General features: G+C 39.5%; 43 protein-coding genes (1 of these 43 cut by a window edge). 18 read left to right on the top strand and 25 right to left on the bottom strand.

Features of this window, described 5'->3' with window-relative positions; genetic code table 11:
* Positions 1 to 167 carry the 3' portion of an ABC transporter ATP-binding protein gene (locus MAF46_RS02695; RefSeq protein ID WP_060785939.1) on the top strand. The gene continues 649 nt to the left of window position 1, outside the view, so the window shows 167 of its 816 coding nt (coding positions 650–816); the start codon falls outside the window, past its left edge; the stop codon is at positions 165 to 167.
* 79 nt (positions 168 to 246) lie between these two features.
* Here the strand turns inward: MAF46_RS02695 and mfd are convergent, their stop codons facing one another.
* The 3 genes from mfd to MAF46_RS02710 form a co-directional block, all read right to left on the bottom strand.
* Positions 247 to 3,954 carry a transcription-repair coupling factor gene (gene mfd, locus MAF46_RS02700; protein WP_275883738.1) on the bottom strand — a complete coding sequence of 1,236 codons (3,708 nt, stop codon included), beginning with the start codon at positions 3,952 to 3,954 and terminating at the stop codon, positions 247 to 249.
* Entirely contained in the window at positions 3,944 to 4,543 is a 600-nt protein-coding gene (pth, locus tag MAF46_RS02705) for an aminoacyl-tRNA hydrolase (protein WP_016784905.1), read from the bottom strand. Before pth ends, mfd begins: the two co-directional genes overlap by 11 nt.
* A 127-nt stretch (positions 4,544 to 4,670) precedes the next feature.
* Positions 4,671 to 5,711, bottom strand: coding sequence for an ABC transporter substrate-binding protein (locus MAF46_RS02710; RefSeq protein WP_414101656.1), 1,041 nt, complete (start codon positions 5,709 to 5,711; stop codon positions 4,671 to 4,673).
* A gap of 385 nt (positions 5,712 to 6,096) precedes the next feature.
* On the opposite strand from MAF46_RS02710, the gene MAF46_RS02715 reads away from it, so the two are divergent.
* Complete coding sequence (locus tag MAF46_RS02715) at positions 6,097 to 6,888, top strand: ABC transporter permease (protein WP_060785937.1); 792 nt, start codon at positions 6,097 to 6,099, stop codon at positions 6,886 to 6,888.
* A 109-nt stretch (positions 6,889 to 6,997) separates the two neighbouring features.
* Here the strand turns inward: MAF46_RS02715 and MAF46_RS02720 are convergent, their stop codons facing one another.
* The 3 genes from MAF46_RS02720 to MAF46_RS02730 form a co-directional block, all read right to left on the bottom strand.
* A complete protein-coding gene (locus MAF46_RS02720; RefSeq protein ID WP_060785936.1) occupies positions 6,998 to 10,597 on the bottom strand; it encodes a UPF0182 family membrane protein in 3,600 nt (1,199 codons plus the stop codon).
* A 151-nt stretch (positions 10,598 to 10,748) separates the two neighbouring features.
* Complete coding sequence (locus MAF46_RS02725) at positions 10,749 to 12,038, bottom strand: uracil-xanthine permease family protein (RefSeq protein ID WP_060785935.1); 1,290 nt, start codon at positions 12,036 to 12,038, stop codon at positions 10,749 to 10,751.
* Positions 12,039 to 12,381: 343 nt separating this feature from the next.
* A complete protein-coding gene (locus MAF46_RS02730; RefSeq protein ID WP_060785934.1) occupies positions 12,382 to 12,750 on the bottom strand; it encodes a DUF488 domain-containing protein in 369 nt (122 codons plus the stop codon).
* Positions 12,751 to 12,989: 239 nt separating this feature from the next.
* On the opposite strand from MAF46_RS02730, the gene MAF46_RS02735 reads away from it, so the two are divergent.
* Positions 12,990 to 14,051 carry a YeiH family protein gene (locus MAF46_RS02735; RefSeq protein WP_004132819.1) on the top strand — a complete coding sequence of 354 codons (1,062 nt, stop codon included), beginning with the start codon at positions 12,990 to 12,992 and terminating at the stop codon, positions 14,049 to 14,051.
* A 142-nt stretch (positions 14,052 to 14,193) separates the two neighbouring features.
* Here MAF46_RS02735 and MAF46_RS02740 read toward each other — a convergent pair whose 3' ends face one another.
* The 4 genes from MAF46_RS02740 to MAF46_RS02755 all read right to left on the bottom strand — a co-directional run bounded on the left by MAF46_RS02740 (position 14,194) and on the right by MAF46_RS02755 (position 18,611).
* A complete protein-coding gene (locus tag MAF46_RS02740) occupies positions 14,194 to 15,024 on the bottom strand; it encodes a L,D-transpeptidase (protein WP_004132821.1) in 831 nt (276 codons plus the stop codon).
* Positions 15,025 to 15,138: 114 nt separating this feature from the next.
* Positions 15,139 to 16,227, bottom strand: a complete 1,089-nt coding sequence (gene ychF, locus MAF46_RS02745; RefSeq protein ID WP_004132823.1) for a redox-regulated ATPase YchF — start codon at positions 16,225 to 16,227, stop codon at positions 15,139 to 15,141.
* Between the two features lie 56 nt (positions 16,228 to 16,283).
* Positions 16,284 to 17,087: a pyrroline-5-carboxylate reductase gene (gene proC / locus MAF46_RS02750; RefSeq protein WP_004132825.1), complete on the bottom strand. Its 804-nt coding sequence runs from the start codon at positions 17,085 to 17,087 to the stop codon at positions 16,284 to 16,286.
* Positions 17,088 to 17,231: 144 nt separating this feature from the next.
* The gene (locus tag MAF46_RS02755) at positions 17,232 to 18,611 is read right to left on the bottom strand and encodes an alpha/beta fold hydrolase (protein WP_060785933.1); all 1,380 of its coding nucleotides are present in this window, start codon (positions 18,609 to 18,611) and stop codon (positions 17,232 to 17,234) included.
* Positions 18,612 to 18,740: 129 nt separating this feature from the next.
* On the opposite strand from MAF46_RS02755, the gene MAF46_RS02760 reads away from it, so the two are divergent.
* Together MAF46_RS02760 and MAF46_RS02765 are read left to right on the top strand one after the other, a co-directional pair.
* Complete coding sequence (locus tag MAF46_RS02760; protein ID WP_060785932.1) at positions 18,741 to 21,290, top strand: DUF7134 domain-containing protein; 2,550 nt, start codon at positions 18,741 to 18,743, stop codon at positions 21,288 to 21,290.
* Between the two features lie 18 nt (positions 21,291 to 21,308).
* Complete coding sequence (locus MAF46_RS02765; RefSeq protein WP_060785931.1) at positions 21,309 to 22,028, top strand: response regulator; 720 nt, start codon at positions 21,309 to 21,311, stop codon at positions 22,026 to 22,028.
* Positions 22,029 to 22,170: 142 nt separating this feature from the next.
* Here MAF46_RS02765 and MAF46_RS02770 read toward each other — a convergent pair whose 3' ends face one another.
* Together MAF46_RS02770 and MAF46_RS02775 are read right to left on the bottom strand one after the other, a co-directional pair.
* On the bottom strand, positions 22,171 to 24,864 hold the full coding sequence (locus MAF46_RS02770) for an ABC transporter permease (RefSeq protein WP_060785930.1): 2,694 nt from the start codon (positions 24,862 to 24,864) through the stop codon (positions 22,171 to 22,173).
* Between the two features lie 16 nt (positions 24,865 to 24,880).
* Positions 24,881 to 25,708, bottom strand: coding sequence for an ABC transporter ATP-binding protein (locus tag MAF46_RS02775; protein ID WP_004132833.1), 828 nt, complete (start codon positions 25,706 to 25,708; stop codon positions 24,881 to 24,883).
* A 565-nt stretch (positions 25,709 to 26,273) separates the two neighbouring features.
* Between MAF46_RS02775 and fucO the strand changes: the two genes are divergently transcribed.
* Positions 26,274 to 27,425, top strand: coding sequence for a lactaldehyde reductase (gene fucO / locus MAF46_RS02780; protein ID WP_018642869.1), 1,152 nt, complete (start codon positions 26,274 to 26,276; stop codon positions 27,423 to 27,425).
* Positions 27,426 to 27,600: 175 nt separating this feature from the next.
* Here fucO and MAF46_RS02785 read toward each other — a convergent pair whose 3' ends face one another.
* A complete protein-coding gene (locus tag MAF46_RS02785) occupies positions 27,601 to 28,644 on the bottom strand; it encodes a LacI family DNA-binding transcriptional regulator (RefSeq protein WP_018642866.1) in 1,044 nt (347 codons plus the stop codon).
* 501 nt (positions 28,645 to 29,145) lie between these two features.
* Between MAF46_RS02785 and MAF46_RS02790 the strand changes: the two genes are divergently transcribed.
* The 5 genes from MAF46_RS02790 (at position 29,146) to MAF46_RS02810 (ending at position 34,697) form a co-directional block, all read left to right on the top strand.
* On the top strand, positions 29,146 to 30,429 hold the full coding sequence (locus MAF46_RS02790) for an enolase C-terminal domain-like protein (protein ID WP_004111883.1): 1,284 nt from the start codon (positions 29,146 to 29,148) through the stop codon (positions 30,427 to 30,429).
* Between the two features lie 136 nt (positions 30,430 to 30,565).
* The gene (locus MAF46_RS02795; protein WP_004130434.1) at positions 30,566 to 31,357 is read left to right on the top strand and encodes an SDR family oxidoreductase; all 792 of its coding nucleotides are present in this window, start codon (positions 30,566 to 30,568) and stop codon (positions 31,355 to 31,357) included.
* A 144-nt stretch (positions 31,358 to 31,501) separates the two neighbouring features.
* Positions 31,502 to 32,788 (top strand): MFS transporter, encoded by a 1,287-nt coding sequence (locus MAF46_RS02800; protein WP_004132838.1) that lies wholly within the window; start codon positions 31,502 to 31,504, stop codon positions 32,786 to 32,788.
* A 66-nt stretch (positions 32,789 to 32,854) separates the two neighbouring features.
* A complete protein-coding gene (locus tag MAF46_RS02805; RefSeq protein WP_004130431.1) occupies positions 32,855 to 33,628 on the top strand; it encodes an amidohydrolase family protein in 774 nt (257 codons plus the stop codon).
* Positions 33,629 to 33,782: 154 nt separating this feature from the next.
* On the top strand, positions 33,783 to 34,697 hold the full coding sequence (locus MAF46_RS02810; protein ID WP_060785929.1) for a dihydrodipicolinate synthase family protein: 915 nt from the start codon (positions 33,783 to 33,785) through the stop codon (positions 34,695 to 34,697).
* Between the two features lie 122 nt (positions 34,698 to 34,819).
* Here MAF46_RS02810 and MAF46_RS02815 read toward each other — a convergent pair whose 3' ends face one another.
* From MAF46_RS02815 to MAF46_RS02850, 8 genes are all read right to left on the bottom strand, one after another.
* On the bottom strand, positions 34,820 to 36,028 hold the full coding sequence (locus MAF46_RS02815) for an ATP-binding protein (protein WP_060785928.1): 1,209 nt from the start codon (positions 36,026 to 36,028) through the stop codon (positions 34,820 to 34,822).
* 886 nt (positions 36,029 to 36,914) lie between these two features.
* Positions 36,915 to 37,193 (bottom strand): hypothetical protein, encoded by a 279-nt coding sequence (locus MAF46_RS02820; protein ID WP_196485405.1) that lies wholly within the window; start codon positions 37,191 to 37,193, stop codon positions 36,915 to 36,917.
* Positions 37,194 to 37,710: 517 nt separating this feature from the next.
* Positions 37,711 to 39,126: an LPXTG cell wall anchor domain-containing protein gene (locus MAF46_RS02825; RefSeq protein ID WP_060785925.1), complete on the bottom strand. Its 1,416-nt coding sequence runs from the start codon at positions 39,124 to 39,126 to the stop codon at positions 37,711 to 37,713.
* Positions 39,127 to 39,949: 823 nt separating this feature from the next.
* The gene (gene thrS / locus MAF46_RS02830; protein WP_060785924.1) at positions 39,950 to 41,980 is read right to left on the bottom strand and encodes a threonine--tRNA ligase; all 2,031 of its coding nucleotides are present in this window, start codon (positions 41,978 to 41,980) and stop codon (positions 39,950 to 39,952) included.
* A gap of 143 nt (positions 41,981 to 42,123) precedes the next feature.
* Positions 42,124 to 43,023 (bottom strand): metal ABC transporter permease, encoded by a 900-nt coding sequence (locus MAF46_RS02835; protein ID WP_060785923.1) that lies wholly within the window; start codon positions 43,021 to 43,023, stop codon positions 42,124 to 42,126.
* Between the two features lie 2 nt (positions 43,024 to 43,025).
* On the bottom strand, positions 43,026 to 43,970 hold the full coding sequence (locus MAF46_RS02840) for a metal ABC transporter permease (RefSeq protein WP_060785922.1): 945 nt from the start codon (positions 43,968 to 43,970) through the stop codon (positions 43,026 to 43,028).
* Positions 43,960 to 44,739, bottom strand: coding sequence for a metal ABC transporter ATP-binding protein (locus MAF46_RS02845; RefSeq protein ID WP_060786029.1), 780 nt, complete (start codon positions 44,737 to 44,739; stop codon positions 43,960 to 43,962). Before MAF46_RS02845 ends, MAF46_RS02840 begins: the two co-directional genes overlap by 11 nt.
* Positions 44,740 to 44,833: 94 nt before the next feature.
* Positions 44,834 to 46,018, bottom strand: coding sequence for a metal ABC transporter solute-binding protein, Zn/Mn family (locus tag MAF46_RS02850; protein WP_060785921.1), 1,185 nt, complete (start codon positions 46,016 to 46,018; stop codon positions 44,834 to 44,836).
* 403 nt (positions 46,019 to 46,421) lie between these two features.
* On the opposite strand from MAF46_RS02850, the gene MAF46_RS02855 reads away from it, so the two are divergent.
* The 3 genes from MAF46_RS02855 (at position 46,422) to MAF46_RS02865 (ending at position 49,230) form a co-directional block, all read left to right on the top strand.
* Positions 46,422 to 47,441: an ADP-dependent NAD(P)H-hydrate dehydratase gene (locus tag MAF46_RS02855; protein ID WP_060785920.1), complete on the top strand. Its 1,020-nt coding sequence runs from the start codon at positions 46,422 to 46,424 to the stop codon at positions 47,439 to 47,441.
* Between the two features lie 24 nt (positions 47,442 to 47,465).
* The gene (locus MAF46_RS02860) at positions 47,466 to 48,152 is read left to right on the top strand and encodes an HAD family hydrolase (protein WP_060785919.1); all 687 of its coding nucleotides are present in this window, start codon (positions 47,466 to 47,468) and stop codon (positions 48,150 to 48,152) included.
* Positions 48,153 to 48,297: 145 nt separating this feature from the next.
* Entirely contained in the window at positions 48,298 to 49,230 is a 933-nt protein-coding gene (locus MAF46_RS02865; protein ID WP_016635366.1) for a LysR family transcriptional regulator, read from the top strand.
* A gap of 551 nt (positions 49,231 to 49,781) precedes the next feature.
* Here MAF46_RS02865 and MAF46_RS02870 read toward each other — a convergent pair.
* Both MAF46_RS02870 and MAF46_RS02875 read right to left on the bottom strand, forming a co-directional pair.
* Positions 49,782 to 50,069 (bottom strand): hypothetical protein, encoded by a 288-nt coding sequence (locus tag MAF46_RS02870; protein ID WP_060785918.1) that lies wholly within the window; start codon positions 50,067 to 50,069, stop codon positions 49,782 to 49,784.
* A 130-nt stretch (positions 50,070 to 50,199) separates the two neighbouring features.
* Positions 50,200 to 50,487 (bottom strand): hypothetical protein, encoded by a 288-nt coding sequence (locus MAF46_RS02875; RefSeq protein WP_275883739.1) that lies wholly within the window; start codon positions 50,485 to 50,487, stop codon positions 50,200 to 50,202.
* Between the two features lie 757 nt (positions 50,488 to 51,244).
* On the opposite strand from MAF46_RS02875, the gene MAF46_RS02880 reads away from it, so the two are divergent.
* Both MAF46_RS02880 and MAF46_RS02885 read left to right on the top strand, forming a co-directional pair.
* The gene (locus MAF46_RS02880; RefSeq protein ID WP_155640123.1) at positions 51,245 to 52,939 is read left to right on the top strand and encodes a type IIL restriction-modification enzyme MmeI; all 1,695 of its coding nucleotides are present in this window, start codon (positions 51,245 to 51,247) and stop codon (positions 52,937 to 52,939) included.
* Positions 52,929 to 53,564, top strand: coding sequence for a hypothetical protein (locus MAF46_RS02885; protein ID WP_196485402.1), 636 nt, complete (start codon positions 52,929 to 52,931; stop codon positions 53,562 to 53,564). Before MAF46_RS02880 ends, MAF46_RS02885 begins: the two co-directional genes overlap by 11 nt.
* 46 nt (positions 53,565 to 53,610) lie before the next feature.
* On the opposite strand, the gene MAF46_RS02890 is transcribed toward MAF46_RS02885, so the two are convergent.
* Both MAF46_RS02890 and MAF46_RS02895 read right to left on the bottom strand, forming a co-directional pair.
* Complete coding sequence (locus tag MAF46_RS02890) at positions 53,611 to 54,522, bottom strand: DNA-methyltransferase (RefSeq protein ID WP_060785915.1); 912 nt, start codon at positions 54,520 to 54,522, stop codon at positions 53,611 to 53,613.
* A 14-nt stretch (positions 54,523 to 54,536) separates the two neighbouring features.
* Positions 54,537 to 54,743, bottom strand: coding sequence for a type II toxin-antitoxin system Phd/YefM family antitoxin (locus MAF46_RS02895; RefSeq protein WP_060785914.1), 207 nt, complete (start codon positions 54,741 to 54,743; stop codon positions 54,537 to 54,539).
* Between the two features lie 334 nt (positions 54,744 to 55,077).
* Between MAF46_RS02895 and MAF46_RS02900 the strand changes: the two genes are divergently transcribed.
* Positions 55,078 to 56,088, top strand: coding sequence for a hypothetical protein (locus MAF46_RS02900; RefSeq protein ID WP_060785913.1), 1,011 nt, complete (start codon positions 55,078 to 55,080; stop codon positions 56,086 to 56,088).
* Positions 56,085 to 57,533, top strand: a complete 1,449-nt coding sequence (locus MAF46_RS02905; protein ID WP_060785912.1) for a hypothetical protein — start codon at positions 56,085 to 56,087, stop codon at positions 57,531 to 57,533. The genes MAF46_RS02900 and MAF46_RS02905 overlap by 4 nt, the downstream gene beginning before the upstream one ends.
* Positions 57,534 to 57,671: the final 138 nt, after the last annotated feature.

The raw sequence follows: 57,671 nt of genomic DNA on the forward strand, positions 1-57,671 counted from the left end.
TTACGCATGATATTGCGGAAGCTGTAAGACTTTCTAACCGCATTCTTATGATAAAAGATGGCAAAATTGCTAAGCAATGGAACATTAATCGCGAAGATCTTGATGCTCAAAATCGCCCTGTAAATCATAGCGAAATCGAAGATGAACTTAGAGAAACTTTGCAATAAGTAACTCGAAAATAATGTGAATAAAGGCGACTGCAAAAATAGCGGCCGCCTTTATTTATAAACAACGCAATAATTCACCTTACCAAGCTAAATCTTCAAGAAGTTGGCGCACCCAATCGAGTATTTCGCGCTCACTCATTGCGCTAGTTCCAAGTGAAGATTCAAAAGGCGATGGAATAATAAGCGTATGAATAAGCGGACGATACTTAACTCCGCGGTAAATCCTTTGCAAACGCATCCACAATGATTCTTTTGGATCTAAACCAATAACACGAACCGATTTACCTTGAGAGCTAATTTGCGTAATACCAAGATCACGAGCCTTAAAACGCAAGCGAGCAACATCGCACAATATGCTAAACGCTTCAGGCGGCTCGCCAAAACGATCAAGCAACTCATCTCGCAACTCTTGTAAATCCTTATTATTGTTAGCGGAAGCAAGCTTACGGTACGCTTCTAAACGAAGCTTGTCGGAAGCAATATAATCAACTGGAAGAGAAGCTTCAACAGGCAAATCAATAGACGTGGAAATAGTTTCTTTATGCTCTGGCTCTTTGTATTTTTCAACAGCTTCACAAACCATTCGCACGTATAAATCAAATCCAACACCTTCAATGTGGCCACTTTGCGCATTGCCAAGCAAGTTTCCAGTGCCTCTAAGCTCCAAATCTTTCATAGCAACATCAAACCCAGATCCAAGAGCAGTATATTGAGCGATTGTTGCAAGCCTGTCGTGTGCTTGTTGAGTCATCGGCTTAGTAGGATCGTACAAAAAGTATGCGTACGCACGCTCACGACCTCTACCAACGCGCCCGCGCAATTGGTGAAGCTGGCTTAAGCCGAATCTGTCTGCATGATCCACAATAAGCGTATTAGCGTTAGAAATATCTAATCCCGTTTCAATAATCGTAGTGCAAACAAGAACGTCAATATCTCTATGCCAAAAATCACGAATAATAGTGTCAAGTTGCTTCTCACCCATTTTTCCGTGCGCAATCGCAACTCTAGCATCTGGAACAAGTTTTTGAATATTAGCCGCAACTTTACTAATATCTTCTACTCGATTATGCACGTAAAATACTTGACCACCTCTAAGCAGCTCTCGCTTAACACAAGCCGCCACTTGCGCGTCTTCGTAAGCTCCAACATAAGTCAAGACTGGCAAACGGTCTTCTGGAGGCGTAGCAAGAGTAGACATTTCGCGAATACCAGTAACAGCCATTTCAAGCGTTCGAGGAATTGGCGTTGCAGAAAGGCTAAGCACGTCTACGTTTGTGCGCAAAGCTTTCAAAGTCTCCTTGTGTTCAACACCAAAACGCTGCTCTTCGTCTATAATCACCAACCCTAAATCCTTGAATTTTATGTTTGGATTCAAAAGCTTATGCGTGCCAATAACAACATCAACTTCGCCCGATTCAAGGCCTTGAATAGTATTGTTAACCTCTTTTTCGCTTTGGAATCTACTCATTGCAGCAACAGTTACAGGGAATCCAGAAAAGCGATTAGTAAAAGTTTCGTAATGTTGTTGAACTAAAAGAGTTGTTGGCGCTAGAACAACCACTTGTTTGCCGTCTTGAACAGCCTTAAAAGCAGCGCGCACAGCAATCTCGGTTTTGCCAAAACCAACGTCTCCGCAAATCAGCCTATCCATTGGAATTGGCTTTTGCATATCTTGCTTAACTTCGTCAATAGTCGTAAGCTGATCTGGAGTTTCTTGGTATGGAAAATCGTCCTCAAGTTCTTTTTGCCATGGAGTGTCTGCGCTAAAAGCAAATCCGCTGCTAGATGCTCGTGCAGAATAAAGTTTAATCAAGTCTTGTGCAACTTCTTGAACAGCTTTTCGTGCTTTTTCTTTTGTAGCAGCCCAGTCAGCTCCTCCAAGCTTATTTAGCTTTGGAATTTCGGCACCAACATATTTGCTAACTAAATCAAGTTGATCTGTTGGAATAAAAAGCTTATCTGCAGGAGCATTGCGTTTACTTGGCGCGTACTCAATTTCCAAGTATTCGCGCGTAGCTTCTCCGTTTGAAGTTTTTACATTCCTCTGCCTCATGCCTATAAATTTGCCAATTCCATGCTGTTCGTGAACAACAAAATCTCCTGGCTTAAGGTCTAGAAGGTCGATTTCTTTTTTTCTACGCTTTGGCGACTTAAAACCACTTACAGAAGATGACTTTCCTGTTAAATCTCTTTCGCTAAGAATTGCGATTTTACTTTGCGTATCTATAAAACCGTCAACTATTTTCGATTGAACTGCCAAAAAATCAAATACGCCACTTGCGCGCACAGCTCGAGCAAGCCTTGCTAAAATTCCACTTGAAGCAGCGCTAATATAAACCTTGTATCCGTTAGAAATAAGACCAGATATTCCGCTAGAAATCTTCTCACTATCTCCTCTAAATTCTTGAGGAGATTTAATGCACAAGTCTAAATAGTTATTTTTTACGACTTTATTTTCGTTTTCTTCTTTAGAATCAACGGTTGCTTGCGATGTACTCGTTGAATCCATTGCAAAACTGTTTAAGTTAATTACTTGATGATTCTTATTTTCAAGATTTTCTAAAACGCTGCCAAAATCAAGAAAACTCGCTTTTTCGAATGTTATTGGAGCGCCAGCACCCTTACCAGACGCAGCAACATGCCAACTTGCAGCCAAAAACTCGTTTGCTGTTTTAACTAAATCGTTAGCTGCGCGCTTGCATTTTTCTAAGTCGGAAACCAAAATTATTGCGTTTTTATCAAGCAAATTTTCCACTGGTTCCATGTTGTCAACTAATGCTGGAATCAAAGACTCCATGCCCTCTACAGGTATTGCATTTGCGATTGATTCAAGCATATCTTGAGCATTTGGAATTTTACCAATCAAAGACTTCGCTCGTTTTTGAATATCTTTTGTAAGTTGCAATTCTCGGCAAGGTGTAGCCCAAACACTATTAATATTCTTCCCATAAGTGCGCTGATCAGATGCGTGGAATTGTTTGATTGCGTCAATCTCATCTCCAAAAAACTCAATACGCACAGGATGATCCATTGTTGGAGGAAAAACGTCTATAATTCCGCCTCGAACAGCAAATTCAGCGCGATTCATAACAAGTTCCACGCGATTATACGAGTTTTCAACAAGTCGCTTTGTAGCAAGCTCAATAGAAATCTCATTGCCACATTCAAAAACAAGCGGCTCTACGTTGCAAAGACCCTTAACAACTGGCTGAATAAGGGATCGAACTGGCATAACAAGAACGCGAATTGGGCTAAACATGCCGCTTTTGCCGCTTTTGCCATCTTCCCCACTTTGCGGATGCTTTAATCGCCTAAAAACCGCCATTCTGCTTGCTACAGTATCTGCTCTAGGAGAAAGACGCTCGTGCGGAAGAGTTTCCCAAGCTTCAAGATTAGCAATATCTTTAGGGTTCCCATTATAAAAATCGCGTATTGATTCAAGTGATTCTAAAGCATCTCTACCAGATGGAACTACTAAAACAACAGGCTTTTTAGTGGCCATTGCAGCAGCTACAGCAGCTCTAGCACCACTTGGACAATACACATTAAGAGGATTAGAAAAATCTTCTTCAAGCAAAGCTAAAGATTTAAACGAATCATTTTTCTTACAAATATCTTTAAGTATGCTTTCAAAAGAAGAATCAGAAATATTAAAATCTTTAGAATCTTTAGAATCTTTAGAATCTTTAGAATCTTTAGAATCTTTAGAATCTTTAGAATCTTTAGAATCTTTAGAATCTTTAGAATCTAGCATTTTGTTAGCAAAAGAATCATACTTATCTGCCATTAAAATGCTCCTGAGTGGCTGCAAGCCCGCGGAAAATCACACTTTCTACAGCATCTGCGCCATCTGCCAAAAAATTAGGAAGTTCAGATTTTTGCGCACCAGCAAATCCGCCCAAAACCCAATTAACAGTATTATCGTGAGCATGAGCACCACGCTGAGCATGCCCAACACCCATTCTTACGCGCGCATATTGCGGAGTTCCAAGACTGCGATCAATAGAACGAATACCGTTATGGCCTCCAGCAGAGCCTCCAGCTTTTACTTTAATGCGCCCAAAATCCAAATCCATATCGTCGTGAACAATCACAATATGATCCGTCTCAATTTGATAATAAGAGCTTATAGAAGATATTGCAGCTCCAGAATCGTTCATAAAAGTAAGCGGCTTAGCAAGGAAGAACTTTGCGGACTTACCGTCTAAATTCATAACTCCCTTGCCAAGTTTAGACAAGCCTTTATGGTCAGAAAAAGATATTGACCATCGCTCAGCAAGCAAATCCGCAACCATAAATCCCATATTATGACGAGTACCTTCGTACTTAGATCCAGGATTGCCAAGGCCAGCAATAAGCCAAAAATCTGAAGCCATAATTCACACCCAATCTTATAAACTCAACAACAAAACGGGCGTACCGATTGAAGTTGGATTATACAACTACCCGATACGCCCTCATATACTGTACTTTATTTTAGCAAGACTCAAGTCATTGCGTAAACTACTTCAAAAATTCGTCCGTAGTTAATTCTTTTGCTTGAGGAGTTTTATATGTTACTTTGCCTTTAGAATCCGTATACGCACCTTCCTTACTTAGGAAGTCGAAGTATTCTTGAGCACCCTTAACATCATTTGTGCCAAACACAAACTTGCCGCTTTTTATGTCTGCACGATTACCCCAATATTGCCCGTCAACAATCATCTTCATGCTTCGCTTAACGAATTTCACATCAAGATTAGCTTCAGGAGCTTCTTTTACTAAAATGTTCGCAGCTTCATCTGGATGATTGTAAGCGTATTCATAACCGCGCTTAACGGCTTTAACAAAAGCGCGAACAAGCTTCGGATTGCGCTTAACTGTGTTTGCGTTAGTAATAACACCAATCGTATCTGGCTGACCAGGAACTCCATAATCCGCTGTCTTAAAGCAACGCAACTTTGGACCATACATTTCCGCCTGCACACCTTCCCAAGTACCATAAAAACCACCAAAATCAGCTTTTCCGGATTCAAGCGTACGGAACGTAGAAGTACCAACAGTAACCTTATCGAACTTACCTTTGCCACCATCGTGCTGAATCATTCTACGAATCACAGCATCACCTTCTGCAGATCCAAAGGTTGCAAAAGTTTTACCATCAAAGTCTTTAGGAGAATGAATTTTAGTATTTTTATAAAGAGAGCACCAAATTGCGCTAGGCTTTTGCTGAACTTGCAAAACTTCCTTCAATTTAGTGCCTTTTGTACTGAAATCTGCAAGACTAGTAATATTACTTAAAGCAAAATCCGCAGCACCCGAGTCAACAGCATGCTCGGCACCAGTTTGAGACACAGCCAAAATATTCACGTGTAAACCAGCTTGCTTAAACCATCCCATGTGCTTTGCCACGTATATGCCAATATGATTAGTATCAGGTATCCACGAAAGCATAAACGAAACGTTTTGAAGACCAGATTTACTATTCTGCTTACTATTGTTTGGTCCGCACGCGCACAAAGACAGAATACAGCATGAGCTTATAAAAACTGCTATTGCACGCATAATATTTTTATTAAATTTCAAACAAAAAGATCGCACATTACGCCATAATTCGCATATCATGAATTCCCTAGCTTTCTTATAAATAACCGCTTTCTGGGAATGTGACACGAACTTGGCAGAAAACGGTATCAAGGGCCTAGCCCGCGCCGTTCAATGCCCCCAAAAATTAGAACTTTTGGTTTGCCACGCATTGACTCACGAAACGACTAAATTATGCACTAATCGAAAGACAAATACGCATAAAATACACGCTTGCTAACTACATACTATCTATATGATATTTTCATACAAGAAAGTTTGTAAAATTTTACGTTGTTTGATTGGGGCAGCAGTCAAGCAGCTACAACAAGCATTATGGCTTGTATATTGAAAGGAACGATATTCCATGACGCGCGCGCGCTGGAAAACACTACTGCACAATTATCTGCCAACAATAATTTCTACTATTACATTACTAATTTTTTGGCAGCTTTCTTGCGAATTCTATAAAATTCCAGAAAATTCTATTCCAACTCCTACAAATATTGCTAAAGCAACTTGTGATGTATGGCCACAATTATGGCCTGCAACCCTTGCAACTATTGAAGAGACAATTGTTGGTTTTAGTCTTGCCATTGTGTGCGGCATTTTACTGGGCGTACTTTTTCACGTATGCAAGCTGGTTCACGCAGCTTTGTTCCCCCTTCTTTGTGCTGCACAAACGTTACCACTTATTTCGATTGCCCCGCTATTTCTTATATGGTTCGGTTTCGAAATGTCTGGAAAAATTGTTATCGTAGCTATTTTTAGCATGTTCCCTATTGCTGTTCAAACAATTAGAGGTCTTGATGCAGTTCCAAGTTTTTATAGCGATGTAGCTCTAACATGCGGGGCGGGACGAGTTTGGACGCTTTGGCACGTAAAATTAAGGATTGCAGCTCGACAAATTTTTGGTGGAATTCGCATTAGCACAGCCTACGTTTTTGGCGCAGCTACCACTGCAGAATATCTTGGCGCTCGTCAAGGATTAGGTATTTGGCTGCAAGCTGCATATAATTCTTTCCGCACTCCGCTTATTTTTTCTGCAACATTCGTAATTATTGCGTTTACAGCAATATTGATGGGCGTAGTTAATATAAGCGAGCGATTATTGCTCGGTCCTGTAGAAGACGACGAAGACCCAGATAATCAAATGTAAAAACGCATAAAGCCAACACATAAAATAATGCCGAACATAATCTAAACTATGCTCGGCATTATTTTTTATTAGTCTAAAGCTGCTTTAGGCGCTTATTTGACTTTTGCTTTTACTTTCCAGAGTCTTCTTTAATAGCATCGTTAATCGCATCGCTTAGCTCTTTTTGAGCTTTGCCATACGCTTGCCAATCTCCAGATTTCATTGCAGCATCCGAATCCTTTAGCGCTTGAGCTGCTCGCTTAAGAGCCATTTTTGCTTTTGCACTAAAATCAGCGCCTACCTTAGCATTAGCATTTTTATTGCCATTTTCGCTATTCTTAGTCGAATCTTTTTGCTTAGGATTAGAAGCAATATTGTTTACGCCAGAATTATTGGAAGCATCGCCAGCGTTTGCGCCAGAGTTTCCTCCAAATACTTGGTTTAATGCTTCATCCAAAGTGTCTGCAAATCCAACTTGATCTCCAAAAGCAACCAATACTTTCTTAAGCAATGGGTAGCTAGTAGATCCGCTAGATTGTACGTAAACAGGCTCTACGTAAACCAATCCACCGCCAAGTGGCAATGTAAGTAAGTTTCCTCGCTTAACTTTAGTTGATCCAGATTCAAGCAAATTCAACTCTTTAGAAACATTTGCATTAGCATTAAAGTTGTTTTGAGCTTGACCAGGTCCTGGAACATTGGAAACTTTAGGTAACTCTTGAAGTCTTAGTTGGCCATAATTTTCGCTTACTTTTCCAGCAACATTTCCAGCATCTGAATTTACAGACAAGAATCCAGTTAGGATCTCTCGAGTAGATCTTCCAGCAGGAATGTATGTAGAAACAAGCGAAAATACTGGCTTGTTTGCTCCTCTAGTTTGCAAAGTCAAATAATATGGAGGTTGCAAAATGTCTTCTCGCTGAAGACTTTGAGATTCTGTAGGATCTACTGGAGTCTGCCAGAAGTCTTCTCCCGAGAAGAACTGGCTTGCACTATCAACATGATATTTTGCAAGTAAATGTCTTTGAACTTTGAACAAGCTTTCTGGGTATCTAATATGACTCATCAAATCGCCAGAAATCTTAGAAATATCGTGATAATGCCCTGGGAATATTGATCTCCAAGCTTTAATCACAGGGTCCTTTTTATCCCACACATACAAGTCAACAGAACCGTCGTACGCATCAACAGTAGCTTTAACTGAATTGCGAATATAGTTTGCTCGCTGATTAGTCAAGCCTTTAATCGAACGAGATGTTGTTGTTGTAGAATCTTGAGTCACCTGCCCAAAATCAGTCATTTGCGAATATGGGTAAGAGTCTGACGTTGTGTATCCGTCAACAATCCACTTAACTCGTCCATCAACAACCGCTGGATAAACGCGCCCATCTAAAGTCAAGTATGGAGCGACTTTAGAAACGCGAGTCTTAGGGTCGCGATCATACAAAATCTGAGAATTTGCAGTAACTCTATCCGAGAATAAGATTTGATCTGACTCAAAACGAATAGCGTGTAACAACTTAGAGAAGAAGTTTCCTACACTTGGTCCACCATTCCCCTTAAACGTTGTTAAAGCACCATTTGAACCAGTTGGATAATCAAATTCCCAAGGAGCAGCGCCTTTTGGAGAACCAACAATAGAATACTTTGGAGCGTTTGGAGAGAAGTAGATACGCGGCTCATACTTCTTTAACTTTGTAAGCTTTCCTTGAGTTGGAATTCCATACTCCATAAATTGCGGCTGACCATCTGCAGTAACCTTGTTTCCATATGCTGCAACAACGCCATATCCGTGCGTATAAACAGTGTGGTCATTAACCCAATTTCGATTATCGTTTCCAGCTAAATCAAGCTCTCTTGCAGCAATAACCGTGTCTTGGCTCACGCCATCAATGTCGTACTTATCTACAGAAAGAGTATCTGCAAAAGTATAGTATTGCTTAGATTGCTGCAATTGGCGGAATGTTGGAGAAGTAACTTGAGGGTCTAAAAGCCTGATTTGTGCAGTAGACTCTGCTTCTTTTGCAAGCGCTCCAGACTTTCCTTCCGAAGTAGCGTTATACGATTCTTTTTTAACATTATTTAAGCCATACGCAAACTTAGTTGCATCGATATTTCGTTGAATATATGCAGCTTCTAATTCTTGAGCATTAGGCGCTACCTTAAAACGTTGCAAAAGAGCAGGCCAAGCAAAAGACAACACCATAGCACACACAACTAAAGACGCAACAGCTACAGCAGGCGTGCGCCAAGCCTTAACAGCTACAACAAATCGAGTGCCAATTTTTACATTTCCATTAAGAGCGTGAGACTTTAGCAACCACGCTGTTATAACAATTCCAACAATTAGTGTTATTACAGCCATTGCAATGCTGGAAGGAACACCAGCATTCATATCTGTGTAAGATCCGCCAGTAATCTTAGAACCATCCAAATTTACAATCGCAAACACATCTAATATTTGCAAAACGGACCAGAAAATAATAACGAGCATAAACCATGCAGAAATTTGACGCCTTGCGCTTTTAGTTATGCTAAAAATGCCCTTTCCATCTACAGGAAGCGTAATTCTTACAGCTCCCATCAAAGCGTTTGTTATAACGCTAAATAGCAAAGAAACAGCAAGAAGAACAATAAACGCTCTTGTAAAAAGTCGCAAGCCTGGCAAAGCAAACACATAAAAACCGTTATCAAATCCAAATTGCGGATCTTTAATACCAAATGATTGGTAGTTAAACATAAGCAAAATTTGCACCCAATGATTGTAGAATTGCATTCCAAACACAGCGCCTACAATCAAAGACACAACTCCTGCAACATGCATTGCAAGCTTAGAGCTTATTCCCTTTTTAGTGTCTAAAATATTGCCTTTTTCTTTAACATATACGCCATCTTCGCTTCCAGGGCGTTTTTTAATCGCAATATATGCAGACAAATACCCAAATGCAGCCATAAGCAGAGCGTACAAAGCCCAAACGCCGATTTTAGCGGCTAGTTGAATCCAAATTACGCTCTCGAATCCAAGCTGCGCATACCACATGCAATCTGTAATAAAAGTAGAAAAACCAAAAATAATTGAGCATATAAACGCTATTGCGACTACTATTGCAACAATAATCCAACGCCATTTTCTTGATTTTCCAACAAACTTATTTACATCAAAATCTATTCTCATATAGCGATTATTCTCCTTACTGTTTGAGCTTGTATTATCGCTTTTATTGCTTTCACTATTATCGCTAATATTGCTAGTATTGCTTTCGCGATTTTCACTATTCTCACTATCTTCACTAGTATTGCTATTTTTGTGTAAATCGCCTTCGTTTTCTAGTTTTTTCTTAGCTTCTAATATGTCACTAAAGAGGTCACCTAGGTCATCATCGTCACTATAATAGTCTGCCAAATCTTTTATTTTTTTTGCAAACTTTGAAGAAGTCTTATCTTTGTTTTTACTATTAGACTCATCTTTAGACTCATCTTTAGTAACAACATTTGCATTGCTATTATCTTCATCAATGCTTTCTATAACTACATCTTGATCGCTGGAATCATCCGTAGAAGTATCGGCAGAAGTATCGGCAAAATCATTATTTTGATTGCTCTTTTTCTTTCCATCGCTTGTATAATCGGCACGCTTATGCACTTTAGTGTTTTTAGGTTTTTTAGCCATATAAGCGCCAAAAGCAGCCCATGCAACGCCAATGAGTATTTCTATAATGACTTTCAACATAAGATTAATAATACTATACTAATTATTCCCAATCTACTTGTTGTGCTTGTTGTGTTTGTTGTGTAATCAAAAATAATTATAAAAAAGCGCGCTCGCAAAAGTAGCGAACGCGCCTAATTTGATTAAATTAAATCATATTAAAGCATTTAAGCTAAGCAACATCTGGATCGTCTTTAGCGATTGTTCCAGTAAGCTTTCCAATAGCTTTCATAATGTGGTACACAACCAACACAACAACTGTGCCGATTGCAATACCGTTGAACTGAATTCCAGAAACAGCAAATTGGAAGTTAGCAATGCCAATAATCATAACGATTGCAGCAATCATAATGTTAACTGGCTTATCGAAGTTCACTTTGTTCTCTACCCAAATGCGCACGCCAATCATGCCAATCATGCCGTAAAGCAAAGTGGTTACACCGCCCAAAACGCCTGCTGGAATGGAGTTTACAATTGCACCAAACTTTGGGCAAAGGCTTAATACGAATGCAAAGAATGCAGCGCACCAATAAGCAGCCGTAGAATACACTTTTGTTGCAGCCATAACGCCAATGTTTTCGCCATAAGTTGTAGTACCGCAACCACCAAAGCAGCCAGCGATTGCAGTTCCTAAGCCGTCTGCAAACAAAGCTGTACCAATCTTGGAATCGTAGTCACGGCCAGTCATTTGAGCTACAGACTTAACGTGACCAACGTTTTCTGCAATAAGAACCAGCACAACTGGCAAGAACATAAGCAAAACAGAGAAGTCAACTTGCGGAGTGTGGAACTTAGGGAAGCCAATCCAAGCTGCTTGCTCAATCTTACTAAAGTCAACTTGACCCTGGAAGCATGCATACGCGTAGCCAACAAGAACACCAAGCAAAATGTTCAATCGTCCAAGAAGACCGCGGAAAATTACTGCAATAAGCATAACTGCAACCAAAGTTACCAAAGCAGTGTCTGGAGCCTTTTGGAAGTTACCCCAAACAGCCGGTCCCAAGTTAAAGCCAATGATTGCAACAATTGCACCGTTAACAACAGGAGGCATAATAATGTCAATCCACTTTGCTCCTGCAAAATGCACAAGCACACCGATTAGCGCAAGAAGAATACCCGTGCACATAATGCCAAAGCTTGCTACAGCAATGCCCTTATGTGCTGCAGTTACAGCCATAACAGGTGCTATAAGACCAAAAGAGCTTCCTAAATAACTAGGAAGCTTATTTGCGTTAATAAGTAAGAACAGTGCCGTGGAAAGAGCCGTGAACATTAAAGTAGTAGACGGATCAAAGCCTGTAAGAATTGGCACTAAGAATGTTGCGCCAAACATAGCAATAACATGCTGAGCGCCAATACCAGCAGTACGAATCCAAGTTAAACGCTCATCTGGCTCTACTACTTCTCCTGGCTTCAAAGTTTTTCCGTCTCCATGAAGCTGCCATGTAAACAACGATTTCATCGTTTTCTCCTTGCATAAAACAAGTTTATATATACGTTTGTGATTGAAAAACAACCACCAAAACAAGCGCCAGCTTAAAAAAAAAACAAGCACTACTTGTGCGCAGGTTTGGCAGATTTTGCAGAGGCTATACCAACCGCCGCCCCCTAGCCAAGTGGTCATTCTAATGTACTAATCACAAAGTGTCGAGACAATTTGAAAAATAATAAATTTATAAATTTGTTTTGTTGAAATATCAAGGAAAATCGGTGTGTCGAAAACGCATCAAACACCACTAATTATTACTCATAAAAGTTTATAAACATAAACTTTTGCTTATGTATTAGATTCGCTTATTACAATCTTAATTTTGCAAAACATTTTGAATGTAATCTTTTAACACAATTGCATGATTTATACGCGGATCTTTCGCTCCATATAAAAACGTTACTTTTTTACTTTTTCTACATATATCTACGATTTGGTTTACACAATCTTGATTCTCGTCTAGCTCCTCAATATAACGATTAGAAAATTCTTTAAATCGCTCAGGCTTATGGCTAAACCATTTTCGCAAATCACTTGATGGAGCAATATCTTTACGCCACAAATCAAGATTTGCTTTTTCTTTACTTATTCCTCTAGGCCACAATCTATCTACTAATACTCGCAAGCCATCATGTTCATCAGATGATTCATAAATGCGTTTAATTTGAATATTAATATTGCACATAATTACCTCTTTAACTACATATAATGATTACACAATTATGATTTTTTTCAACAAGATTTAATTAATCACAATGTAAATGGAACTAATACAAAACTACGATAGATTTTTATCGAATATGTTTTATTATGTGATTTTTATATAGGCGTGTCGCTTGCCATTACAACAAAATGCTAGAAAATGTGTAAATATTTTTGATTTTTTGTTCGTTTTTGTCCGATTATGAGAGAATAATTGGCTAAATGGTTAATTTCTTTGATACATGGAAAAAGAAAATCTGCACAACAAACATGGCTCTTATAGCTGTGCTTACACTTCTAGCTTCCTTAATCGGCAGCTGGCTCAAGCAGTTCCCAGGCCTAAGCCTTTTGGGAGCTCTTATTATTGCGTTGCTTATTGGTATGGCTCTGCAGCTGCCTTTGCACGTATACAAGTTGAACAATGATTCTAGACGAGCAGGCGTTAAAGCATCTGCTGGCCTAATCGCAAATAAGCTACTTCGACTTGGCATTATTTTGCTTGGCTTTAAGCTAAATTTGCACGTTCTATTTACTCAAGGATTAAAGTGCTTGCCAATCGCAGCCGTACTCGTTGCTGTTATGGTTTGCGTTACATACAATATTGCAAAACTTCTTAAAGTTAGCCCTCAACTTGCAATGCTAACTGCAGGAGGCACAAGCATTTGCGGAGCTGCAGCTGTTATGGGACTTTCGGGATCTATGCCAGTTCTTCCACAAGAAGAGGACGAAAAAGAACAAAACGAAGTTATGGCTGTTGCAACAGTTGCAATAATGGGCACAATCTACGCTTTGGCAGAAATCTTTATTCTTCCTCACTTTGGAATGACTAAGCAGCAACTTGGAATTGCTGCTGGAGCGTCCCTTCACGAAATCGCACACGCTGTTGCAGCGGGCGGAGCTTTTGGAAGCATTGATATTGCAACAATCATGAAGCTTACTCGAGTTCTTATGCTTGTTCCTACATCAATCTTTATTGCAATTTGGTGGAATGCTCGCCACAGCCAAGTAGAAGATAACGGAAAGCGCAAAATCAACTTCCCATGGTTTATGCTTGGATTTATTGCAGCATCCGTTATTGGTACGTATGTGCCTTTTGTCTCATCTTACGCATCCCTCCTTGTTGACGCAGGATACGTCTTCCTTGGAATGGCTATGGCTGCTCTTGGAATCAACGTAAACTTTAGAGTTATATTTAAGCAAGGAAAAGCAGCATTCTTAGCAAGCTTCCTGGCATCTATAGTTCTAACAGCATTGGCTTGCGCAGCTAGCGTTTTGTTCTTCTAATAAACAAACATAGATAAAACAAACGCAGTTAAAGCAAACGCAATTAAAGCGCAAACAAAAAAATCAGGGGATTGAATTTTGAAATCTCCTGATTTTTTATATTTCTTACTTGCGTAAATGCTTCACATAACTCTAAAACAGATTATTCAATATGTACTGCTGTTCCGTCTGGAATATTCGTATAGAACCAATTAGCATCTGGAACACTTAATCGCACACATCCGTGCGATGCAGGGACCCCAAGTTTTTGCGCTTCTTCTACAATATAATCGCCAAAATTAGCGCGAGTTGGAACAGAGTGGAACAAATACGTTGTTCCTATAAAACCAACCCAATAGTCTCCACCCATTCCTTCGATTCTATTGTAAAAGTGGTATCCCCTACGGCCTATTCTAAAATCGCCTTTAGGTGTGGAGTTATTCATTCCAGAACTAACAATCATTGTATAAACAAGATTATTATTCGCATAAATATAAACACGTTGTTTTTTAAGGTCTACATTTACTTGCAAATGATTTGCATCTATCCCAGAAAGATTTGGATATTGACCACCTGTAGAAATCTTCCATAAGTTAGAAAAATCAATTGCATTCGCATTTTGATTTTGCACATTAGAGCTATCTTTAGACTCATCTTTAGACTTATCATTATGCTCTAATGGCGTCTTTTTTGCTTTCGACTTTGCGCCAAAATTATCGCCTTTTTTACTTTTTACATTACTCAAAGCGGAATCAAGATTATGCGACTTAAAATATTGTGCTTTAAGATTTACAAAAATACGCTTATTAGCTTCTTGAACAACATGCGATACTTGGAATCCAACAAAACTAGAGAAGACCAAAACAATTAGAAAAGCGAGCGCACGCTTGTAGAAAATTTTGCGATTTTTTGGAGATTTTAAGCTAATAACATATTTCACAAATCGCGAAATAAGCGACTTTAACATGCTTTTTAAAGCATAAAATATATTCATACAATCTCCATAAGTAAACAAAATAAAAGGCGCCACTTCGATACTACACTATAGTGCCTAAGCAGCGCCAAATTACACGTTATTTGATTATTTATATGATTATTGTCTAACTAATCACACATTAAACTTAAATTCAACAATATCTCCGTCTTGCATAACATAATCGCGGCCTTCAAGACGAAGCTTTCCTTCTTCCTTGATTTTTGCCATAGAGCCTTGAGCTTCAACAAAATCATTGTAAGAAACAACTTCTGCTTTAATAAATCCACGCTCAAAATCTGTGTGAATAACGCCTGCAGCTTGCGGAGCAGTCCAGCCTTTATGAATTTGCCATGCGTGAACTTCTTTAACGCCAGCAGTCAAATAGGTTTGAAGCCCTAGAATATCAAAGCCAACACGCGCAAGCTGATCCAATCCAGATTCTTGCAATCCAGCATCTGCAAGCATCTCTCTAGCATCTTCTTCATCAAGCTCAGTAAGCTCCGACTCAAATTGCGCGTTAAGGAAAATCGCCTTTGCAGGAGCTACAGATGCCGCTAGCTTAGACTTCAAAGAATCATCCGAAAGCTCTGAATCGTCAACGTTAAACACGTAAATAAAAGGCTTAGCGGTAAGCAAGTGCAAATCGTAAACGTCGTCTTTATTAATCAACTTCTCATTATGAGCCTGATCAATCGTCTTTCCAGATTCAAGAATCTCTTTAGCTTTGTTCACTGCGCCAACGTATTCTTGAGTAACTTTTTTGCCGCGTAAATCTTTTTCTAACTTTGGCAAAGCATTCTCGATTGTTTGCAAATCCGCAAGAATAAGTTCCGTGTTGATTGTGTCAATATCGTCTGCAGGATCTACCTTGCCATTAACGTGCACAATGTCATCATCGTTAAATGCGCGAACGACTTCGCAAATGGCATCCGCCTCGCGAATATTAGCAAGGAACTTGTTTCCCAAGCCTTCGCCTTCGCTTGCACCCTTAACGATTCCTGCAATATCAACAAATGTAACGGTTGCTGGAACGATTTTCTCGGTTTTAACAAGCTTTGCTAAAACAGGCAAACGTTTGTCTGGCAAAGGCACAATACCAGTATTTGGCTCGATTGTTGCAAATGGATAATTTTCCGCTAAAACGTTGTTTCGTGTTAGCGCATTAAACATAGTTGATTTACCAACGTTAGGCAAACCTACGATTCCAATTGTTAAAGACATATTACCTACTTTAGACCAGCTAGCGGAAGTGACTACACTACTATACTCGTACTGTTTTATTTTTGTTGAATTGCGTCAACAGCGCTAATAACATCTCCCCTAAAACCACACGATTCTAGCTTTGCAACACCTCGAATCGTAGTTCCACCAGGAGAGCATACTGCGTCCTTCATAGCCCCTGGGTGAACGCGAGTATCCATATACAACGCGCCTACTCCCTCAATCATCTTTGCAGCCAAGCGATATGCACAATCTCTCTTTAGACCATACTTTACGCCAGCATCTGCTAAAGCTTCCATGTACATAGCAGTAAAAGCTGGAGCGCAACTAGAAACACACATTGCAATATTCATGTGCTCGCTATCTACTCGCTCGACTAAAGAAATAGGATTAAAAATAGCGTTAAAAGCTTCTAGTTGACTATCTGTTAGCGTATTTTCACTTTCTGCTAGAGTGACTCCTTGGCAAACTGCGATTGGCGTATTTGGAATAATGCATTGCACGTTAGCATCTTTGCCAAGTAGATTCTGGTAACGCTTAAGAGTCCAGCCTGCTGCAACGGAAATAATTGCGATTTTTCTTTCTACAATAGTTTTTGCAATAGGATGCAAAACTTCTTCAATCTGATTTGGTTTTACAGCCAAAATTAAAACATTGCTAGAATCGCAAACTTCCTGCACGCTTTTTAACGCTTTTACTCCAAATTTGCTTGCATTATTAACAAGTTTTTCAAAGTGTGCCGCGCTTGCAACCATATCTTTGCCTTGCAAAACATTAGCGCGAATCAAGCCTTGCGCAATCGCTTGAGCCATGTTTCCAAAGCCAATAAATCCAACGGTTCCAATTGAGTTAGAACTCATTAACAAATCCCCTTAATAAATAAACACTAAAACGAACACTAAATAAACACTAACTTTTTATTAAGTATCTAATCATTTGTATATATAACTTGTATATCTAATCATTTGTTAGGTACTTTAATCAAAAGTTACTTATCACTTATATCACTTATATATAGACTCTAAATCTCCACGATTCCTTGCTTCTTCCAACAAATGACGGAACACAAAGTCGCCATGAACTCCATCGTGCTCAAACTCGTTAGTTGTCCAATAATGAGAGTTAGAAATATGAGACAAAGTGTCTAGCTGAAGACCAGAATCAACATACAAGTCGTCGAAGTAAACCGCTGCTTGCAAAGGAACTTCGTTATTTGCAAGCTGATCTAAATCGTAAATCTTGCCAAATTGCATATCGTTCATCATGCAGTCAACTGCTGGCAAGAATGGTTGCAAAGCTTTTTCTTGATCAAACATCCAAGGAAACATAGCTTCGCCCGTAAAAAGAAGAGGGCGCGCGCTACCAGAAAACTCTGGCATTGTTTCCCTAACCTGCTGAGCTGCCCACAAAATCGGGTGCTCTAATTCACCATCAGCATAAATAAATTCTTGCAGCGGCCAATATAGCGGACTAGAAGATGTTGCATCCATAACACCATAAAGAAACTCATCACTTAAATAGCCATCTGCTGTTCCACCACCATGCTTAAACGCCTTAAGAGAGCCATCTCCATCCGAAAAAGCGGAGTCAATCAGCCAATGAACCCTTTCAAAGCTTGGCTTCATGCCAAAAGACGAACCAAGAGTCTGGAATCGCTCAACCGTTAACTTTTCGCCATTAGGTAAGAAAACATCTCCTTGAGAAATCCTATCTGCAATAGCTGCAGCGCGCGCAACATCTTGCGGATAACGCTCGTAGAATTGCTCAGTTTTTCTAGCCATACGTGGGAATGTGTGCTCGTAAACTTCACGCGCACTAGCTGGAACATGAGGAATACCGCCCGTTGTAAAGCTTGCAAGTAAGCCCTGTGGGAAAAGAGACAAATACGTAAGCGTTAAGAATCCACCATAACTTTGACCCAAAGAAACCCACGGCTTTGCATTGAATTCAGTTAAGCGCAAATGCTCAAAATCGCGAATAATGGAATCTGCTAAGAATCGCTTTAAGTACCATGCTTGCCTCTCTACACTCACGCCGTCGTCTGCCATGCGCTTAATCGTAGAAGCATCTACCCTAGAAGAGCGCCCAACACCACGCTGGTCTGGAAGAACAACACGAAAATGCTTAATTGCCTCTTGAATCCAACCATCGCTAGACGGCGAAAGCGGACGAGGGCACTGGCCGCCTGGACCTCCTTGCAAAAACACTAGCAAAGGCAAATCGTCATGCACATGTTCTGGAGCGCAAATAACTCTGCAAAATAGGCGAATCGTCTCCCCTTTAATAGAATCGCCTGGAGTATTTTGCTCCCAGTCTAAAGGAACATCGATTGCGCGCTCTTCTACATACAATCCTGGTACGTAATACTTTGTTAGCAGTGCCATTGTAAACATTCCTTTCTGCACTCGCATGCAACATTGCAACAACAAATCACATACGCAAACTCGCACTCTTATATAAATCATACTAAAGTTCGATTGTTCTATAAAGTGCCGTGTACTAGCCTAGTAGGTATGAAAATATCTCACACGTTTAACAAAGCCATACAACGCTTACGCACTGAGCTTACGCTAAACGATATATTGTGGGGCATTATTCCACTTATTCTTTTTACACTTTCAAACAATCGGTATACTATTATAAGCAATGTTGACGGATTCTTGACGCAAAGTTCGCTAATTACAACCTTGCTTATAAATATTGTTGTTGCATCATTACTTTCAGTACGAAGAATATGGCCCGAACACACAGCTGTTATTTTTATTGTTGCATGCATTTTGCAAGTAATATTTGGCCCTACTCAACTTCTTGCTGATTTCTTTGGCTTTGTGCTACTTGTTAATGCTATTGCACGCGGAAATCCAGAGCATTCAAAAGCTTTTGTTATTGCAGCTTACGTAACAACTGTATTATCTTGCGCAGTAATATCGTGGAATATTGTAATGGGGCCAATATATGGCAACAATCATTCAAAAGCTAGTTATTCTTGCAGCGTAAAAAATATAAATAGTAGTAACATAAAAAATTGCGTTTCAATTATACTTGATTTTGCAATTCCTACTATAATTTTTGCGATTATTATTACTACAATTACGGTTATTATTGGCTACTGGCAGCGCACTCACGTGCACACTATTCAACTTTTACAAGAGAACAATAACGCTATTCGCGCGTACCGAAAAAAAGCTCAGCATATTGCTGTTACTGCAGAGCGCGCTAGAATCGCTAGGGATATGCACGATATTGTTGCTCACACGCTTTCTATTATTATTGTTCAAGCAGACGGTGGTCGCTATGCAGCAACACAAGATATTTCTCTTGCTAAAAAAACAATGCATATTATTAAAAACGAATCAGAGCGCGCCGTTCACGACATGCGTCGACTGCTAGAAGCTTTAACAGACGCTCCATCCGCTCAATTGGATTTCAATCACATACCTTCGCTTATTGAGCAAGCAAAAATCGCATCTCCTAAAAATATTTTTTGGCACACTGTTGATGGCATAAATTCTTCTAATAAACTCAACAAAGATGCACAAACCGTTGCATACCGCGTTGTTCAGGAGTCTCTTACTAATATTCGAAAGCACGCAGGAAATGGCATCAAAATAGACATTCACGAAGAATGGAACGAACAAGGATTAACACTAAAAATCACAAACGAAGTACACAAGCTTGAAGTTAACCAAACGCAAAATAGCAATGCGCAACATAAAAATGGTTATGGTTTGATTGGCATGAAAGAACGCATTGAAAATCTTCATGGAACACTTGATTATGGAATACAAAACGATGGAACATTTAGTATTGCTGCTTTTATTCCATACTCTTACAGCACAGACCAATCAAACACTACTGCTTCTGTATTAAACAGTATTCCTAACGCTACTTATAAAAACGCAAAAGCTAATAATCCATTATCAGTGCAAGAAAAACCAGCAAATACAAGCGATAAAACCTCATACGAGGTTTTGCCAGAAGCAAATAATTCACAAAATAGGATTGAAAAAGTATCACAATGGTTTGAACAACATTGGATTATTGGAGATGTTATTTATGCATCGCCTTGGACTGTTCTAATGCTTTTTATACCAACTTACGATTTTATTGTTGGAAATGTAATGCATTCACAATATTCCAGCTCACTTTTAGTACAAATACTTTATATAGTATTTACTCTTACAACCATGGTGCCATTCATGTTTCGCAGAAAAGCTCCAACTATGTGCGCAATTATTGCAGCAGTATTTTCTGCAATACAGCTTATATGCTTACCTAATATTTTATTCGCTAATTTCTTTATACCAGCCATTGTTTATGCTGCTGTGCTCTATGGTAAAAAGCACGCATGGCAGTGGGTTAGTGCTGTAGTACTCGCCGAATCTGCTATTTTTGCTGTAAAAATTGGTGTTGCATCAAGAAATATTCCGCAAAATGAAACTCCAATACGATTTTTTACTTCTAATGCGTACACAACTAATTTTTATGACATTATGCAAATGGCGTCCGTAGGATTAATTTTTGGTTTTATAGTTGCGTTAATTTGTTTTATTGCCATTGCATTTGCTTATTACCGCAGAAACGATGACAATAATTTGCTGATTCTAAAAGCGCGCAGAACAGAATTAGAGCAAGAGCAAAAACAGCTAGAAGTACTTGCAGCAAATGCCGAAAGGCAGCGTATTAGTGCAAACATTCAGCAAAAAGTTGCAGTTACATTGCATAAAGTAATTGATGCTGCAAATAGTGGAATAGATATGCTAAATGAATACGAAAAATCAAATAGCAATGCAGAAAAGCTAAAGTCAACAAAACTAGAGCAAGAGACAAAGCAAGAACTAGAGCAGGAACAAATTGAAGCAATTAGTAAAGCTTTTAAAAACATTGGAGACGAAGGTCGCTCAGCACTTAGGTACATGCGAAAACTACTTGGAATTTTGCGAGAAACAGGTTCAAGTGTTAATTCATCAAATAATAGTGCAAATATAACTGAGATTGCGGTTCGCCCCGCTCCTTCGCTTGATGAACAAATTCAACACAAACTTGCCAACAAGCACGAATAAATTGATAGTATGGAAAACATGGAAAATATGGAAAACAATGGAGTAATTCGAGTCGCAATAGCAGACGATCAAGAGCTTGTGCGCGCAGGATTTGCTATGGTAATCAACTCGCAAAAAGATATGCAAGTTGTTGCGCAAGCAGCGAATGGAAATGAAATTGTAGAAGTTGCGTCAAAGGAAAATCCAGACGTTATTTTGATGGACGTGCGCATGCCTAACATGGACGGTTTGGAAGCTACGCGCAAAATCTTGCAAGAAGATGCTAATAGCAATACGCACATTATTATTTTAACAACTTTTGATTTAGACGAATACGTTATGGCTGCGATTCATACGGGCGCATCGGGATTTTTGCTTAAAGATACAGAGCCAGAAACATTGCTTAATTCAATACGAACTGTGTATCAAGGAAACGCAATTATTGCTCCAACTGCTACAAAGCGCTTAATTGAGTCAATGATCTCTAAGCCTAACGATGAAGAAAAATCAAAAGAAGAGATTGCGACTAAAAACGAGCAAAGCGCAAACACGTACGATTCTTGCTTAAATGATTTAACAGATCGCGAGCGCGAAGTTCTTGTAGAGATTGCTCACGGACTATCTAACCAAGAGATTGCTAATAAACTGTTTATTAGCTTGCCAACAGTTAAAACGCATGTTGCGCATATTTTGGGAAAAATCAATGCAAGAGACAGAGTCCAAGCTGTTGTGTTTGCTTACGAAAACAGTCTTGTTTAACTATTTTTATAAAAATAAAAAACAATGCGAATGTTCTTATAAACAATAAATCTTTTCTATAAAAATAATGCGGTTGCAAATTAATCAATTCTTAATTGAATGATTAAAATTGCAACCGCATTTTGTTTTGCGTTTCTAGCGATTAGTCCTCCGCGAGCGCAACTACTGGCGAAGACTTTACTGCTCTACGAGCTGGAAGCACGCTGGAAAGAAGCGCTGCAAGTAAAGCGATTAGAGCAAGAACCGCGTAAATAGTCCAATCAATTACAAACGGAACTTTGCCAATTGCGCTAAACACCATGTAGGATCCAATCCATCCAAACGCTGTTCCAACAATCAAGCCAGAAACAGTGCTTGTTAGGGAAATCAACGTTGCTTCCAACGCAAGAGATCTTCTAACCTGCCCTCTTGTCATGCCTATTGCGCGCAAAGTTGCAGATTCTTTGGTTCTCTCAATAACAGACAAGCTTAATGTGTTTGCAACGCCTATTAAAGCAATCACAACAGCTACTGCTATTAAGCCAACAAGCAACATCATCATTATGTCGATAGCACTCTCCCACTGCGCTCGTTGGAACACGCTTCCACCAGCCATAACCTCCGCATAGCTAGATGTAATATTCCTAATATTTTTAACAATATCTACAAGATTAGCTTTGCTAGAGTCTACCGAAATGAGCAAAATATGCGTTGTAGGCTTAAGGTAGTTATTGAAGTAAGATTTGCTAACAAAAGCAGTATTCCTTGAATATATATTAACATTTCTATACTTCTTAAACTGAACTTGCTTTACAGTAATGCTCTTATCGTTATTACTCGAGTCTGTATTCATTCCAGTAAATGGCGTAATACTATCTACACTATCTTCACTAGAACTGTACTTTTCTACATAAGCTTGCAAATCAAGGTTTCCTTTTTTAAGCTCAAAAGGCTCTCCACCTTCATTATTAAACTTAGGCAAAAGCACAGAATCCCTGTTTATATTAACGCCATCAAGATTTGTATGCATTACATTTCTAAGTTGATCTGTATTATCAACTCCAGCTGCCATAGCGTACTCAGTTTTACCCTTAGCATTCTTAAAAGTCATAGGAACTGCAGGAAGCAACTCAGTATGCTTTATTCCACTAATCTTTGAAATATCGGCAGCTAAAGATTCATCAACATTCTTGCCTTGAATAATAATGTCAACACTGTAACGGTCATCAACAACACCTTTAAGAGTTGCTTTACCGCAGATTGCGCCCGTTACTACTGTAGAAACAAGCGTTACGCCAATAAGCAAAGCTGTTCCAGTTGCTGCAACTCTTCTAGGATTTCTTTGCACGTTTGCATTAGCAACTTTAGATGCAGGCCCACAAAGTGCCATAATTGCTCCAGTGGCCTTCATAGCAAACGGCATCCAGAATGTTGCTGTAATAATAATGCCAATAAAAACAAGCGCACAGCCAAACATTGCTCCAAGCAAAGTCATCCAAGAGTCAGAACCAGCAGTGGGAGACTTCCCCGCAATCATGCTTGCTAAAGAAGTAGCACTTAAAGCCGTAAATAAAATACCTACAACAATAAACACAACGCCAAAAACAGAGCGAAGAATGCTTGCACGCTTATCTTTAATCAAATCCATTGGTCGTAGCGCTTCCATAGGCGTTACTTTTGTAGCAGATCGCGCAGCACTCATAGACGCAAGAACTGTTACAATCGTGCCAATTGCTATTGGCCACACAACCGCTGGAAGCGAGACAATCAAAGGAATCTTAGATAACGGTCCAGAATTAATATTCACGTTACTAATTGCGCCCATAAATCCTATTGCGCAAAGCACGCCAACAGCCGCAGAAATAACTCCAAGTATTGCCGCTTCAAGCAAAACTGCAGCATAAAGCTGATGAGATTGTGCACCAATTACGCGCAAAAGTGCAAGAGTGCGTCTGCGTTGAGCAACCAAAACTTGGAATGTGTTTGCTATAACAAGCGAAGAAATAAGCAACGCTAGAATACCAAAAGATAGCAAGAACATGGTTACAAAATTAGTGCCGTTAGACACATTTCGAACAGCTCTTACGCCAACTTCATGCCTAGACATAAGAGAGAATCTCGAAGGAAGCAAAGAGTTAATCTTAGGAGATAAATCGTTTATTTTAGATTCATCAATACTCATGTACACTTTGCTTTGCACAACTTCATTGTCAAAATTCTTAAGATTGTTGAGTTTTGCACAAAAATCATTCGTTACGCCACCAAGATATGTGCCGCGATTTGAAAATGGTATTTGAGAATGCTCTCCATCGTCTACAAGACCAACCACACGAACATCGTACGATTTTTCTTTATCTCCGCCAGTGTCATCTACTTTAACCAAAGTTATAGTATCGCCAATATTTGCATGTATTGATTTAGCAATACTTTTAATAAGAGTTATTTCACCTATTTTTTGCGGTTCTCTACCTTCTGTTGATTTATACACAGGAAGATTTCCATACAAACCATTAGACCAAGCAATACTCGTAACTGATTTATCACCTTTTTCCACTCTTACAAGAGCAGTCGCATCATCACTACGAATACCGTTGACACCAGTCATCTTCGATATTTCGTCTAAATGAAGGTCTTTATAATGAATCTCACTACTCGGAGAACTGTTAGGATTCCTAAATGAGATTGCATAATTTGCGCTACCGAATTCATCTGTTGCGTTGCGAACCATCAAGTCATCAACGCTGTTTGCAAAAAGCAAAGTAGCGCTCATAAACATGCTGCCTATAAGAATTGCAATTCCAGAGGCGATTAACATGCGCACGCTTTTACGCATAAGTTTTAGTGCGATTTTCCACATTCTAACTTCACCCCTTTTATTGCAATTGAGCAGGCTGATTATTAACGCCAGCCTCGCTGCGTTCCATAAGCATCTTGCTCATTCCTTCTGCAGTAGGATTTTGCACGTCTTCAACGATTTGACCATCTGCAAACACGATTGCTCTATCTGCATAAGACGCTGCAACAGCGTCGTGAGTAACCATAATCACAGTTTGACCAAGCTCAGTTACAGACTTCTTCAAAAAATGCAAAACTTCCAAGCTGGAAGCAGAGTCGAGATTTCCGGTAGGCTCGTCTGCAAAAACTACGGAAGGCTTAGAGATTAAAGCTCTAGCAATTGCAACCCTTTGACGCTGACCGCCAGAAAGCTCAGCAGGCCTATGCTTTAAGCGATCTTGCAAGCCAAGAGTATTAATCAAAGTATTAAACCATTGCTTATCTGGCTTTTTGCCTGCCAAAGTAAGAGGCATAAGAATATTTTGCTCAGCGCTAAACATTGGAAGAAGATTAAAACTTTGGAAAATAAACCCAACCATTTCGCGGCGCATAAGCGTAAGCTGATTATCGCTCATACCTGTAATATCTAGGCCATCTACCAAAACTTTTCCAGAATTAACGCTGTCAAGACCAGCTAAAGAATGCATTAACGTTGACTTTCCAGAACCAGAAGGGCCCATAATCGCAGTAAACTTGCCGCGCTCGAAGCTAACGCTAACATCTCGCAAAGCGTGAACAATGCCTGCGCCCTTGCCAAAATCTTTAACAACATGCAAAGCTGCAACCGCAGTCTCGCCAATCAAACCTTCTTGAGCGGAATAATTCATTTGCGTAAAACGCGTATCTTGACTATTTTCAACACTCATTTTGCACCTCACATACTTCTGTGATTACCTTACAATTACAATTTACGTGATTAAAAACGCATTCTCTATAGTGCGTAAGGCTGATATTTTCATTGGAATAATAGGGATTTTGATATTAAATTTTGATATAAAAATGCTCTTATGTAAAATCGTCATACTTTAGTATGAGAAGCTTGCATAAGATTGTTAATGCTACAAGCTCAAATTTGCATTTCACGCGATTAGTCAAATACAAAATAAGTCAATTTTTAATGCAAAATAAGTCAATTTGGCAACTACAACACCATCAATTAAAGAATTTTTCTTAAGACGATTAATATTTTTCTTTCAAAATAAGTATTACAAATCATATGCTCGAATTTTTATAAATGTGCTTATTTATATCTAAAATAAATAAAAATGCGTCAAATTAGTTAGTTTATGTTCATTTTAATTGTTTATTTGTTAATTTTAGTAACAAAACACTTATTTAACACACTCGCCAAATGTCATGCAATATTGTAAAATATTAATCGACTACCAAAATTTGGCATGAGCCAACAAGAAACTCAAAGGAGATTTTCGCATGGTCTATAGAATGATTTTCAATCAGACTGCTTACTTCGGTCGCGGAGCAATCAAAGAGATTCCAAACGTTGCTAAAGCGCACGGCTTCAAAAAAGCATTTGTAGTAACAGATCCCGTTCTTGTAAAGACGGGAACCGTTAAAAGAGTTACCGACGTTCTAGAATCCGCTGGTCTTCCATACGAAGTATTCGACAATGTAAAGCCAAATCCACCTGTTGAATGCATTCAAGACGGTGTAGAAAAGTTCAAGGCATCTGGCGCAGACTTCCTTATTGGTCTCGGCGGCGGCTCTCCACAAGATACTTGCAAAGGCATTGGAATTATTGTAGCTAACCCAGAGTTTGGCGATGTTCTTTCTCTAGAAGGCGTTGCAGATACAAAGAATCCTTCTGTTCCAATCTTTGGCGTGCCAACAACCGCTGGAACCGCGTCCGAAACAACAATCAACTATGTTGTTACCGATACCGCAAAGCTTCGCAAGTTCGTTGCAGTAGATCCTCACGATATTCCAATCGTTGCATTCGTAGACCCAGATCTCACCGATTCCATGCCACGCTCGCTTAAGGTTGCAACTGGTTTGGACGCACTCACACACGCAATCGAAGGTTTCATTACACCAGGTGCATGGAGCCTTTCGGATTGCCTGTCTTTGCAAACAATTCGCATGATTGCACAAAACCTTGCAAAGAGCGCAGACGGAGACGTTCCAGCAGGCGAACAAATGGCTTACGCAAGCTATATAACTGGCATGGCATACTCCAACGTTGGTTTGGGCTTGGTTCACGGCATGGCTCACCCACTCGGTGGTCGCCTTGGCGTTGCTCATGGCGTTGCAAACGGAATTTTGCTCGCTCCTGTTATGGAATATAACAAGGATTACACTGGCGAAAAGTATCGCGATATTGCTGCAGCATTCGACGTTCCAAACGCATACACCGACGACCTCGAAACCGTGCGTAATGCTGCTGTAAAGGCAGTTCACGACTTAACGGTTAAGCTTGGAAATCCTACTAAGATTAGCGAAGTTGGAGCTAGTGAGGCAGATATTGAAGGCTTAAGCCAAGATGCTTTGGCAGATGTTTGCACTCCAGGAAACCCACGCAAGGCCACTTTGGAAGATATTCGCAAGATTTACACAAGCTTGATGTAGCCTATTAGCGTAGTCTTCTAAAAATAAGCAAACAATAAATAAATACGCAATATTTAGAACAAACAATTTGTGGACGCAACCTATCTTGATTTAACTCTTGTGTTAACTCTTGATTTAAGTTGCGTCCACATTTTGTATGCAATAAGTCATAAAGCCTATATCTACAAGCCTTCTATTAATCAATAACAGGCTGAGTGCTGTCTCTAATAACAACATGAGCAGGAAGAACTAGCTGATTTTCAATTTGCTTACCTTCTCGAATCGCAAGAATCATACTAACAGCATTTTTTGCCATAATATCAAAAGGCTGATTAACGGTTGTTAAAGAAGGCATCAAATATTGTGCTGGGTAAACGTCGTCAAAGCCCGCAACCGAAAGCTCTGTTCCTAACTTAATTCCGCGCTCGCGAGCTGCACGATACACATTTACAGCAGTAATATCGTTGCAAGCAAAAATCGCAGTTGGACGCTTACATTTAGGCAAATCCAAAAGACTACAAGCCATTTTGTATCCAAGCTCTGGAAGATAATCGCCCTCTTTTACTAAGTCTTTATCAACACTCAAACCAGCTTGTTCCATAGCAGCACTGTATCCAGCAAAGCGAGCAACACCAGATTGAACGTTTAACGGACCTGTAATAACGCCAATTCGCTTATGACCCAAGCCAATCAAATGCCGAGTAAGCTCGTAGGAACCTGTCCAATTATCAATAGAAATCGTGTGATCATTGCCGTTGCCAACAGAAACTGGGTCAATAATTACAAGCGGAATATTGCGCATACGCAAAAATTCTTTATCTTTTTCTTCTAGATCAGACATTTGCGATATAACGCCCAAAGGGTTTCTATCTACGATTCCGCGCAAGCATTCCTCGCGCTTTTTGCCATTGTTAGTCTGAGCAACCGTAAGCGCTAATCCTTCTTTTTGCGCCCAGCGAGACGCGTAAGTAATCATCTCAATCGTGCCATTATTTGCAACGTAATCTACAAGTAGCTCAACTGTTGGAGAAATTTTAGTGCTAACAAGAGAATAATCGCGCCCACTTTTAGCTAGAACTTTTTCTACACGCCTTCTAGTTTCTTCCGATACTCCCGACCTACCATTTATTACCTTAGATATTGTAGACGGAGAAACACCAGCTTCTTTAGCAAGCTCTACAATTCTAGGCTTCGACGATTCAGATTCTTCTAAACCACTTTGTTTGCTATTTATTGCCATTTTTCTCCCTTTCTAGCTTCTACGCGTTTTTGCTTAACGCATTTTCCATCTAAATCATTTTCTATCTAAATCACTAATCTTAAAGAAAAATTCGCATACATACTTAAGATTATCCGCAATAATACAAGCTGCCAGAAAAACTGAAAAATGGAATTATTGCTTGATTTATCAAGGTTATTACAGGTTCCATAATACACTATTTCGCATTTAACGCGCAAAAATCGCGAAAATTTCTTACGACACGCCGAATAATAAAATTATTTGCCATTAGTCGCAAGCAAAACGCGGACTGAATGCGCGATTTTCCTTACTAAAAAGCTCAATTTTTCAATAATCAAAAAATCAAAAATATGACATTTATCACATTGTGTCATTGTCGAAATATTCGCAAAAATCGCTTTACGAAAATTTCTACTCATACTACAACATTTTTCCATTATTTTGATATAAAATTACAAATGTAGATCACAACGATCTTAAAGCAAAGGAGCACAAATCGTTATGAGTACAATTACATCAGTAAAAACCTATGATTTTAGATTCCCTACGTCGCAAACACTTTCTGGGTCCGACGCAATGAACAAAGATCCAGATTATTCATCCGCATACGTAGAAATCAAAACCAGCCTAGACGATGGCATTAAAGGCGTTGGATTTGTATTTACAATTGGCCGCGGCAACGATGTTGTTTGCGCAGCAATCGACTCCATGTCTCAAGTGCTTATTGGCAGGAATGTAGAAGAATTACTAGACAACATGCGTCTTGCATGGGATCTTTTTGTTCACGACTCGCAACTTCGCTGGCTAGGCCCAGAAAAAGGCGTAGAGCATATGGCAATTGGCGCTATTTTGAGCGCGTTGTGGGATATTAAAGCAAAGCGAGCTGGAAAGCCTTTGTGGCGCTTGCTTGCCGAGATGGATCCAAAGGAATTAGTCTCTACGCTCGACTTCCGCTACATGACCGATGCTTTAAGGCCAGAAGAAGCAATCGAATTCTTGCAAGATGGCCAAAAAGGCAAGGAAGAGCGAATTGCTGATTTGCTTGTAAACGGCTACCCAGGCTACTCCACTGCCGCAGGCTGGCTCGGTTACAGCGATGAGAAAATGGTTGCAATCGCTAAGGAAGAATCGCAAGTTAAAGGCTTTAAGCAAATTAAGCTTAAGGTTGGTCAAAATGTAGATGACGATTTGAGAAGACTCGCACTCGCTCGCGAAGCAATTGGCCCAAATGTTCGCCTTGCAGTAGACGCAAACCAAGTATGGGATGTTCCAACAGCAATCACTTGGATTAATCGCTTCCACGACTTCGACTTAGCTTGGGTAGAAGAGCCAACAAGCCCAGACGACGTTATTGGTCACGCAACAATCGCCCGCGCAATCAACCCAATACCTGTGGCAACTGGCGAGCAAATGCAAAGCAGAATCATGTTCAAGCAATACTTGCAAGCAAACGCATTTGGAATCATGCAAATCGACGCAACTCGAGTTGCAGGTCCACAAGAAGTTGTTCTCGAATACTTGCTTGCGCGTAAGTTTAACAAGCCAGTTTGCCCACACGCAGGTGGCGTTGGATTGTGCGAAGCCGTGTGCCACTTTGCAATGTTTGATTACGTTGCAGTTTCTGGCACAAAGGAAGGCCGCATGATTGAATACGTAGACAATCAGCACGAGCACTTTGTACATCCAACACAAATCAAGAATGGTAATTACGTTGCACCAACTGCCCCAGGTAATGGCACTGAAATGACGCTGGAAACGGCTGAAAAGTATCTTTATCGCGGATAGTTATGCAATTGTGGCTAGCAGTTTACATTAATCTGTTTATTTTAAATTGCTAGCCACTTTAATCAAGATTCATAATTTAAGATTCATAATTTAATAATCAAAAAGCAAACCACATCATTTAACAAAGGAGTTCATTATGGATTTGCATTTGGAAGGCAAAGTTTTCATCGTAACAGGTGGATTCAAGGGCATTGGTAAGGGCATTACGCTTCAGCTTGCACAAGAGGGCGCAATTCCAGTAGTTATTAACCGCGCAGACCCTGCAGAAGAGACATTCCGCAAGGATATTGAGCAATATACAAAGAACTACGATGTTTATCTTCTCGACTTAAACGACACGGACGAAATCGCTCCAATTATTGAAGAAACCTACAAGAAGTATGGTCATATTGACGGCATTGTAAACAACGCTGGCGTTAACGACAACAAGGATTTGGAATCCACTTCTTGGCGCGACTTTGAGAAGTCGATTCACGGAAACCTCACTCACTACTACGAGACTGTTCATGCTGCTGTAAAGTACTTAAAGGAAAGCCACGGAGCTGTTGTGAATATTTCTTCTAAGACTGCTCTAACTGGCCAGGGTAAGACTAGTGCTTATGCTGCTGCAAAGGGCGGAATCTTAGGCTTGACTCGCGAATGGGCTGCAGCACTTGTTCATGACCGCGTGCGCGTAAACGCAATTGTTGTCTCTGAATGCTGGACCCCACTGTATGCAGATTGGATTAAGACCTTTGGCGATGAAGCCGCTCAGCAGGCTCGCTTGAAGGTTATTACCGACAAGATTCCTCTGGAAAACCGCATGACTACCACGGAAGAAATTGGAAACGAAGCTGCATTCCTGCTTTCGGATCGCTCTTCGCACACCACTGGTCAGTGGGTATTCGTTGATGGCGGCTACGTGCATCTTGATCGCGCTTTGTCTTAAATCACAAATGCAAATTTAAGATTCGGTGCAATTTAACTAGTCGATGGTGCGCAATGCAAAATGTGTGCTTGCGCACCATTGCACAAAATCATTTAAGAACTTAAAATCTTAAACTCTTTGAATTATTCTCACACTGGAGTGACGATGACTACAAAAGAAAACGACAACGTGGTTGTTAACAATAACAAAAGTAGCTCAAAAACTATAATTGCCATCGTATTGGTAACATCTTTGTTCTTCGTATGGGGTTTGACCATGAATTTGGTCAATGCTCTTAATTCCCCATTTGGACATTACTTAAATCTAAATAACACAGAAGCAGCGCTGCTTCAGGTTGCATACTTTGGCGCATACTTTGTAATGGCTATTCCTGCAGGTTTAATCGCAAAGCGCTTTGGGTACAAGGGCGGCGTAATTAGCGGTCTTGCACTCTTTGCAATCGGCGCATTTGCTGTAATTCCTGCAACCGCTACAGCAAGCTATGTTATGTTCCTTATAGCAATGTTTATTATTGCTCTTGGTGCTGCAACTTTGGAAACAAACTGCAACCCATACATTACAAAGCTTGGCGACGAAAAGGGCGAATCCTTTAGAATCAACATGGCACAAAGCTTTAACGGCGTTGGCAGCATTGTTGGCCCGCTTATTCTTGGCAATATTATTGGTAAAACCGTTAAGCAAGGCGAACCAGGATTTGAATTTGCTAAGTCGAAGTTCCTTAGCGATACTCGCATGATTTACATTGTTATTGGCATTGTTCTTATTGCGGTTATTGCAATCTTCTTCTGCTTTAAGCTTCCTACACCTCCAGGAGATGTTGAGGCAGATCAAGGAAATAAGGGCGATTCTTCATTCTTGCATCTTGTTAAGAAGCCATACTTTACACTTGGCGTTATTGCAGAATTTGTATTTGTAGGCCTTCAGGTTGTTGGAATGGCAATGTTCTCATCGTTTGCTCTTAAGCACTGGGGTGCTGGAGTAACAACTGGTATTGCGGCGTCTATGCTTGCAATCGTTTCCTTAATGTTTACTCTTGGTCGCTTTATTACAACGCCTCTTATGACAAAGTTTGATAGCGATAAGATTCTTGGAATCTACATGGTTTTGAGCGCAGTGCTTATGTTTGTAGCATTCCTTGGACTCGGCAAGATTTCTGTAGTGGCCTACATTATCTCCTACCTGTTTGTGTCTATTGGATTCCCAACTGTGTTCTCACTTACCTTAAAGGGAATTCATGGCTCTGCTGCAAAGACTGGCTCTTCCGCTTTGATTATGAGCGTTGTTGGCGCAGCTATAATTCCACTATTCCTTGGATTTGTACAAGATTTTGCTGGCATTGAGGTTGCAGTGCTGCTCACCGTTCCAGGATTCTTGTATGTTGCTTGGTACGCTCTTTGGGGCTCCAAGATTGGTCTTGTAGAAGCTAAGTAATTCGCAAATAACTACAAAGTCTTTATTTGAAAGTCTTTAGAAATACTTTAGAAAGGAAAGTTTATTATGTCTCAACTTCGTATTTTAGATTCCCATTTTCATATTTGGGATCCAACAAAGCAAGTCTTGCCTTGGCTTGATGGCTTAGACAAGCTAAACCACACTTTTACTCTAGAGCAGCTAGAAAAAGAGTATGCAGACTTGGGTGTTGACTTCCTCGGCGGCGTATACGTTGAGGTTGATGCTGCAGACCACGAGCTAGAAGATAGGCTTATTGGCGAAAATCCTAATCCAAAGATTCTGGCTAAAATGCTTAGGGTTACATTGGATCCATTTATGCGCGTGCCAATTCACGCAACTGGTATTCGCGAGCCTCTTCATATTCCAAGCGAGCCACGCGGACGCTGCCTAGAGCCTTCGTTTATTGGCGGCCTTAAGGCAATGGCAAAGAAGGGCATGCCTTTTGAGCTTTGCAATCGTGGCGAAGAGCTTTCAGATATGGCTAAAGCTTTTGAGCAAGTTCCAGAAGTTACTGTTGTTCTAAACCATTTGGGCAATGTTCCAGGATTAGACGAGGATTCCTGCAATGCTTTGCGTGCGTTTGCAAAGCTTCCACACAGCTATATTAAGATTTCTGGAGATAATCCAGTAAATCCAGATATTGTTAAGTTTGTTAAAGACACGTTTAGCCCTGATCGCCTACTCTTTAGCTCTAATTGGCCAGTTGTTAAGTTGAATTCTTCGCTTAAGCAGCATCTTGACTTAATGGTTGAGCTTTTCGGCGACGACGAAGATTTCTTCATGAATAATGCAAAGAAGGCGTATGGTATTAAACTGTAATTAATTAAGTTATTTTAATAGTCGATTTTAATAGTCGATTTTAGTAATCATTGCTTATGGGGTGTAAGATTTTGCAAGTTAAAGTCTTATGCCCCATAATTCAATACACAGAATAATTAAATACACAAAATAATTAAATAAAAGGACGAATTTTATGACTACTTCTAATAACGCAAAGCTTGATTTGCATGCTTTTAAGGGCGTTTTTTGCCCATCAATAACTGTAAGCAAAGATGATGGAAGCATTGACTACGACTTATGGGCAAAGCACTTAGACCATCTGATTGACGCTGGGATTAATGGCATATTAATTTTTGGCAGCATTGGCGAGTTCTACGCATACCCACTTAGCGTAAAAAAGGAAGCTGCTAAGTTTGCTATTGAGCACGTTAATCACAGAGTTCCAGTTCTTATAGGCGTTGGAAACACAAATCTTAACGAAGTACTTGACTTTACTAAGTTTGCGGAAAGTTGCGGAGCAGACGCTGTTGTAGCTGTATCTCCATATTACTTTGGACCAACTGCACCAACTGCCGAACGCTACTTTGGCGCAATTGCGAGCGCAACTAGCTTACCTGTTATTCTATACAACTTCCCTGCTCGAACTGGCAGCGATTTAACACCAAGCTTAGTTGCAAATCTTGCTGAAAAATACCCGAATATTGTTGGTATTAAAGATACTGTAGATACTATAAGCCATACTCGCGCAATGATTGATGCCACTAGACGCGTAAACACAGATTTTGTTGTTTTCTCTGGTTTTGATGAGTACTACACTCCTAACAGGATTGCTGGAGGAAATGGCGTGATTTGTGGTCTTACTAATGTAGAGCCAGAAACTTTTGCATCTTTGCATAAATCGTATGAGACTGGCGATTTTGCGCATCTTATTGAATGCGCTAAAAGAATCAGCCATTTGATGGCAGTTTACAACACTACCGACTTGTTTATTTCTGCGATTAAAGCTGCTGTAAATCTTAAGGGATTGCCGATTAGCACGCTTGTTCGCGAGCCTGCAAGTCAAGTTAATAGCGAGCAAATCGAAGTAATTCGCGAGCTTCTTAAGTAAAGTAATAAGTCACTCAAATAATAAATCAAGAATAAAAAAAGAACGGCCTCACACACTCTAAGCCGTTCTTTTTTATATTTGTTTAACTACTTTCTAATCTTATCTAAACTTTTCTATCTAATCTAATTACCAAAATCATAAGGTTGACTACTAGAAGGCTGTGTACGAGTTATAAAATCACCCATTCCTGGAACAGTAAACGCAACCATCCCACGTTTAGAAGAATAAATCAATCCTAATTTTATGAGAGATTCTCTAATTACTGATAATTCTTTACTCGGCTTACCAATTAATTCAGCTAAAGAACTTGTAGGAACTGGATCATCGCCACCAAGTTTCGACATAGCAATTAAATAATTCCTTGCACATTCAGACGCTCGCTGCCATCTAGCGGCATAAAGACCATCATCAAGCTTCTGCCTTGCTTTAACTTGGCCAGCCGTAACAGAACTCAAAGTTATAGGGTTTGAATCAGACTCGTTCCAAGCAGCTTCACCATATGACTGTATAAAATAAGGGTAACCACCAGAAAGCTCAACCAGTCGTTTTAGGGCTTTAGAATCAAATGTAACTCCTTCACTTTCAGCAGGAATTTGAAAAGCTTTAATAGTAGATTCCTCATTTAACTTATCTATACGACGGTATTCAAATAATCTTTCTGCATAAGATCTAGACTTGCTCAAAACGCCAGGAAGATTAGGTAAACCAGCACCAATAATGTAAAAAGGAAGAGATAATTGACCTAAATTATGTTGTATGGAAATAAGAACTCCAAGTAAATCTGAATCCATTTCTTGCAACTCATCTATAAACAAGAAAAATCCAGATTCAATCTCTTTGAGCTTTCTTGATAAATCTTTAATAAGAAGCTCAAGTCTTAAAGAATCATTTTCCTTCTCTTCTACTTTCTTACTTTCAAATTTTGCAGAGACGCCCAAAGCGCTCACTGATACGCTGCTAACAGATGAAATTACTTCAGAAATACGAGACTTAAGATTCGTGTTATGCATATCGAATTCAGAAACAGCAAGACTAATTGCTCTAAAAAGTCTTGCATAATCATCTTCAATAATTCCACTTGATTCTATACGAGCAGTTAGCATGCCGTTGTTTGAAGCGTATTCATCGAGAGTTACAAGCAAGGCAGTTTTGCCAACGCCTCTTAAACCGCTAAATATTATTCCTCTATCGACTCGTTGCAAACCAGTTCTTGCAACTAAAGTTTTAAAAGTTTTTATATCTTCTTCTCTACCAGCAAGCTCTGGAGGTTTGCATCCTGCACCTGGAGTGAACGGATTTTTAATATGCAAAGACAAATCTTCAATGTTCATTTCTCTAATCACCCTTTTTAAAAGAATTATCTAAACTTTTCCGTCTAATCTAAGTATATCTAAACGTATCTAAGTATATCTAAGTATATCTATATAAATCTAATATAGTCAACATTAATTCTAACGGTATCTATTAGCTAAAATCTATTAGCTAAAATTTAATATGAAAACTAAATTTTACGCTGTTAGCATGTGAATCTCTTAAATAAAAATCGTTGAGGCTTAGGTTTTACTCCCAAACCACAACGATTTCGCAAAGATTATTACTCTTTTCGCACAGGAAAAAATCTCGTCTGAAAAAACTATATATGTAATATTTTCTACAGTTCTATAAATAGGACGATAAGACCCATCCGTAAGTTTCCAACTATCATCGGGTTTTTCTACAAGAGGATTCAACTTAGTAATTCGATTATCAGAAAATTCACTTTCACCATGGTGTACTATTTTATAACCTTCAGGAGCTTTTATTTCTGGAAAAAAAAACAACATTTGTAATTTTAACATTATTAGGAAATGTATTACCCCAAAAGTATACAATCTTTATCCATTGTCGCCTAGAAAAACGTTGTAAATAAGGCTTCTCGACGGTCTGAAGAAAAAGAAAAATGCAAACGATAATCTGGCGGTGAATTGATGCTAAATTTTTTCTTTTTTATGAGTGTTTTTTGAATTCAAGGGTGTACATATTCAAGGGTATGTATATCAAAAGTAAGGGGTGTTTTGTTTTTGGTATGGGTTGTGTATGGGCTTCTAGAGTGATGTGTTAAAAACTACTTTTATTTTAAGAAAAAGATTTTGGCTTATAAACCGGTTTTAACAGTAGGGAAACACGTCAGTTGTTTACTGACGTGCTCTCATTGTTAGATTGTGTACTTTCTTTTAATTAACGTTTTACTTCACTTTTACTTCCGTCCAGGAATGTAAATTCTATTTTTCCATCGTTGTAAATAGTTAGATAGTCAACCATGCTAATCCAAACGTTTTTATCAAATTCTACTAGCATCTCTTGTTTTCCCAAAGTTTCGATAAAATATTCAACCTCATCACGTCTTGCTTGCTTGTCAGCAATAATAGCTTTGACTTCTTTAAGCCTTGCTTCTGCGGTATTAAACCTGTTCACTAGACTCGTATATTTTTTCTCATACTCATCCTGGTCCTGCAATTTCCGCGCATTTTCATTGATGCAGTTGTTAACCTTGTCAGCTACGATGTTGAGTTCTTCTTCGAGTTTCAGTTGTTCATTTTCAAGACTTGAGGTATCAAAAACAGTTTTTACCATCTCTTTATGTGTTGCGATGATTTCTTGTTTATCTTTAACAAGCATATTTACACCCTTAATAAACAGTGTTTGAATCTCATCTTCTTTTAAGTGTGGAGTGGTGCAGTGTTCTTCAAACTTGTGATTACACTGCCAGATTCTGGCTCTATACTTATCGGTTGAATGCCATGTTAATGAAACCTTAGCCTTGAACTCTGAAACTATTTATAGGAATCCTGAAACTTTAACCTTGGAACTCTGAAACCTTAGCTTGGAGCATCATACTATTTCTTATTGAGGATAAGAAAGCTTACATCTCAAATAACACTCAAAAGATAACATACAAAAAGATGGCTCTAACACATCGCTAGAGCCATTTTCCACTAACCAATACTCGTTACTTAAAACAAGCAGTGCCTACTTATTTGCTTTCTTCCATTATTTTCTTTTTACGAAGAATTGCAAGTCCAGCAATCGAGAAACCTAAAGCTGCGAGCAAGCCTGCAAACAATGCCGAATCACCCGTCTTAGGAATCATGCCAATACGCTTTTCAGACTGCGGCTTAGGAGCTGGCGTCTGAGGATTTGGCTTGAGTTCCGGCGCTGGTGGATTAGGCTTCGGCTCTGGTGTCGGTACCAGTGGAATCGGTGTTGGATTAGGCTCTGGATCCGGTGTTTGAGTTGGCGGATTCGGAGTTGGATTAGGCTTCGGCTCTGGCGACGGGTCTTCGGGGCACAGTGTAACAACCGCGGCAGCCTGATCACAGCCGTCCTCTTTTACACCGTTTAAAAAATAATGAACAGCCGGATTGCTTTCCAGGGCAAATGCTTTTACATACGCCTCATAAACCGAATTTTTGTTGGGCGTTATGTCTTCCCCAATCATATTGTTCATCTTATTTTCACGCGTTACGGCGCAGCGCTCACACCCGGCCAACCCGTCCGGGGTATTATTCTCAAACAGCTTTTTATTGACGGCGGCATCGGTGAGCGAATAATACGGCAGAGCTCCGCGCTGCCACTGCTCATACTCCGTCATATCCTGACAGTCCTCCCCGTAACCGCCACCCGGCTCGTTAGAACACCGCGAAGTTGTGTTGGTCACCCGCACAGGCAGTACCGTCAGTTTGGACTGTATTTTTACGTCCCCTTCTATTTTCAGCGTGAAGACTCCGTGCTCTTTTATCTCAAAACTGTATTCATGATACAGATTATGGTTTTCCATACCCTGCGCACCGCTTCTGTAATTCAGGTATGCCACTTCAGGATGATTCGGATCTTCGGAAGCATACGATCCGCTTCTGTATACTCCCAAATTGGTATCGTTCACATCGGAGACAAGCAGACCGCCTTTTGCGGAAGAAAGATCATTTCCCTGCCCGTCACGAAATTCCCCGTTTTGATCAGGCGCAAAATCAACAATGGGAACGGCCTTGTTTACCATACGCACCGGAACGGGAGGTTCGGCATTGCCCGAAGATGTTGGCGGCCGTTTGGCTAAAATTTTTTCATATTCTTCGGTATCCGGCACGCTCACGAGAGTTACTTTTACGTTTTGCAGCACATTTGGCACAAACACCGATGTTTTCCTCACATAATTCACGTTGTCGGCAGAGGTGAAAAGCATGGAAGAGTGCAGATTATATGCAATATGAGCCGTATCTCCGATTTTTTTCACACAGGTATTTTCACCGTTGCAGTTCACCGCGCCACCGGTCACGGAACTTATTCCGCCGCCCCCAATTGCAAACGCACTTTGCGCAAAAGCAAAATTTACGGCAAAAACCGTAAGAGCCAATGCACCAAAAATACCGATTACCCGATTAGTCCTTCCCATGAAGACTCACTTTCTGGGTAAGCACGCTCTCGGCGGCATTTCCCTGTGTCGTCGTATATTACGAAGTATCATAACAGACATTCTCCTCCGCCACACGGGATTTCGGGTATCACGGTTACAGATTCGAAAAATACGGCGTCTACAGATTTTCCGAATGAAAATTATGCGCACTCAGCCGTATGAACCGTTCGCGGTTTCTTTTGGGCTCTCCGCCGTTAAAATATATTTCGCATGAACGCGTTTTTCTTGGGCGGACAGCTTTATTTTTCCGAGAAGTGCCTGAAGGGGTTTTAAAAACATATAATCATATATGCACAACAGGGCTAATTAAATACAAACGCCATATGAAATTAACATTTTTTATTTACTGACATATATCTCACGGCCACAATCCTCCGACATCCGACTCGGTCACTCACATAGTGATATATTGGAAAAACTCAACTCTCACACTTTTTGACCCGATTTGCCTTTGGGTAAGTTACCGAAGAGCGTTTTGTATGCACGGTGCTATTCCCCTAATTCCCCGAGAGCCTAAGTATCATTAGGCTTTTGAGGCTATTTTCCTTCCACTCTTGACATCAATACGACACTCTCGACGTGAACAGAAAGCAACAGTTTTAGAGTTCAGAAGGAGCAATTTCAGAGTATAAAAGGAAAAGTTTAATTGCATACAAGAGTTAAGAAACTAGGGTTATAGGCCAAAAATTAATATAATAAAAAACAACAAAACCCGCACAACGTTAAGAAGTGCGGGTTTATGTTTTGCGTTGACTTACGTTATTTTGCGTTGATTTACGCTACGTAAGTTGCATCGCGGAAGCTACTTAGTGTAGCGCTCGAAATCTTCGGCAGTATTCACCTGAACGCGCTGCTTAATAATGGACAAAATCCACTCTTTAGCTTGTGCAACCGGAACACCGTTCAATTGACTACCATCGCGGAATCGGAAGCTCACAGCATTGTTGTTAACATCCTCTTCGCCAGCAATCAAAGTGAATGGCACTTTAGACTTGGAAGCGTTACGAATCTTCTTGCCAAAGCGATCGTCGGAGCTATCCATTTCGCAACGAACCATATTCTCTTCCAAATCGCTAATAAACTTTTGCAAATGCGGAGCGAACTCGTCTGCAACAGGAACGCCAGTCACCTGAACTGGAGCCAACCATGCTGGGAACGCGCCTGCATAATGCTCAAGCAAAATAGCAAAGAAGCGCTCAATAGAGCCAAAGAGTGCGCGGTGAATCATAACCGGGCGCTGGTGACTACCGTCAGCCGCAATGTACTCCAACTTAAAGCGCTCAGGCAAGTTGAAGTCAAGCTGAATAGTAGAAACCTGCCAAGTGCGGCCGATTGCATCGCGAGCTTGCACAGAAATCTTAGGGCCGTAGAATGCAGCTCCGCCTGGATCGTCCACGAGTTCCAAACCAGACTCTTTAGCAACTTCTGCCAAAGTGTTTGTTGCTTCTTCCCAAATCTCGTCGGAACCAACGAACTTGTGCTCATCCTTAGTGGAAAGCTCCAAGTAGAAGTCGTTCAAACCGAAATCTTTAAGAAGACCAAGCACAAAGTTAAGCAAGCTCTTCAACTCATCACGCATCTGCTCACGAGTGCAGTAAATGTGCGAATCATCTTGAGTCAATCCGCGAACACGAGTCAAGCCATGCACAACGCCAGACTTTTCGTAGCGATACACGGTACCAAACTCAAACAAGCGCAAAGGAAGTTCGCGATAAGAACGCTGGCGAGACTTAAAGATCAAGTTATGCATTGGGCAATTCATTGGCTTCAAGTAGTAGTCAGCACCTTGGCGAGTTACATTGCCATTCTCGTCGCGCTCTTCATCAAGCTTCATTGGAGGATACATGCCATCCTTGTACCACTGCAAATGGCCAGAAGTCTCGTACAATCCGCCCTTAGTAATGTGAGGAGTTTGTACAAAGCTGTAGTGATGCTTTCTGTGCTGCTCACGCGAATAATCTTCCATTGCGTTAATAATCGCAGCACCCTTTGGGTGGAACACTGCCAAGCCTGGACCAATCTCGTCTGGGAACGAGAACAAATCCATCTCTTGACCAAGCTTACGATGATCGCGCTTAGCAGCCTCTTCCATGCGAGTTGTATAAGCCTTAAGCTCTTCCTTGCTAGGCCATGCAGTTCCGTAAATGCGCTGAAGCATAGGATTATGCTCCGAACCACGCCAGTAAGCTGCAGCTACACGCTCAAGCTTAAAAGCCTTAATATAACGCGTATTTGGCAAATGAGGTCCACGGCACAAATCGCTCCAGACCTTGTTGCCTTCGCGATCCAAATTGTCGTACATGCTAAGCTCGTGCTTGCTGATTTCGCCAGCAGCCGCAGGATCAAGAGCCGCTTCCTTATCTCCAATCAACTCCAACTTATAAGGTTGATTTGCTTCTTCTTCGCGCGCTTCGTCCTCTGTTACAACGCGGCGACGGAAGCTTTGAGACTCTTTAATAATGCGCTGCATATGCTTTTCGATTTGCTTCAAATCGTCTGGCGTAAATGGAGTATCAACATCGAAATCGTAGTAGAAGCCATCTTTAATTACAGGACCTACGCCCAACTTTGCGTCTGGTCGAATTTCTTGAACAGCTTGAGCCATCACGTGAGTAGCGGAATGACGCATGATTGCGATGCCATCTTCACTATCAAGTGCTACTGATTCCACGGTATCGCCGTTATGAAGAGGCGTGTACAAATCACGCAACTCGCCATTTAAACGCACGGCAATAATATTCTTATCTTCCGCGAAAAGTTCAACGCCAGTGAAGCTTGCATCCACCTCCTTGCGTTCCTCGTTTACGGTGATGGAGATGGTATTTTCAGCCATAATTGTCCTTTTCTATCGGGGTCTTGCGTTACTAATGTGCAGACCTGGACTTGTGTGGCGTCGATAAACTTACGCGATTAAAACATAAATAAAACGCGCAAAAACGACGTCAATCGCACGCATTTTTCACGCGCAATTCTCTGTTACTCTAGAACAACAGAGCGACTTTTTAACAATGATTTTTTGCAAAAACCAGAATAAATCTCATGTATTTTCAAAAAGATGCTTTCACTAAGCTTTACAACCAAAAAGAAGCATCCAGCGCAAATCGCGATAGTTCCTCCAGCAGAAAGTCTTAAAATCACCGCTAAGGCAAGTCCTAAAAGCGCTATAAAAATAGAAGACAATACGCACGCAAACACAAATTTGTTAATGGAGCGCATTCTGCTTTTAAGTGCTGCTGCAGGAGCTGCGATTAAAGATACCGAAACAACAGTTCCAACAGCTGGAATAATTACCGAAACCGTAATGATTATTAGCGCAAGAACAATTCCTTGCATTAATCCACTTCTGCCACCTAAAGCTTTATAATTTGTTGGATCAAAAGAGCAATGAATCAAATTAGCACTGTTAAAACTCCACAATCCTAGTGCAAGAGCGAATGCAATAATCGCAAAAATCACGTCTGCAGGAGTGCAATTAAGCAATGACCCTGTTAAAAATCCTTCAATGCGCAATGGAAGCGGCGCAAACCACTTGTTCAAAAAGTAGCCGCTAGCAAAACCAACAGTAAGAGTTATTCCAGCAGAAGCTTGAGAAGATATGCCCTTTAGCTTAGAAAGCACATGCATCATAAAAGACAAAACAATACAAGCCAAAGCAGCGCCGATAAAAAGACCAATAGACAAAATGTTCTGGTCAATCGTATAAACAGATGTAACTACAACTCCGATTACAGCTCCTGGAAAAGCAGCGTGAGTTATAGATTCGGTGAAGAAAATACGCTGATTAAGCAAAGCCAAGGATCCAACAAAACCGCATAATGCTCCAACAGCGATTGCCTCTACAATAGGAAGAGCGATAATTTGCCAAATACTTACCATTATTACTTTCCACCAGCCTCTATTGCGCTAGACTTTTTCTTTTTAGAAAACTTTTTAGAAAACACTAGTGCGCATGTAACTCTGTATAAGAATCTTAAAATAAAAACGATTACAAACATTGCGCAAATACTTAGTGCCACTGCAGCTTGCGGAGAAACTGGATGATCAAGCTCCAAGTTCATAGCATACATGCCTAATAAAACGCCAAAAACACCAACCGCAACGCCAACAAACGCCATACGCCCAACAGTGCGCGCAACCAATCTTGCGCTAGCTCCAGGAATAACAAGGTATCCAATAACAAGAAGTACACCAACAGCCGAAGATGCAGAAACTACAACAGACGCAATTGCAACGTTTAGCACAATATCTACAAGTAAAGTATTAACACCCATTAAAGGAGCACTAGCGCGGTCAAACGCAACAACAATCTGCTTCTTCCAAGTTAGCGCAAGCAATGCGATTGCAAATAAACAAATAAGCATGGCTTGAGTCATTCTATCGTCTGTAACATCTAGCAAGCGTCCAAACATAAGTGCTTCAAGCTGGCCAGACATATCTCCCTTTTTAAGAGATATTACGATTCCAAGCGCAAAAAATGTTGTTAAAACTGTTGCAATTATTGACTCGTTGATTTTTTGAGACCTAGATGCCCACACAAGAGCTGCGACCAGAAAAATTGCACAAATCGAAGCTCCTGGAATGATTTGCCCAATTCCTCCATACAACGCTCCGACTACGATTCCAGGGAAAATCCCGTGAACCAAAGCCTCCGCATTAAACTCGGCGCATCTTAAGTTAACAAACACGCCAACTATTCCGCTAGCAATCGCAAGAACAATAAGAAGACAGAACGGCCTAAAAATGTATGGAGCAGACGCAATAAAGTCAAATCCTGGTATAGGCTCGAGGATTTTGCGCAAAGACTCAACCAATTCAGCTAGCATTGGATTCGTCTCCTAAAGCAGAATCTAACGAAGCATCTAACGAATCATCTTTGTTTGCTAATTGATTCAAAGTAAGGCCCGCACTTGCAGCTGGCATACTTCCACCATAAGCCAAAGATATGTTTTCTTTAGTCATGACTTTTCTAAGAGACCCAAAAGCTACTTGACGACCAGCCAAAAGCAAGGCTTTTTCGCAAATCGCATCCGCGATTACCAAGTCGTGAGTAGACACAATAAACGAAATACCCTCTTCTTTAGCGGACTTCATAATGTTTAGCAATTCTTTTCGATTCGGCTCGTCTAATCCGTTAAAAGGCTCGTCTAAAAGAATCAACGTAGGTCGCGCAACAATAGCGCGTGCAAGCAATATTCGCTGACGCTGGCCTCCAGAAAGATCGCCAAATCTAACATCTGCTCTGTCTAGCAAACCAACATGATTAAGAGCGCTCTCAACAGCTTCTTTCTGACTTTTTTTAAGCAAACCAAAAAATCCAGTTTGCCTACTTAAGCCCATTGCTACAACTTGACGAGCGGTGATTGGAAAAGTCAAATCCAAATCAACTTGTTGAGGAACATAGCCTATTGAAACCGTTTTCGGCATTGTTAAGCTTCCATTACTCACTCGCACAATACCAATAATCGCCTGCAAAAACGTTGTTTTCCCAGAACCGTTAGGCCCAATCAAAGCTAAAGCCTCTCCAGCTTCTACACTTCCGCTAAGACCAGTTACAACAGTTTTATAACCGTACGCTAAGTCGCAATCTTTCATTGCGAGAACGCTCTTATTCACTATAAATTAACCTTCTTGTAACTACTTTTGTAGTGATTTATGATTTTCCGCCACTTCTGTAGCTACCTATTAACTACTTTTTTAGCGCATCTTTTACAGATTCTGGAAGGTCTGGAATTTTGCCATCCCAAGCCTTAACAAGAGTCTGAACGTTGTGAACAATAGAACCAATATATGTCTCGCCAGCCGAGCCAACAGGACCAAGAGAATCGCCGTAAAGCGCATCGTCTCCAATAATCGCCTTTACACCTGCAGCAGCAGCCACAGCCTTAATAGACTTGGAATTGTTGGAATTTTCGGCAAAGATTGCTACAGCACCAGACTTTTTAACAGCTTCTGCAGCCTCCTTAATGTGGTCTGCTGTTGCATCTTGCTGGCTGTTAAAGTCGGAAAGCGCTGCGCCAATAAACTTAACGTTGTAATCGCGCGAGAAGTATCCAAATGCATCGTGCGAAGTAAATAGAACGCGATGCTCCTGCGGAACACTATTCAAAGCACTAGTTGCCCAAGAGTCTAAATCGGTAAGCGACTTAACGAACTTTTCAACATGCTCGTCGAAGATTGACTTGCTTTCTGGAAGAGCTTTGCCAAGGAAGTTACCAATATTCTTGACTTGAATCATAGTGTTCTTAGTGCTGGTCCAGATATGCGGATCGTACTGGAATTCTGGCTCCTTCTCGCCTTCTTCTGGTGGGAATGGCCACTTTTCGGCGTGAACCTTTTCAATACCGCGGTCAATCTTGTAAGGAAGATTCTTTTCTTTAGCAGCTTGCGCTTTTGAATCCTTGATTTCGTCGGCAGTAAGAATGCCAGAAGTTACACCCATTGTGCCCTTAAATCCAGTAGCTTTTACAGCCTGATCTAAGAAGTGCTCAAGATCTACTCCAGAAACAAGCATTAAATCTGCTTTAGAAAGCGCTTTGGATTGGGCTGGAGTCATCTCGTGCTCGTGAGCAGATGCGTTTGGAGCAAGCAAGCATGTAAGGTTGATTGTTGACTTTGCTTTGTTTGCTGGCGCGCCAATCACAGACTTTTTGCCTTGAGAATCGGTTTTATTAAGGCTTAATCCAGATTTTGCATCTGCAGTGGATGCGATTTGAGTTACGTAATCGCAGATTTGCGTGGTTGTTGCAACTACGTTTACTTGATTGCCGTTAGTCTTTTGATCTGCTGTCTTAACTGTTGATCCACATGCGCACAAGCCAACAGTTAGCAAAGCGGCGGTGGCTGCGGTGGCAAAAATTCGTGCAGTTTTCACTATTTTCCTTTCCGGAATCTATGAATTCACATTATTGAAATTCACATTATTGCAATTTTTCTTGTGTTTTCCTATGCACTTTAACTTGTGCTATCTTTTTTAATCTTGTAATTAGGAAAGATTATCGTTAGCAATAACGCTTTAAGCATAGAAAAAATAAAAAGCTTGGTCAATAAAATCACAAAAAATTATCGGAATTTTTTATAAAACAGCGTGTCGCAATTTTTTTGTTTGATATAATTGCGATTTTTCTTGCGACCTTTCTTGCGATTTGCCAATAAATGATGTATAGGAACGCAAAATTGTCACTACTATCAAGCAATAATAACGCATAATCAACAATCGCACACAATCAACAATCACGCATAATCAACAATCGCACATATTCACTAGAATCGTAAGTATGACTCCACTTCTAAACACAGCCAGTATAGATGTAAAAGATGCTAGCAAATGCTTAAAAAAACCAAACGAATCAAGCAATAAGTACTCTAGAGGCGTTCTTGGATTAGTAACAGGATCAAACGCATACCCAGGAGCGGCCGTTTTAAGCACAAAATCTGCATCACGCAGCAACATTGGCATGGTTCGCTACGCGGGGCCATTTAGAGCGCAAAATCTTGTTTTACAAGCAGTTCCAGAAGCCGTTGTTTCAGATTGCTTGCAAGGAAAAGTCAATGCTATAACTGTTGGATCTGGAATCCCAGATTATGAGTATTGCAATGATGATTCAACAAAATCACAACGAGACTATATTTTAAACTTGCTTAAACCATATAGCGCACATAGTGCAGAAAATCAAGAAAACACAAACCTACCGCCCGTATGCGTAGACGCTGGAGCGCTTGATTTATTGCCTAAAAAAGTTTGTGAAAAAGTTGTTTTAACTCCTCATGCTTTAGAATTAAGCAAGCTATTAAAACGTTATAACCTTGATTTTAGCGCGGAAAATATTGCAAAAAATCCTGTAGAATTCGCTCAAAAAGCGGCAGATCTTACTGGAGCAACCGTTCTTCTTAAAGGCTCTACAACTGTTGTTGCATCTGCAGAAAGTTTGAACTTGCCAATATTTACTTGCACATATGGCCCATCTTGGCTTGCGACCGCTGGGTCTGGAGATGTTCTTGCGGGTATTTTAGGCGCACTTCTTGCGCAGAATAATTGCGAACTAAATCAAAATGCAAACTACGCATTAATCGCTGCTAGCGCGGCTGTGATTCATGGATTGGCCGCAAAGTTGGCTGCAAAGTCGTACGCAAAGTCGTACGCAAAGTTAGACGCAAAGTCGTATGCAAAAAGTGTTTACAATCGCGAAAATTACGAAAAGCGCGAAAATCGCGAAGATATTGAGCATCCAATAGTCGCAAGTAATATTATTGATGCATTGCCCTATGTTCTTGGATCTTTAATTAATCTTGATTAAAAGAAGAAAAGCGAAAGAAGAAAAATGACAAACACAAATATAAATGCAAATAAAAATGCAAATAAAAACACAGAATCTGTTGAAATTCACGACGTAATGTTCGATTATTGCAAAGTTTTACTTGAGTGGAATTGCAGGAATTGCTTGCAAAAACAGTTCCCAGATTTAGTAGACACAATTTGCCCTAATGGCACTTTTGGAAAAGACGATTTGGCTGGATTCTATGAGTTTGAAGATCGTATGGACGGCGGCGAACTATTAAAAGACCTTTTGCCAGAATATGAGAGGCGATTTGGCAAGGATCTTAGCAACGCTTTTCAATGGTATTGCGCACACTACGATCAAGTTCTTACACGCATGATGCCTGGAATGGTTGATTTATTGCACGATTTGCGCAAAGCTGGCTACGGCGTTTGGGGATTGACTAACTGGTCTAAAGAAACTTTCCCACTTGCATTGCGTAAATTCCCAGAATTGAACACACTTTTGCAGGGTACGGTTATTTCTGGCGTTGAAAAATTGCATAAGCCACAGCCCGAGATTTTTGAGCTTGCTATGAGCAGATTTGGGTTAAAACCGCAAACAACTGTTTTCTTCGACGATAAGCCAGTAAATATCGATGGCGCACATAACGTTGGAATGCATGGGTTTGTTTTTACTACAGCGCAAAAAGCTAGAGAGGATTTGGCATCGCTGGGCGTTAGATTGTAAGCGTTAGTAGCTAGTCGATAGTAGCTAGGCGTTAATCGCAAGATTATAGGCGTTAGTTTATAGTTGTTATAGTTGTAATAGTTGGAAATAGTCAAGTATAAAAAATAGTCAAGTATAAATCCCAAAAATCGGAAGGCTCTTAATAATGACGCTGCTGCAATTAAAGTACATTGTGAAAATCGTAGAGTGCGGATCTATGAACGAAGCTTCGCACGAACTTTATGTTTCACAACCAGCGTTAAGCTCTTCCGTAAAAGAGCTAGAGCGAGAGCTTGGAATTGAGATTTTTACAAGGTCTTCTCAAGGAATTGCATTAACGGTTGATGGAGCTGAGTTTTTAACATACGCGCGCCAAGTTTTAGACCAGGCAGATTTGCTAGAAGAGCGCTACAACAGCACTAAGCCTAGAAAACAGCTTTGCAGCGTTGCAACTCAGCACTACATGTTTGCTGTTGAGGCTTTTGTAGACATGATTCGCAGCATAGATTCTAACGAGTACGAGTTTTCGCTAAGGGAAACGCGCACAAAGAACATTATTAATCAAGTGACTTCAATGCGCGCAGATCTTGGCTTGCTTTATCTTTCCGACTACAACAAAGACGTTATTGGAAAAATGCTTCGAGAAAAGCATCTTGAGTTTCATCCGCTTTTCCGCGCTAATTTGCACGTTTTTATTTCTAGGAATAATCCGCTCGCAAATCGCAAGAAGCTTACTTTGGAGGATTTGCGACCATATCCGTTTATTCAGTACGAGCAGGGAGAAGACGGGAGCTTCTTCTTTACAGAGGAAGCGGTTTGGCCTCAACATCCGCCTAAAAAGATTAATGTTACAGACCGCGCAACCATTTTGAACTTTATTATTGGTCTTAATGGTTTTACAATTTGCACTGGAATCGACAATGGCGACTTGAATAACGAGAAAATCGTGACCATTCCGCTGGATTGCGAAGAAACCATGCTTGTTGGGTGGATTAAGAATGAGCGCACGAATCTTTCTCCTGCAGCACTTGCGTATCTTTCTCAACTCGAATCTGTGCTAATTAAACACGGGTATCAGGTAATAAATAGAGCTAAGTAAATAGTAGAGCCAAGTAGACAGCTGCGCGTAGCACTATGCGATAAAACTGTGCGTAGAACTTTGTTAGCATAGCTACAGATTTTGCAATTAGCCCTTATTTTGGGTTATTAACACGAATGTGAGAATGATTGCATGTGCCCCCTCAGGGATTCGAACTATTGAGGGATTTACCATCTAACACTAGGAAGATGTAAAAACCCATATGATAGAATCGAATCGAGAGCTGGGGCTCCCCCTTACCCTTGACCCTTCACGGGGTAGGTTTGGGGGAATGACCAGCTCTTTTGCAATAGCTAATTTTCCCGTTTTCTATTATGCAAACGCAATTTAGTTTCGTATCTTCTCTAGATAAACGTTTTTGAAGAATAGTATTTATTGAATCCCCTGTTACATTGGATATTCTAAAAAATAACGATATAATGAACGTAACGCGAGGGCCTCGCAGCTGCCGTTTACGTCAGATTGTTAGTCGAGGGGATCCCTCGCAATTTTCATTCTAAGCATATTTTCTAGGGTTATAGGTTCTAGTGTTATAGACCAAAATTTATTTTTTATTCGTCTAATGGATCAACTTTACGCGGCAACCCTAAATCGTCTGCTATATCATCATAGTCATCGCCACATTCATAAGGATCTAGCAGGTTATATGCTTCGATTAACAACTCTTTAGGCGCACTCTTGTGCAACCATGCTTCTACTAAATAATAATCAATTGCAATAGACGGTTCGCCTGCTCGAATAGCACTATTGGCTGCTTCTTTCCAAGTTTCATCCATGTATGGTTCAGCATAAGGCCGAAGTTTCTCAGCCATGTCATAACAAAGTTTCATAATATCCATTAGCTTTTCACACCTCTCTTATCTTCCACAACTGGGAATGCTGTATTAACGCGCATACTTTTAATTGTTTACCACCTTTTGCAAGGTGGTTAAAATCTGATAATTGTTGATTTAATATAAAATTTATTTTTTATTCGTCTAATGGATCAACTTTACGCGGCAACCCTAAATCGTCTGCTATATTGTCATGTATATCGCCGCACTCATAAGGCTCTAGCAGGTTATAGGCTTCTATTAGCAGCTCTTTAGGTGCGCTCTTGTGTAGCCATGCTTCTACTAAATAAGCATCAATTGCAACTGACGGTTCTCCTGCGTCAATAGCATCATTAACAAATTCTTTGGAAAATTCACTCATATATGGCTCAGCATAGGGACGGAGCTTCTCAGCCATATCATAACAAAGTTTCATAATATCCATTAGCTTTTCACTCCTCTCTTATTTTCAACGACTGAGAACAAGGTATTAACGCGCCACCCTTTTCTTTTTCTCGCTCAATCGTTGCAAAAAACTGAAAAACGTGGGGTGCTCCTCAGACTGATGTTCCAGTCTTGAAAGCTGGTTGCCGAGGTCCCCACGCTGGTTATACTGTATCACAATATTTATAGTATCACCTCTGCGTATGAGGGAAAGACTATAGTGGATTGTGAGTCCTGGACACTTCGTCTGTTCGGGACTCTTTATTTACTTATTGCGCTTCAAGGATTACCACTGCGTATTAGGTAAAGACTTATATGATAGAATCGAAGTGAAGGCTAGGGCTCCTCTTACCCCTTAATCTCGTAACGAGTTGGTTTGAGGGTATGACTAGCTTTCGTATATTCCAACTGTTTTATAGTCTTTAATGATTCATATGTTATAAGCGAAAGTAAAGGAGCCCACACAACGCCTAAGGTGAGTAAATCAACCGACGGCATGAAGCCGACTTTCAACGCAGGAAGACTCCTATAGCTCATGATAGCAAATATTGCTTTATTGCACAACTTTGACTTTGTTTGTATGCTAAATCTAATTTATAGAGTTGACGCGCAGGCGTATCAAAATTGTTGCGTTAAGGAAACAGTTTTGATACACAAATGTTGAGTTGTTATACGCAGATGCTGGCTTATTATACACAGATGCTGAGTTGTTATTATGTACAAATTGAGCAATAAAAACATATATAATCCCTAGCAAGTTGGATAATAAACTCATGAATATTGCAGATCAGCATAAAAAGGCAGCAGAGTTTATTGAGCGCTGGCAAGGTCGCGGCGACGAAAAACAGGAAACACAGAAGTTTTGGCTTGATTTTATGCAAAACGTTCTAGACGTTCCAAACGCAATAAACAATACCGAGTTTGAGTATCGCACTGCTGGCGGCGGATACATAGACATGTTGTGTACCGACTCTCGTTTTCTTGTTGAACAAAAAAGTAAGAATGTTGATCTTGATAAGCCAGAAGAACGTCAAGGTACTTTGGTTACTCCAGCTGAACAAGCTGTAAGATATTCCGACAATCTTCCACTCAGTAAAAAGCCTACTTTTATTTGTACATGCAACTTTAATACTTTTCGCTTCTACGATCTTGAGAAAGATCCAAGAGCGCAGAAGTCACCTGTTGAAGAGTTCACTTTAGATAAGCTTGCTGAACATTTAACTGTGTTCCGTAACATTTTTAGCGAGAATCGTTCGCGCAACTATATTGAAAAACAGCTTTCCGAAAAAGCTGGATTATTGGTAGCTAACTTGCACAACGAACTAGAAAAACAGTATGTAGATCCGAATAGTGAAAAAGAACATCATTCTTTAGCATTGATAACTGTTCGCATAGTGTTTTGCTTATATGCTGAAGATGCTGGATTATTTACGAATCATATTTTCAGTAATTATATTCATAACGCTCAATCTAGCGATCTTCGTAGAAAGCTTATTGACTTATTTAATACTCTTGATACTAAAGAAAAAGATAGAGATAAGTATCTTGAAGATGAGTTGCAACAATTCCCATACGTAAATGGTGGATTGTTCCGTGAAAATATTGAGATTCCGCAACTTACTGAGTCAATTAAAAATGCGATTTTGCACGCTGGAGATGATTTCGATTGGCATACAATTAGCCCAGTTATTTTTGGATCCTTGATGGAAGAAACATTAAGTCATGATCAGCGGCGAAAAGGCGGAATGCATTACACTACTGTGAAGAATATTCATAGGTTGATTGATCCACTATTTTTAGATGACTTAACAAATGAGCTTACAAAAATTGAAACTGATCAAAAGATTTCTAGAAAAATTCGCAAAAGCCAATTAGAAAAATATCAAGACAAGCTTGCAAGCCTTCAGTTTTTAGAACTTACATATGATATAGTGAAGTATTACCAATTTGTACACTTATACCTAGTAACTAAAACAGGTAACAAATCAAATATTAAACTGTGCGAAAAAAGAGATCCAATAAAACCATCTGAAATGATGAATTACAATCCAATTCAAAACTCATACTCAGCATTATGGAGTGAGTATAAAATCGTCAACGAACCAATCCATATAATTAACATAATCAGGAGAATATTAGAATATTATTTCCTTCAAATATGTGGGTATGACGGATTCACCCTTAAAAGCATTATGCTAAATAAAAGTAAAGATATGTTTATTACTACTACTAGCAGCAATATAGAAGATTACTCATACTATCATCTTGCCTCAGCGATGCTTGCATACATACAAACAAGAGAATCAGTAAGCATAATTGATGGTATTAATTATGTGGAGAATAGTTTTAATGTAGAACAAGTAAGAAAAACATTCGAAATGATTTTTAATTGCATGGTTCAAGGTCAACACTACGCCATGATGATGAATATAAATACAGACGATGAAATTTAAAATTGGCGCAGTTAATAAAATTATAAAGAATGTAGAAGAGCAAGGAAAAATAGAAATGGACTATAATAAATCAGAATTAGAAAATGAATTAGAAAAACTTATAAAGCAATATTCTGATAGTTTTTCATCAAAAACATATGATGAAGAAAACAATGAATACGATCCATTAATGAGACTGTTTAATATCACCCCTGCAATAAAACGTGAAAACAGGCAATATTGGGGTAGAGAATTAGGAAAATTTTGGGAAAGATTTGTTATCGAAATTTTTAAATTTTGCAGACCAGATCTTTTTAAACCAGCCAAAAAATATGGGAGAGACGAACCATACGACTTAATAGTAGGTAAATATGCTATTGACACAAAATATAGAGTAGGATCTGGAGATTCGGGCACTTTAAAAAAATTTAAACAATACGGAGAAAAGATATCTAATTTAGGTTATAAGCCTATATTCTTAATGGTTAGAGAAGACAATTTGCCCGCAGCTATGACAGCAATTCATAAAGGTGGCTGGACAACATATACAGGGAAAGCTTCATTTGAATTCATAACAAATCTTACAGGAATTGATATTTTACAATTGCTTAATAATTTTAACGATACCTATTGGATTGATAGATAAAAAGAAGATAACCGTAAATAAATGTTTACGGTTATCTTCTTTTTATCTATTCCTTCATATCTATACGTTTCTCTGCTATTTTTGCATACTCGGGATTAATTTCAATTCCAATCCAATCTATCCCCAATCTTTCTGCAGCGACTGCGGTCGTACCTGATCCTAAAAAGGGATCTATAACAATATTTCCATCGATTTTAGGAATAATCATTTCTACTAATCTTTCAATTAGTTCTATTGGTTTAACTGTAATATGCGTATTAAACCCATTTTTAGAATCTCTTTTTATTCCATCGAAAATATTTGATTGAAATCCCTCAATTCCATCCCCTTGCGTTTTTAATAGTCCAACATTATATAAACTTAGTGTATTCAAATAATTATTTATTATCGGTTTCTGTACTACAGTTATCGCTTCCCATTCATTCCTTAAAGCACTATGCCATCCACTCCACGATTCTGAATTTTTTACACCCATCTTTTCTAATTTTTTTTCAGCATTTAAACCTTTTGGTATGCCACTTTGTCTCTTCCAAACTAATGTATCCCTCGCATAAAATCCCTCATCTTCTAGAGCTACCTGAACGTGTGCAGATGTTCTAGTACTATTAAAAACCATTACATACGATCCCGGCTTTAATATTCTAAATAATTCTTTTCCCCATTGACGAATCCAATTTCTATATTCTAAAATATTTTCTCTGTTTTTCTCATACCACCTTTTATTTCTCACACCACCAGCTAAACCACTTCCATACGGAATATTTTTCACTAATGTTGATGAATTTTTCAATTTACTTCGTTCTACACGCCTCTCTATCTCATTTTGATTCCAGTCCCTACCGATAAACTCATAATTATAGGGGGGGTCTGTAACGCAACCAGCAATCGAATTATCTGGTATATTTTTTAGTATCTTCATACAATCTCCAATTACAACTTTATTAATAAAGTCCTTCATACAATAACCAATCTTTAATAATCTAGAATGTCTATACCAGCATGCACCAAACGGTCATATCTTTCTTTAGATATGATCACAGCACGTGGTTTTCCGTTTTTAAGTATAAAAGCAGCTTCGTCATTCTCAGCCAATTTTGTAATAATTTTTGATGATTGTCCTCGCAAAAAGTCAGACATATTATAAAAATCCATAGTACTTCTGCTATTTTTAGAACCCATATGTTACCACCTTCATATATAAAGTATGACAAATAGTAATGCATTTTTCAACTTATATTATAATGATAACAATAATTACATTTACTTTTTATTTTGACTGACATATGCATGCTTTACTTTACTACCCATTTATAGGTTAGATATCAAACTATTCTCCGACACAAACAGCATTTTAATTCTAAAATTATATTTCAAAAAATCCCACTGATATATTTTTATCGGACATTCTTCTCTAAACAAAGCAAAATCTATATGCGATAATTAGATTCATTCATTTCTATTTAACAAGTGATATAGGCAATATGTAATAATTTGATATGGAGGTGTTGCAGCAGTGAAAAGTAGACGTGCTAATGCAGTGTTATTTGGCTTCGATTTTCAGAGGAATGCGGCAATTATCCTCATGCTGGAAAACATCAAGGAGTTACAATCTATTCGTCTTGAGAGCAAAAATGAAGATATTGAATTGAAATTAGCTAATAATCAGAAAATTCTCGCTCAAGCAAAGGCTGTTGAAAAGAGTAGCTGTGATTTCTCTCATGTCCGAGAAAACCTTAAAAAGGCATTGACCTCTCTTTCGGAAGGAGCGAGCAAGACTACTGTACAGCAGTTGATTTTTATAACCAATTCTCATAATCCTTTCAACGATTCAGGTTCAAGTAGTATTTTTTGTGGTTTTCCTACTCATAGAACGTTTTCTACTTTGCCACCCTCTGCACAGAAAATAGTGAAGGGTTATCTTGCTAACATAGAGAATCCTCTTGATTTACAGAAATTCACCATACAAGTATTTCCGTTCGAGACCGATAATGATGTAGAACGATATAAAGCAGTTACGCAAGCGGTAAATGATTTTATCGGTAGTATTGATGCGAATTTATCACCTGGTCTTGGCAACTGGTTGCTTAAGATATGGCGTGATGCCCTTTTCATCAATGGCTCAAAAAAAGATTCATCTATTGAGTTGTCAAAAAAAGATATTATATGGCCTATTTTGGTACATGAGACAAATATTAACCGCTGTGATGATGATTTTTTGAGTCAATTTGAAATAGGAATATATGACGAGATTGTTAATCAATACAACGAAATAATTAATTACTGCTGTGAACGTATTGAGTTCTTTACAAAGATACTCTATGACTATATCCAGTTTCCCAGTACAAAAAAACCAATAGAAAAGTGTCAAGACTTTATAGACCATTCTTGGGAAAATTACAAATCAGAATTTTCATCAAACAACATTGATGCACAAACATTAGAAGGACTTACGAAAATTATTTTATACAATGTGATTCGTCGAAGAATTACCATTGACAAGATTAAGGATGGGGTAAATCTGTGATTATTCAGTCTATTAGGATAAAAGAAGGTCTCTTTGAGCGCACTTTTAATTTTATAGATAGTGTAAATCTCGTTTTCAGCGAAGAGAATAGTAAAGGAAAAACAACCTTATTACGCTTTGTACTATACTCTTTGGGATATAACGTACCTAGTACTAAAAATATGAGATTTGATCATTGCGAGGTTGTTTCTCAAATCTTGGTAGACAATATTGGCGACATAATCTTATCTCGCTACTCTAACGATTATATCGAAGCAACTGTAGCTAACGAGAAGAAAACGTACATACTGCCTGACCAATTGCATGATTTGCATAAAATGATATTTGGAACGGAAAATACAGATGTGCTAAATAACATTCTTGGAGCAATTTATACTGACCAGGAAAAAGGATGGACTCTTCTCAATCGTGGCACTGCCATTGGAAGTATTCGATTTAATATAGAAGAACTGATTCGTGGATTATCAGATTGTGATTGCAGTGATTTGATTCGTAAAGAAACACAGGTTTCTAAGGAACTTTCAAAATATCGACAAATGTCCAGTATAGCTAAATATCGTGAAGAAATCATAGCAGAAAGTGGCACAGTAGCATCTGATTCATATTCTGAAGAATCTGAGGCTGTTATTGCGCAGTTGCTGATGCAGCAAAAGTCTCTTCAACACGAACTTAGGAGAATTGATAAAAGCATTTCAGATAATAAACGAGTCAGACAGTATGTGTCTGAAATGAAGCTAATCATTCAGCTGCCAGATGGTACAGTATTTCCTGTTACTTCTGAAAGCATCATTGGACTCTCTGATACCATAGATTTTCTATTAGCCAAGCGTAAAATTACTTCTTCCGAGTTGCGATCTGTGATGCATGAATTAGCAAATGCGCAAAAAGAAAAAAACAACGAAGCAGAGCAACTAGCATTTTTCGAGTCAGAAAGTATGATTGATATTTTTGATAGACGTATTGCTTCTGTTCCTATTGATGCTAGTGCTGTAGATAAAAAAATAAAGTACTTGGAGAAGACACTAAAATTCATTCGTAATGAAATATCAAGGAAAACGAAATCTAATACAAGTGTTATAAAATCTCTTTACACTAACATGATTAAATATGTTACTGAACTAGGTGTAGGAGACAACAAATCTGTTGTGTCTTCATATCTGTTTACTTCCAACTTGAAGGAACTCTCAGGTGCTGTATTGCACAAAACTGTTTTTGCTTTTCGACTTGCTTATATTATTGAAATAGAAAAATATTTGCATATTAAACTACCTATTATTTTGGATTCGCCTAGTGGTAAAGAAGTGGATCAAAGTAATATTCAACTGATGATGAATATACTTAAAAGGGATTTTGCTGATAATCAGATTATTATCGCCTCCATTTTTAAGTACAATTTTAAATCCCCAAATGTGATAGAGCTTTACAACCGATTGATAGAAAACTGATTTTTTTTAATCAATATGAATCAAAGCTGATTAAATTAATATAGGATTCTTTAAGCGAAATAGAGCTGTTCATTGTAGACAATATTTTTAAAACAAGACGCCACTTGCATAAGCAAAACACATACCTTTAAAGCAAAA

Source organism: Gardnerella pickettii (genome assembly GCF_029226345.1).
Taxonomy (GTDB): domain Bacteria; phylum Actinomycetota; class Actinomycetes; order Actinomycetales; family Bifidobacteriaceae; genus Bifidobacterium; species Bifidobacterium piotii.

Excerpts from the sequence above, each read along its gene's own strand:
- mfd (WP_275883738.1), bottom strand. The coding sequence starts at position 3,954 with ATGGCAGATAAGTATGATTCTTTTGCTAACAAAATGCTAGATTCTAAA.
- pth (WP_016784905.1), bottom strand. The coding sequence starts at position 4,543 with ATGGCTTCAGATTTTTGGCTTATTGCTGGCCTTGGCAATCCTGGATCT.
- MAF46_RS02710 (WP_414101656.1), bottom strand. The coding sequence starts at position 5,711 with ATGCGTGCAATAGCAGTTTTTATAAGCTCATGCTGTATTCTGTCTTTG.
- MAF46_RS02715 (WP_060785937.1), top strand. The coding sequence starts at position 6,097 with ATGACGCGCGCGCGCTGGAAAACACTACTGCACAATTATCTGCCAACA.
- MAF46_RS02720 (WP_060785936.1), bottom strand. The coding sequence starts at position 10,597 with ATGTTGAAAGTCATTATAGAAATACTCATTGGCGTTGCATGGGCTGCT.
- MAF46_RS02725 (WP_060785935.1), bottom strand. The coding sequence starts at position 12,038 with ATGAAATCGTTGTTTACATGGCAGCTTCATGGAGACGGAAAAACTTTG.
- MAF46_RS02730 (WP_060785934.1), bottom strand. The coding sequence starts at position 12,750 with ATGTGCAATATTAATATTCAAATTAAACGCATTTATGAATCATCTGAT.
- MAF46_RS02735 (WP_004132819.1), top strand. The coding sequence starts at position 12,990 with ATGGTTAATTTCTTTGATACATGGAAAAAGAAAATCTGCACAACAAAC.
- MAF46_RS02740 (WP_004132821.1), bottom strand. The coding sequence starts at position 15,024 with ATGAATATATTTTATGCTTTAAAAAGCATGTTAAAGTCGCTTATTTCG.
- ychF (WP_004132823.1), bottom strand. The coding sequence starts at position 16,227 with ATGTCTTTAACAATTGGAATCGTAGGTTTGCCTAACGTTGGTAAATCA.
- proC (WP_004132825.1), bottom strand. The coding sequence starts at position 17,087 with ATGAGTTCTAACTCAATTGGAACCGTTGGATTTATTGGCTTTGGAAAC.
- MAF46_RS02755 (WP_060785933.1), bottom strand. The coding sequence starts at position 18,611 with ATGGCACTGCTAACAAAGTATTACGTACCAGGATTGTATGTAGAAGAG.
- MAF46_RS02760 (WP_060785932.1), top strand. The coding sequence starts at position 18,741 with ATGAAAATATCTCACACGTTTAACAAAGCCATACAACGCTTACGCACT.
- MAF46_RS02765 (WP_060785931.1), top strand. The coding sequence starts at position 21,309 with ATGGAAAATATGGAAAACAATGGAGTAATTCGAGTCGCAATAGCAGAC.
- MAF46_RS02770 (WP_060785930.1), bottom strand. The coding sequence starts at position 24,864 with ATGTGGAAAATCGCACTAAAACTTATGCGTAAAAGCGTGCGCATGTTA.
- MAF46_RS02775 (WP_004132833.1), bottom strand. The coding sequence starts at position 25,708 with ATGAGTGTTGAAAATAGTCAAGATACGCGTTTTACGCAAATGAATTAT.
- fucO (WP_018642869.1), top strand. The coding sequence starts at position 26,274 with ATGGTCTATAGAATGATTTTCAATCAGACTGCTTACTTCGGTCGCGGA.
- MAF46_RS02785 (WP_018642866.1), bottom strand. The coding sequence starts at position 28,644 with ATGGCAATAAATAGCAAACAAAGTGGTTTAGAAGAATCTGAATCGTCG.
- MAF46_RS02790 (WP_004111883.1), top strand. The coding sequence starts at position 29,146 with ATGAGTACAATTACATCAGTAAAAACCTATGATTTTAGATTCCCTACG.
- MAF46_RS02795 (WP_004130434.1), top strand. The coding sequence starts at position 30,566 with ATGGATTTGCATTTGGAAGGCAAAGTTTTCATCGTAACAGGTGGATTC.
- MAF46_RS02800 (WP_004132838.1), top strand. The coding sequence starts at position 31,502 with ATGACTACAAAAGAAAACGACAACGTGGTTGTTAACAATAACAAAAGT.
- MAF46_RS02805 (WP_004130431.1), top strand. The coding sequence starts at position 32,855 with ATGTCTCAACTTCGTATTTTAGATTCCCATTTTCATATTTGGGATCCA.
- MAF46_RS02810 (WP_060785929.1), top strand. The coding sequence starts at position 33,783 with ATGACTACTTCTAATAACGCAAAGCTTGATTTGCATGCTTTTAAGGGC.
- MAF46_RS02815 (WP_060785928.1), bottom strand. The coding sequence starts at position 36,028 with ATGAACATTGAAGATTTGTCTTTGCATATTAAAAATCCGTTCACTCCA.
- MAF46_RS02825 (WP_060785925.1), bottom strand. The coding sequence starts at position 39,126 with ATGGGAAGGACTAATCGGGTAATCGGTATTTTTGGTGCATTGGCTCTT.
- thrS (WP_060785924.1), bottom strand. The coding sequence starts at position 41,980 with ATGGCTGAAAATACCATCTCCATCACCGTAAACGAGGAACGCAAGGAG.
- MAF46_RS02835 (WP_060785923.1), bottom strand. The coding sequence starts at position 43,023 with ATGGTAAGTATTTGGCAAATTATCGCTCTTCCTATTGTAGAGGCAATC.
- MAF46_RS02840 (WP_060785922.1), bottom strand. The coding sequence starts at position 43,970 with ATGCTAGCTGAATTGGTTGAGTCTTTGCGCAAAATCCTCGAGCCTATA.
- MAF46_RS02845 (WP_060786029.1), bottom strand. The coding sequence starts at position 44,739 with ATGAAAGATTGCGACTTAGCGTACGGTTATAAAACTGTTGTAACTGGT.
- MAF46_RS02855 (WP_060785920.1), top strand. The coding sequence starts at position 46,422 with ATGACTCCACTTCTAAACACAGCCAGTATAGATGTAAAAGATGCTAGC.
- MAF46_RS02860 (WP_060785919.1), top strand. The coding sequence starts at position 47,466 with ATGACAAACACAAATATAAATGCAAATAAAAATGCAAATAAAAACACA.
- MAF46_RS02865 (WP_016635366.1), top strand. The coding sequence starts at position 48,298 with ATGACGCTGCTGCAATTAAAGTACATTGTGAAAATCGTAGAGTGCGGA.
- MAF46_RS02870 (WP_060785918.1), bottom strand. The coding sequence starts at position 50,069 with ATGGATATTATGAAACTTTGTTATGACATGGCTGAGAAACTTCGGCCT.
- MAF46_RS02875 (WP_275883739.1), bottom strand. The coding sequence starts at position 50,487 with ATGGATATTATGAAACTTTGTTATGATATGGCTGAGAAGCTCCGTCCC.
- MAF46_RS02885 (WP_196485402.1), top strand. The coding sequence starts at position 52,929 with ATGAAATTTAAAATTGGCGCAGTTAATAAAATTATAAAGAATGTAGAA.
- MAF46_RS02890 (WP_060785915.1), bottom strand. The coding sequence starts at position 54,522 with ATGAAGGACTTTATTAATAAAGTTGTAATTGGAGATTGTATGAAGATA.
- MAF46_RS02895 (WP_060785914.1), bottom strand. The coding sequence starts at position 54,743 with ATGGGTTCTAAAAATAGCAGAAGTACTATGGATTTTTATAATATGTCT.